The following is a 41,774-nucleotide window of genomic DNA, read 5'->3' on the forward strand; positions in this document are numbered from 1 at the left end:
TGCGGGTAGCCGGGATAATAATGCATGTGCTCGATCCCGGCAATCACCTTAAGGACCGTGCTTTTCCCGCTGCCATTCGCCCCGACAATCCCCACCTTATCCCCTTCAAATGCTTCCAATGTAAAACTGTTCACGACCAGTGTCGCTTCCATATATTTTTTGATGCCATGCACTTTCAGTTCTAACATATCAATTCCTTCTTTCATCCATAATGAAGCTACGCTTTTATGGACAGCACAAAGAAGAACCTATTTACCATTCATTTTTTCCAATATTAAAAGACTGCAGAAATCCCTACAGTCTTGAATCACCATTTTCAGCAAGCACAAATAAGCCTATGCCAAAAAATCACTATCACGATTCAGTAAAGTAAGTTATCTTCTAATTGCCGTAATTCCATAAAGAGCATAACGAAATAAACCTATGCAACATAGGCATTTTTACACTCTATACAAAATCCTTATTAATTAAATTAATAATTAGCAATTAGATGTTGGTTCCATAAACTTACTTTCCCTCCTCAATCATTTGCTTCATTATCTCAGGTTTCCATTATTTTGTAAATATTATTGGATAATTTTTCATGATTCTTCTTCCCCCGAGACAAGCATAAATTAGTAGAAAACTTGTCCACCAGAAAGGATTCCACGCAATGATTCCGATACGCGCTAAGCTTACAGCTTCTATCTATGCACTTTTATCAATCAGCTTTTGGGGAGTTTCCTTTGTTTCTGCAAAAGCTGTACTCGCAAAGCTCGATCCATATTCTTTATTGGTCCTCCGCTTTGGCCTGGGGGCTTTGTTTTTGTTGATGATTTTACTTCTGAATCGTTATCGTTTGCGGATTTCGATTGGATACATCCCTCATTTGGTTGTCCTCGGAATACTGGGCGTCTTTGTTCACCAAGTACTGCAGGCAACGGCTCTGACAACCATCAATGCTTCGTCCGCGGGCTGGCTGATTTCTTTTTCGCCTATTTTCACCGTCATCCTTTCAGTTCTGTTTTTGCATGAAAAGATGAATGTAAAAAAAGCACTTGGAATGGTGGTCGCCATTGCAGGGGTCTTTCTTGTCACCACCACCCGGAGCGGCCATTCCTTCGAGTTCGCTTTGAACATCGGCTTCATCCTGATGATTCTCAGCACACTGAACTGGGCGATCTATTCCATCCTGTTAAAAAGGCTCCACATCCCGTATCCTGCATTATTAGTGACATTTTACATGAGCTTGATCGGCTTCATGCTCACCCTCCCTTTTATCATCCGCAACAGAGGCTGGGAATCCGTGTCCCTGCTGAACCAGACGGAGTGGGCACATCTTTTGTTTCTTGCGATATTCGTATCTGGAATCGGCTATTGGTATTGGGGAAAAGCGCTGGAGGTGCTGGATGCTTCTAGGGTATCTGTTTTTATATACCTTGAACCCCTGGTCACCCTGTTTGCCGCCATTTTTCTTCTACATGAAAAATTTATCCTCATAAGTGCGATTGGCGGAATCATAATTATTATAGGAGTGGTTATTGTCAATGGTGGTCTTGCACGTTTAGTGGCGAGAGCTATTTTTAAAAAATGAAGAAGGTGGGAGTGCCCATGGCTATAAATTCTCAGGCTAAAAAAGTGTTAGATTCACTAATAGATCCTTCCAAAGACGAGATGAAGGAAGCGTTGGCGAAGATCAATATGTCTGTAAATGAATTGAAGCCCTTTCTCCAATCAGCTTCAGGCAAGCCTTATTATCGAAAACTTCTCTACAAAAGCGAGGATGTAGAGCTTCTGGTGATGAACTGGTCAGATTTAGAATGCGCTCCGCATGATCACGGGAATTCCCATGGCTGGATCCAGGTGGTTAACGGAACCTCTGTTAATTCAGTTTACGAGGTTAATGACAACACCCTGCCCAAAGAGCTGTTCAAGGAGTACCACCATCAGGGGAAGTTCTTTTATGCACCGAAGAAAGGCGTCCACAAGATGCAAGCAGACGGCACAAGCGGACTCGTCACTCTCCACCTCTATTCCCCTCCCATCAGCGGCATGAAAGTGTACGACCTAGAAAAATGCGCAGCCTGTGTCGTCTCCGATGACTGTGGAGCCTGGTGGCCAGATGAGCAGCGTCAGAAAATTGAGGAAATCCAGCTTTCAAAAAAAGAAGACGGTTCTCATTCTTCATGAGAACCGTCTTCTATCTTTTTATCCGCGGAATTTCAAGGCCAGGCCCTTCAGGAAATTCCTCGCGAATTTATCGCCGCATTCCCGGTAGTTCTTGTGTCCTTCTTTTCTCAAAATCGCCCCGAGTTCACCCTTAGACACGCGGACTCCCGCAAGGTCAAAAATCTCGAGCATATCCTCGCTCGTGAGCGACAGGGCGATCTTCAATTTTTTCAAAAGCTGGTTATTCACTGTCTCCCCGGTTAGTGGCGGAGCACCAGTTTCTCCCGGACGCTTCCCTCTTTTAAAAGTAACCATGCCATTCAGGAATTGCTCCATCATCGTATTGTTGACTCTTATGTAGCCCTCTGGGATAATCTCTTCACCATATTCATCTTCATCTACCCTCTGTAGCATCATGCGGACATCGTCCTTCGCCACTTCCACGCCGCCTAGATTGAATATCTCTACCATATCAGTATCTTTGATATCCAATGCGTATCGCAAACGGATCATTATATCATTGTTAAGCATTAAAAAATCCTCCTATAAAAAGCTGTACCATTAGTATTCCCGATTAACTATTGCAGTCTAACATTAAATGTTAAAAAAGCCTATAGTTTTCACCTTCGAAAGCGACTCGAAGACAGTTTTAGAGCAGGGAGCTGCAACAACTCATTAAGATTTCTGGCTTTTGCTAAAGAACCTGGTTACAGCAAATGCAATCCCCAATGACAATACAGAGATCAACAATGGGATTGAGCTTGTATTTCCGAACTCAACCTGTGAAGGCAAACCAGCCGATTCCGATGGGAATTCAGGCGTATAAAATGCGGTTAACAGCAGACCAGATACTACCTGCAACACGATATATGCCAAGATAAAACTTCCGGCAAACAACAAATATTTCTTCATCTCCATCACCCTTTCCTACCTATTAGTACGGTCGGATCTTTAATAAGTTTCAGAAAGGCTCGGTCTTCATAACGGAAGTGACCAGCCAATCGCCTATCAAAAATTTTCAAATCGTAATGATTACGAAAATCATTTACAAAAATAAATTTCTGTTTTACACTTTAAATCGTAATCATTTCGATTAACAAAAATATGGTTTAAGGAGATCACAATGAAAATTGCTAAACTATCACTTGGTTTACTGTTATTAGTGGGTTTGACACTAGCTGGATGTTCCACCAGCAAGAAATCCGCCAGCAAAAATAATTCAGAAGCTGCTAAGCTGACGGTCTATACAACCATCTACCCTCTTCAGGATTTTGCGAAAAAAATCGGCGGGGAATTCGTGGATGTGGAAAGCATCTATCCTCCTAATGTTGACGCCCATAGCTTCGAACCAAGCACGAAAGATATGATGAAGCTTGCTGAAGCCGATTTATTCATTTATTCCGGTGCCGGAATCGAAGGGTTTGCGGAAAAAGCGGAGCAAGCCTTAAAAAATGAAAAGGTCAAGATTGTAAAAGCCACAGAAAATGTAAAAATGATTGAGTCTTCCCATGATCATTCTCATGAAGGAGAAGATGCTCATTCCGATGAAGAGCACCATGACGAAAAAGCCACTCACTCCGATGAAGAACACCATGACGAAGAAGCCGCTCACTCCGAAGAAGAGCACCATGACGAAAAAGCCGCTCACTCTGATGAAAATCACCATGACGAAGATGCCGCTCACTCCGAAAAAGAGCACCATGACGAAGATACCGCTCACTCGGACGAAGAACAGCATAACGAAGAAAACGCTCACTCGGATGCAGATCACCACGACGAAGAAAACACTCATTCCGACGAGGACCACCATGATAAAAACTTAGACCCTCATGTTTGGCTTGATCCAATCCTGTCTATCAAACTGGCATCAAATATCAAAGATTCCTTGATCGAGCTTATGCCTGATCGCGAACAGGAATTTGAACGGAATTTCGCGCAACTAGAGAAAGACCTGAAGGAATTGGACAATGAATTCAAGACTGTGATTGACCAGGCTGAAAACAAACATCTGCTTGTTGCTCATGAAGCGTATGGATACTGGGCAAATAGATACGGAATCATTCAGATTGCTGTGAATGGACTTTCTCCTACCCAGGAGCCTTCACAACGAGAATTGACAAAGTTAATTGAAGAAGCAAAAGAACATAATTTGAAATACATTGCGTTTGAACAGAATGTGTCGTCCCGTGTGGCTGAAATGATTCAAAGGGAAATTGGTGCCGAGACAGTCACCTTATATAACCTTGAGTCCGTCTCAGCTGAAGATATGAAAAATCAAGAAGACTATTTCAGCCTGATGCGAAAGAATCTTCAGACCCTGGATAAAGTGTTAAATTGATAGTCTTTTTTACTAGATTGCACATATTTTCTTTATTCCATTAGTACAATCTAGTAAATGTAACTAGGAGGATAAAATGATTCGATTAATCCGATCTAATTTATTGGACATTACAGGTTTTATGGTGATTCTGGCTTTTCTCATGCTGTTAAGCCTTGGGATGGGGTTTCAAAGTAAGCTGGAAATCCCCTCTTCCATTCTGAATCTGAATACGATATTCCTTAGTATCTTAATAGAAGCCTTCCCGTTCGTTCTGATCGGGGTGCTGATTGCGGGGATGATTCAGATTTTTGTCACCGAGGAGCATATAAGCAGGTGGATTCCTAAGAACAAATATTTGGCGATTGTCATGAGCTGCAGTGTTGGCGCTCTTTTTCCGGCCTGCGAATGCGGAATCGTGCCAATCATCCGCAGACTCGTTGGCAAAGGTGTCCCGATAGCAGCTGCGATTGGCTTCATGCTGACAGGTCCCCTCATCAATCCGATAGTCATTGCGTCTACATATATGGCTTTTGGCAACGATTTTAAAATCGCTGCGCTTCGAATGGGGCTGGGATTTGCCATCGCGATTCTTGTCGCCTTCATGGTTGGCATGATATTCAAAGGAACGCAGTTCAAGAAAAGCACCTCCTTGCACGTCCATAGTCATTCCAAGAAACAGTCCTTCCTCGAAAAATTCTGGGCCATGCTCCAGCATTCAATTGATGAGTTTTTCGACATGGCCAAGTATCTGATCATCGGAGCGTTCCTGGCCGCTCTGGTCCAGACCTATATGCCGGCGAAGACATTATTGGAAATTGGCAGTGGTGCGGCTTCCTCACTGGCTGTCATGATGGGACTTGCTTACTTCCTGTCTCTTTGTTCTGAGGCAGATGCCTTCATTGGGGCTTCGTTCAGCAGTATCTTCCCTTCAACCTCGATCCTTGGCTTCCTGATTTTCGGGCCGATGATTGACTTGAAAAATACGCTGATCATGATGAGCGTGTTCCGGGTTAAATTTGTCATGACCGTCCTTGCGCTCGTCGCTGGGACTGTATTCACCATTCTCATGCTGTTTGGCGGCATGCTATAGGAGGTCTTGTCCATGCAATTCCATGCACAGCAGGCGGCAAGGTCCCTGATCCTGCTCGGATTTTCCGCCTTGATTTATATGCTGCATTTTACAGGTAAGATTTATTTATTCATTAATCCGAAGTATTTGCTTTTAAGCCAGGCAGCCGCGTTTCTATTTTTGATCCTGTTTTTTATCCAGATTACACGAGTCTGGACAATAAAAACGGAACATGACCACGACTCCTGCAGTCATGTAGGCGAATGCTGCTCACATGATGATCATGACCACTTCCATGACCATGGGACAACACCTTTTTCAGCAAAAAAACTGGTGTCCTACTTGATTATTGTCCTGCCTCTTTTATCAGGCTTTATGCTGCCTGCAAAAGTCCTCGACTCCGAGATCGCTGATAAAAAGGGCGCGATGCTGTCAATTGCTGGTTCTAGTAAAAGTGGACAGGGAAACCAGTCAACAAGTGAAAAAACAGAACAGGCAGATAGCCAGGGAACTGGCGAGGGCGCTCAGCCGCCAGAGGAAAGTGATTATCAGGCTGGACAAAGCACTGACATACCCGAAGGCACCGAGACTGCCACCGGATATGAAAATCAAATGACCGATGAAGAGTACAATGAAAAGATAAAAGATTTGGAGGAAGGGTCCACCATCATTTTTAACGACAGTATCTATTCATCCTACTATGAGGAAATCAGCTCCGACATCGATAAGTTCCAGGGCCGGAAGGTAAGCCTCTATGGATTCGTTTATAAAGAGGAAGGCTTTGCAGAAAACCAGCTGGTCGTATCTCGTTTCCTGGTCACCCACTGTGTCGCAGATGCCAGCATCATTGGATTTTTGTCAGAATTCCCGGATGCAGCAACCATCGAGAAGGACACATGGATTAAAATAGAAGGCGTCATCGAAACAGGGTCTTACATGGATACCCCTATCCCCCTTGTAAAAGTCTCTAAATGGGAGATTACTGAAGAACCGGCAGTTCCTTATTTATACCCTGTCTCCATAAAAAGAGAATAAAGGTTCACCTTGCCATAACTACGCTTTGCTTCTCGTCCAATCAAAGAAAGAAGGGCAAAGAATTACCCTCATATAGCGGTAATTCTTTGCCCTTTTTTGATTCCCACTTTATTCAGCTTTTCCTGCAGCTTCCCTATTTTTTGCTTTTAAATCGGGTTTCTTCTAAGGTAAAACCCCCATAGGTACCGGGTTTTATCACCCTCTGTCATAAAGTGTTCAAGACTTTTTGACAGAATTGTGTGCACTAAAAGAATTGTGAGGTACGTCACACCTGCTTCGTGATATAAATGGTTTATTAATCTTATCAACACCCACTCAAAATTATTTGGAGGAATTAAAATGGCTCGCATAAATAAATGGAATCCTGAAGACGATGGTTTTTGGCAATCCGAAGGCAAAAAGCACGCCCAGCGGAATTTATGGATTTCAGTCCCTTCCTTGATGCTCGCGTTCATTGTCTGGCAGATTTGGTCTGTAGTCGCAATTCGCTTGAATGATATTGGCTTTAGTTTTACTGATCAGCAGCTTTTCACTTTGGCAGCAATGCCTGGTCTTGTTGGTGCAACTTTACGATTTGTGTATACCTTTGGCGTTGGTATGATGGGCGGACGTAACTGGACGGTCCTGTCAACAGCTGTCCTCGCGATTCCAGCAATCGGAATCGGTTTTGCAGTCCAGAATCCTGACACACCATATTCTGTCATGCTTTTACTGGCAGCACTTTCCGGCCTGGGTGGCGGTAACTTTTCAAGTTCTTCATCCAACATCAGCTTCTTTTTCCCGAAAAAAGCACGTGGAACCGCACTTGGCATCAATGGCGGTTTAGGCAACATGGGTGTATCAGTCGTTCAATTCGTAACACCATTGATCATTACAACTGGAACTTTCGCTTTTATCGCTGGCGATGGACAGAAATTGTCTAACGGCCAGGAAGTATTTCTGCAAAACGCAGCATTCATCTGGCTTGTGCCAATCGCGATTGTCACGATTGCCGCATGGTTCGGCATGGATAACCTGCCTGGAACAAAGCAATCATTCTCTGATCAATTCGTTATTGTTAAAAGAAAGCACACTTGGATCATGACATGGCTTTACGTTGCAACATTCGGTTCATTCATCGGTTACTCAGCGGCATTCCCGCTATTATTGAAATCACAGTTCCCTGAATATATCTCTTTAGCCTTCTTAGGAGCTTTCCTTGCTGCTGCATCACGTCCTGTTGGCGGATGGCTTGCTGATAAGATGGGTGGAGCCAAACTGACTTCGATCGTGTTGGTCGTAATGATGGTCGGAGCAGGAAGCGTCATTTACTTCCTTGGCACAAAGCAATTCGGCGGCTTCCTGGTTTCATTCATGATTTTGTTCATTGCTTCTGGAATCGGTTCTGGTTCAACATTCCAAATGATCCCGGGAATCTTCGTTCCAAAAGAAGCAGCACCAGTGCTCGGATTTACCGCAGCATTCGCAGCATATGGATCATTCCTGATTCCAAAACTGTTCGGCTGGTCCATCAATATTTCCGGAGGCTATGCACCGGCATTCTTCATCTTCATTGGCTTCTATGTACTGTCTATCACCTTAAACTGGTATTACTACCAGAGAAAAGAGTCAGTTGCGGTACTTGAAGCGCAAAAGACAACAGCCTAATTTCAAAAAGCCTCGCCCAATTAGCATTTAGCCGGGCGAGGCTTTTTGCCAAATTTTATGTTTATCCGATAATTTTCGTGGGTAATTAGAACTATATACAGAGAGAGAATGATTGATATACCAAAAGGGGGAGATTAAGTTGCTTACACTTTTTCTATTCCATAGGGAACTAAATCAACTGAAAGATGAATATCAAACAAGTGCTGATCTAAATATAAAAGCGCAAATTTCGAAGGATATCGCGCTCCTGACAGAAGCGATAAAAGAAATGAAAGAGGCTTGGGAAGCAAAATATCCCCTGAATTCACCCGAGAATATATAGAAAAAAAACGAAAGCTCCGACAAGTGCTGGAGCTGGATTAACAAAAAGAAACCGTATTGAACGGTTTCTTTTTTATGTTACTTAACGCCAATTGGAGCAGGCTTTCCGAACAGATATCCCTGAAATAGCTGATATCCTTTTTCCTTAAGCCAATTAAAATCCTCCTCTAACTCGATTCCCTCCGCAAGCGGCACAGAACCAAGCCTCTTCGCTTCATCCAAAAACGCGGTTGCTGTCTTTTGCTTTTGTGTATCCGCGGCAACTCCCTGGACATACTTCATATCCAATTTCATATAATGTGGCTGCAGATCTGACAGCAGTTCAAGCGTACTATATCCTTCACCCACATCATCCAACGCATAACGGAAACCTTTTTCTTTGTAAAAAGCCAGGATCCTTTTCAGATGATCCGTGTCTTCCACGTTTTCTGTTTCCACCACTTCAAATACAAGCCGATCAGGGTTGACTCCCAACCGATTTGCCAGCATAGTGGTCGATTTCAGACAGAACTCCGGTGAATAAATCGAAGTCGGAATGAAATTGATAAAAACCTTTTTATCTGTAAAAGTTGAGGCCCTTACCGCAGCCATCCTACAAATCCGGTCAAGTGCATACAATCGGTCTCTTTTCCTCGCCGCACCGAAGATTTCACCAGGATAGATCATTGACCCATCCTCACGATAAAACCGTGCCAGCATCTCATACGCATAAACTTCGCCTTCAGCATTAAGAATCGGTTGGGCATGGCAGGTCACAGCCTCTTTAAGGATAACCTCGTCAATCCACTGGCTTTCGAGAATACCTTCTGCATCTGCCACTGGCCGCCACTCTTCATGATCCAGCCGAAAAAAGACCTTGTCCGACTCCATATGATCATGGCAAAAATCAAGGAAATCCCTCATTCCCGCTTCTCTTACAACCAAAGCATCCCCATCAGCCCGAAGCAAATCACCGTTACGGTCCATATGGCGGACCACTTCAGGAAAGGTGAACAAATTCCGTTCTCCATCAACTTTGATTTCAAACTGTAACTTCCCTACCACACACGCATTACAACTCATGTATTACAGCTTCCTCTCAAGTTAGTTATTTTAACTATATCATTGCTGTGTAGGTAATATGAACTATTTAACCTTCACCGTTCCTTTCAACGGTGAATAGAAGGCGATCATGCAAAATATTTCCCACCAATGAACATCAAAAAAAAACGCCTCTTCCCAATTATCGGAAAGTTAGCGTTTTATTTTACCTCTCTACTCATTACAATAGATTGTTTTTAACCGATTCCATCACTATTGATACCGCTCGCTCAGCTGCCTGAAGCGCTCCTTCAAGATGCCCTCCATGGCCAGACGCTGTTTCTGTACCGGCAAAAATAACCCGCTTTTCCCATGAACTCTTTCCTGCCGGAAGCCCATATTCCGGGAAGCTGGTCAACGGCTGTGCATCTTCCTCCACAGCAGTTTCTGGATCGCTCGCCCAGTCTTTGTAAAGAAGAGCTAGAGGTTTTCCAGCTTGAGGGCCAAACAGCCTTGTCAATTGGTCAGTCACTTGTCTCAGGATTTGTTCCTCACCAAGTTCTTGACGCATTTTTGAAGGAATCCCGAAGAAACCAAAAAGTGCGCCATATCCAGTTTCAGGTGAAGCATCATGAATTTCCTGCAAAGGCCCGGCCCAGCTTGTGACCTGACCGGAAAGACCGGCATCCCTCCAGAATGTGCGTTCATAAACAGCTACTGCCTTAGCCTGTCCCGCCATCCACGTGGGCTTGTCTTTCAGGCCGGCTATCAGCCCATCAGGAAGTGCCGGTGAAAAAGCAATCCTTTCCACAACGATTCGAGGCGGCAAAGCCAGGATTACAGCTGCGGCCCGAATGCTTTTCTTTTTTCCATCAGCCTGTTCTGCTTCTATTGTGACTCCGCCGGACTGATCCAGTTGAATTGCATTAACCCGGGTATTCAGTAAGACTGTCTCAGACGGAAGTGAGGAAACGAGAGCGCCAATCAGGGACTGGATCCCACCGGCCAGTCGTACTGACCTCTCAACTGCGCCCTCTGGCAGAACATGGCGCTGCACCTGTCCGGTTTGCGATTGCTCAAAAAGCATCGCTCCTCGGGTGTGCTGTTCAATGGTTGGCAATCCAAGGTCTTTCACCAATTTGGTGATGGCAAGCTCGTGATTCGGCCAAAACCAGGTCGGGCCCAAATCAAAACGGCCGAGCTCCGGCATGTCTTTGGCTGCCATGCTCAAAACCCTGCCCCCAATCCGGTTGCGCGCCTCCAGGACTTTGCAGCTTATGCCTTTTGATTGCAGTAAAGAGGCAGCACGAAGACCTGATAGGCCAGCCCCGACAATCACAACCTGTTCTTTCATTCTTGTTTCCTCCATTCATTCACACTTCGTTCCGCCCAGGGAGAGGTTTGATCTCCTATCCAGAAACAGGCCAAGGTACCATGTTTAAAGTTCAATCTGTTTAATAACTCTGGCTGGATTTCCGCCAACGACCACATTATCCGGCACATCCTTCGTAACGACTGCCCCTGAAGCGATCACGACATTGTCACCCACCGTTACCCCCGGGTTTATGATGGCACTTCCGCCAATCCAGACATTGTTTCCAAACGTAATCGGCTTGGCATATTCCCTTCCTGAATTCCGTTCATCTGGATGAAGTGGATGTGTAGCTGTATAGATCTGTACGCCTGGTGCGAGCATACAATTGTCGCCAAACCGGACTTCACAAACATCGAGGATGGTACAATCAAAATTGGCAAAAAAATTCTCTCCGACATAGGTGTTAAAGCCGTAATCAAAGCGGATATTTGGCTCCATAACGACAGTTTCTCCAGTTGAACCAAGCAACTCCTTCAATAACTGTGTCCGTTTTTCGCCTTCGGTTTCCAGTGTTTGATTATAGATTCTAACCTTACGTCTGGCTTCCTCACGTTCTTTTATCAAAACAGGGTCAGCAGGATTACACATTTCCCCGGCCAACATCTTCTCTTTTTCCGTTTTCATTCTGAAGCCCCACTTTCTAATGAAGTATAGTGGACGCTAAAAAATGGAAGCAAAGGGAGGTCCCAATGCTTCCATTTTATCAAATAATAGTGAAACTTATAAAATGAACGAGCACAGCTCATTTTATAGTTCATCAAAACCGTTCTCATCAGATGTTTTCGTGTACTGTCTTGATTTTTGCTCAAAGAAGTCGGTTTTGCCAAGGTCTACTTCCTGATAGGCGATAATCCATCTTAACGGATTGGTCCGATGTCCTTCGAAGGGTGCATTGAAACCTAATTGTTCTGCACGTTTGTTTGCCATGAACTTTATATAGGCTTCCACGTCTGACATGAGCAGTCCATCAATCTCGTTTCCGATAATATATTCAGCCCACTCAATCTCCAACAGAGCAGCTTCCCGGAAAGCTGCAGTTCCAAATTCCCTCAATGATTCTGTGTTGTACTCGGGATTTTCACGGAGGACCTCTTTGAAAATCTTTTCGAATAACCCTACATGAAGCTGTTCGTCACGGTTGATGTAGTTAATCATTGTGCTCGTGCCGACCATTTTCTGATTTCGGGCCAGATTATAAAAGAAGGCGAAGCCCGAGTAAAAAAACAGACCTTCAAGGATGACATCATAGACAATCGAATGCAATAGATTTTCAATGCTTGGATTTTCCGCGAACCCTTTATAGCCGTCGGTAATAAATTCATTCCGCTTTCGCAGGATTGGTTCTGTCCTCCAATAATCGAACACTTCCTCCTGCTTCGCTTTGGATACGATGCTTGACAGCACATAGCTGTAGGAATGATTATGGATTACTTCCTGCTGAGCCAAAACAATCATCAGTGCATTTAAGCTGGAGTCTGTGAGATAGTCGGCAACTTTACCGGCATAGTCTGTTTGAATGCTGTCAAGCAGTGCCAGCAGCCCGATGATTTTTAAAAAGGCATCCTGTTCCTTTTCCGTAAGCATGGGGAATTGCTTTATGTCCTTTGACATATTGATCTCAAAAGGAGTCCAAAAATTCCCCAGCATCCTTTTATACTTCGGATAGGCCCACGGGAAGCGCACATCATCCCAGTTCAATACATTTGAACTGAGTCCATTTATAATAGCAGTCGAAGCATTGGGAGCCTCGGCGTCTACAAGAGTTCTTTTCTTCAATTGCGTCATTCTTATCCGTCCTTTTCTCTTAACTATGGCAGCTCTCACATTCGTCAAACTCACTGCTGGAAGTGGAGCGGACATAATACGTCGTTTTCAATCCGGACTTCCAGGCGTCCATATGCAGATCCAGCAACGCTTTTGCCTTGATGTTGTTTGTCACGTAAAAATTAAACGAAATGGATTGATCGATATGGCGCTGGCGCCGCGCATTCTGCCTGATGCTCCAATGCTGGTCAACGTTATAGGCTGTCTTATAAAACCACATCGTTTCGGTAGACAGATCCGGCGCGGTCACCGGAATCTTGTAATCTTTCTTTTCCTCGGAGTATTCCAGCCTGAAAATCGGGTCAATGCTTGCTGTCGAACCTGCTAAAATTGAGGTCGAAGAGTTTGGTGCAACCGCCAAGAGGTACCCGTTTCTGATTCCATGGTGCTTCACTTCTCCAGCGAGGTTGTTCCACTTTTCACCAGTATATTGTCTCTTCACGAAAAACTGTCCATTACTCCAGTCAGAGCCTTCGAAATAAGGATATGCCCCTTTTTCTTTTGCCAGCTCAAGGCTTGCGCTGATTGTAAAAAAAGCGATATTTTCATAGAGACGATCACAATACTCCACCGCTTCTTCGCTTTCCCATTTGATTTCTTTTAGAGCCAGAAGGTGGTGCCAGCCGAATGTCCCCAGTCCGATTCCCCTGTAGTTCTTGTTGGTTATTTGCGCCTGTAGGACAGGAATATCATTGATATCGATGACATTATCCAGCATTCTGACCTGGATATTGATCACTCTTTCCAGGACATCATCCATCACACTTTTCGCTAAAGAGATCGAGGACAAGTTGCATACAACAAAGTCACCCGGTTTTTTATAGATTAAAATCTTTCCGTCCTTCACTGTTTCCTCTTGCAAAAGGGTTGGGCTCATATTCTGTGTGATTTCCGTACAGAGATTGCTGCAGTAGATCATCCCTTTATGGTGATTAGCATTGAGCCTGTTCACCTGATCCCTGTAAAACATGTACGGTGTTCCGGTTTCAAGCTGAGAAATCATGATCGATTTAAAGATTTCAATGGCAGGGACCCTCTCATGTGACAAATCAGGATGGTTGACGCAGGCCCAGTATTTTTCACGGAAGGAGCCTGATCCCTTTTCCTCATCGAAATAATCTTCAAGCGAAAATCCCATGACACTCCTCACTTCATGAGGATCGAACAGATACCAGTCCCCTCGTTTTTCGACTTGTTCCATAAATAAATCGGGGATGCAAATGCCTGTGAATAAATCATGTGTCCTTTGTCGCTCGTCTCCATTGTTCAGTTTGGCATCAAGGAACGGGAAGACATCCTTATGCCATACATCAAGGTAAACAGCAATCGCACCCTGGCGCTGCCCTAATTGATCAACAGAAACAGCGGTGTTATTCAGCTGCTTCATCCAGGGAATGACTCCGGAACTGACACCTTTAAAACCCTTGATATCACTGCCTCGGCTCCTGATTTTGCCAAGATAGACGCCAATGCCGCCGCCATTTTTGCTCAAGGTGGAGATATCTGTATTACAGTCGTAAATACTCCTCAAATCATCAGCTACTGTATCAATAAAGCAGCTCGATAGCTGGCCATAGCTTTTCCCAGCATTCGATAAAGTCGGTGTGGCGACTGTCATATATAGGTTGGAAAGCGCCCAATATGCCTCTTCCACTAACTGAAGCCGTTTCTCCTTTGGTTCTTCAGCCAGCAACGTCATGGCAATTATCATAAATCGCTCCTGTGGCAGTTCGGCAAAATCGTCATTTTGTGTACGTGCCAGATATCTTTCCGCCATGGTTAAAAGTCCTATATATGTAAACAGCTTGTCTCTTTCTGGATCAATGACTTTTTCCAGGTAATTCATTTCTTCACGGGAGTAGGATGTTAAGACCTTACAATCATAAATTCCAATTTCTATTAAGCTATTGATTAGTTCATAGAATGAACCGTAACCAGTTTCTGCGCGTGTATTTCTAAAATCTGCGCTAAGCTTGTATAATTTTTTCAGATAAAACCCTGCAGCCACATACGTCCATTCAGGCTCGTTCCGGCTGATTCGTTCAACTGCGGTCAAAATCAGCATGTTCTGGACCTGGTCATTCGTCATATTCTTAACTTGCAGGGCTTGGTCCGTCTTTTCTTTGAATAGTTGAAAATCCAGTTTAGGAAACGACCGCTCTATTTCTGCGATCAGCCTAGCTGCATTTTCATCCTTTACTTCGATACTCATTCAACATTCCTCCAACCTGGTTACTTTCTCTCATTTCCAGCCTGCGCTGCCTTCTCATTTCGGCAGTCTTGAACATCTCTCGTTCTTCATCATTTTCGGGAATGACCTTCGCAACCGGTACAGGTGCACCGGTGTCATCCTTCGCGACCATGGTAAGAATCGAAGTGGTCGTCAGCGTTTTCCTGCTAGTTTTCAAGTTTTCACTTTCCACTTTCACGAACACCTCCATCGACGTCCTGCCTGTTGAAATGACGACCGCTTCAAGTGTTAAAATATCGCCCACTACAGCGGAAGAAAGAAAGTTAACCGAGTCAATCGAGGCGGTGACAACTGCCCTTCTGCTGTGTTTCATCGCTACGATTGCGGCAATTTCATCAATATAGCTCAGCACGGTCCCGCCAAAAATCGTGCCAAGATGGTTTGTATCCGGCGGCAGGACGAGCCTGTTCTGAAAAGTCCTCGATACATTTGCTGATAATTTTTCCATTCATGACTCCTCTCTGAAAACCTCCCTGAAAAATAAGAAAAACCCATCTCGAAAGATGGGTTTAAGTAACGTTGATGTATTAACAGCTCATTTAAAGCGGTAAAAAACAGCATGAGCCTGTCAATTTATCCCCGTATACCTTCCCTATTCCCGAAGAAGATAACACGAATAAATATGGCAGGTCTCCTGACTTGTGCTTCACCCTAATTTAAGGCCTTCCCATCTATTTTTTAGACAGTGGTTCATCCTTATTTCGTCAGCACTTACAGTTGCGGGAACAGTTCTGGATTCTCACCAGATTCCCTATTAAGTCTTGTTCAGACACCATACTTACCGGTAATTACAATATTTAGTTATGAGACTATTCATCCAACACAAGATATCGTGTTATGAATTGATAGTAAATCATCTTTCATTCTTTTTCAACTATTTTTAATTCATCGTGAGGACCCTTTTTTTAAGACTACTAGCTCATATTCTGAGCAAAAAAAGGAAGCAGAGGTCCGTTCCCCTGCTTCCGTCCCTATTATGATGCTTTTTTGATTTCGATGACTTTTCCTTCATGACGCCACTTCTTAAATTCAACTGCAGCCGTAAATAATACGTCTGTCGATGAGTTAAGGGCTGTCTCAAAAGAATCCTGTAAAACACCGATGATAAAACCTACAGCAACTACCTGCATGGCAACATCATTCGGGATGCCGAACAAGCTGGAAGCGAGCGGGATCAGCAGAAGGGAACCACCAGCAACACCTGAAGCCCCCGCTGCACTGATGGCAGCCATAACACTTAGAAGAATAGCAGTAGGAATGTCAACCTGAATGCCAAGCGTATGAACTGCAGCCATTGTCATAACAGTAATCGTCACGGCGGCTCCAGCCATATTGATGGTTGCGCCTAAAGGAATGGAAACAGAATATGAATCCTTGTCCAATCCTAGGTCTTCACATATTTTAATATTAACAGGGATATTTGAAGCTGAACTGCGTGTAAAGAATGCTGTAATACCACTTTCTTTCAAACATTTGAATACCAGCGGATATGGATTCTGCCTTATTTGAGTGAATACAATGAGTGGATTGACCACAAGAGCCACAACAAGCATGACGCCAATCAGAACGGCAAGTAGTTTTCCATAGCCAAGCAAAGAGCTAAGTCCGTTTGCTGTAATCGATTCAAATACAAGTCCCATGATGCCAAGTGGAGCGAATTTTATCACCCAAGTGACGATTTTGGACATTGCATCAGATAAGTTTCCAATGACTGTTTTTGTTGAATCAGACGCATTCTTCAGAGCAAGTCCGACTAAGACTGCCCACGCTAAAATACCGATATAATTAGCATTCATAATAGCATTAACAGGATTATCAACAATGTTAAGCAGTACAGTTTTAAGAACCTCAACTACACTTCCAGGAGGTGCCAGGCCCTCAGCACCTGCTGTAAGCTTCAAGCTTACCGGGAACATAAAGCTGGCAATGACCGCAATAAGCCCGGCCGCAAATGTTCCTAGAAGATATAAAGAAACAATCGTCTTCATGTTTGTTTTCTGTCCACGTTTATGCTGGGCAATCGCCGACATAACCAGGAATAATACCAATACAGGAGCAACCGCCTTCAAGGCACTAACAAATAAAGATCCAAAAATAGCAACCGGCTTTGCTAGTTCCGGGATGGATAAAGCAAGAATAATACCAACCAACAAACCAACAATGATTTGTTTCACCAAGCTTACTTGATTCCACTTCCTCAGTAAATCTTTCATCGTCATCTCCCCCACATGTAAGTACTGTTGTTCATGGTTTTTCAAGAGGCCAACACCCATCAATGTCCTCCTTAAAAACACAACTGTTCGCGTACTATGTATTATAGATGTTGAAATGCTATATTACAATATAAAGATATTAGTATATGTAAAATTTGAATTATCTAAATACTCAATCATCATATCCTGAATTGAATTCAATTGTTAATAGATAATTCTTCCCAAGAATAGTCACTAGACTCAACTTATTGAGAGAAGGAACTTATCCTTCCTTATCCCTGCTGAAATTAAAAGACTCTCCTTTTACCCAAATGAAGAAATTAACACACTTTCGGGCAATGCAAAGGCTCTCCTTTTACCCAAATGAAGGATACTGGGCTATTCCATCGGAAAACCCCGGGCCATAAAAAATAGCAGACCAATTTATCCCGGTCTGCTATCTCATAAACTATTTATCTAATTTTTTTCATCGTGTGCGTGCCAATTCGGAAGTCTCGCGAGCCTGTTCGCTCAAATCAAAACGGTCGGCATTCATGACCTTGACCCATGCGGAGATAAAGTCGCGCACAAATTTCTCTTTGTTGTCGTCCTGGGCATACACTTCTGCAATCGCACGCAGCTGGGAGTTTGATCCTAATACGAGGTCTACTCTGGTGGCTGTGCGAACAACGTCACCTGTCTTGCGGTCACGCCCTTCATATACAGCACCGTCTGCAGGTCTCCATTCAATCCCCATATCCAGCAGGTTTACAAAGAAGTCATTTGTAAGAGTTCCGACTCGATCAGTGAATACACCGTGTTTTGTGCCGCTATGGTTCGTACCGAGGACACGCATTCCGCCAATAAGAGCGGTCATTTCAGGTGCGCTGAGATTCAGCAGCTGTGCCTTGTCCAGCAACAGCTCTTCCGGACTGACGCCATACTGCTTTTTCTGATAGTTACGGAAGCCATCTGCATATGGCTCCAGCACCGCAAAGCCTTCTGCATCTGTTTGCTCATCAGTCGCATCCCCACGCCCAGGAGCAAATGGAACGGTTACTTCAAATCCAGCATCTAGTGCGGCCTTCTCAATCGCAGCACTGCCGCCCAGTACAATCAAGTCAGCTAGGCTTACTTCTTGATCCAATTGACTTTGGATGTCCTCGAGTATACCAATCACCTTCGAAAGCTGTTCCGGCTGATTCACTTCCCAATCCTTCTGCGGTGCCAGACGGATGCGGGCACCATTCGCACCACCACGGAAGTCCGAGCCACGGAATGTACATGCTGAAGCCCAGGCAGTCGTAACCAACTCACCGATAGTAAGCCCGGAGTCCAAAATCAATGATTTCACCTTTTCTACTTCCTCATCCGTCAGTTCATAATCAACCGCTGGAACAGGATCCTGCCAGACAAAATCATCTTCCGGAACTTCAGGACCTTTATACCTTGATTTCGGGCCCATATCGCGATGCAATAATTTGAACCACGCTTTCGCGAATGCATCCGCAAACTCTTCTGGATTCTGATGGAATCGGCGGGAGATTTTCTCGTAATCTGGATCATGGCGCAAGGCAATGTCGGTCGTGAGCATCATGGTTGGAACTTTTACAGAAGGATCTTCCGCATCCGGTGCAAGGTCCTTCTCAGCCGGATCCACAGCCAGCCATTGATAAGCACCTGCCGGACTCTTTGTCAGCCACCATTCGTAGCCGAATAATAAATCGAAGTAGCCATTATCCCACTGTGTCGGATTTGCCGTCCAGGCTCCTTCCAGGCCGCTCGTGATCGTATCGCGTCCCTTGCCGCTGCCGTATGCATTTTTCCAGCCTAAGCCCATTTCTTCGATCGGTGCTGCTTCTGGTTCTGGGCCAACCTTGGCTGCGTCCCCTGCACCGTGGGCTTTTCCAAAGGTATGGCCGCCAGCGATCAGTGCGACTGTTTCTTCATCATTCATGCCCATTCGCGCAAAGGTTTCGCGAATGTCCCGAGCCGCTGCAAGTGGATCCGGCTTTCCATTAGGTCCTTCAGGATTAACATAAATCAGACCCATTTGCACGGCAGCAAGCGGATTCTCAAGCTCACGGTCGCCTGTATAACGTTTGTCGCCAAGCCATTCGGATTCAACACCCCAGTAAGTGTCTTCTTCCGGATGCCAAATATCCGGCCTACCTGCGCCAAAGCCGATCGTCTTGCCGCCCATCGATTCAATGGCGACATTTCCTGCCAGTAAAATCAAGTCAGCCCAGGAAATCTTATTGCCATACTTCTGCTTAAGCGGCCATAGCAGTCGGCGAGCCTTATCAAGGTTGCCATTGTCCGGCCAGCTGTTCAGCGGTGCAAATCGCTGTGAACCTGTTCCGCCGCCACCCCGGCCGTCGCCAATACGATATGTGCCTGCCGAATGCCAGGCCATCCGGATAAACAATGGCCCATAATGACCATAGTCAGCCGGCCACCAGTCCTGACTTGTTGTCATAAGATCATGCAAGTCCTGCTTAAGAGCATCATAGTCCAGCTTTTTAAATTCTTCATTATAGTTAAAATCTTCTCCCATAGGATTCGATTTTCTGTCATGCTGATGGAGAATATTCAATTGTAACTGGTTTGGCCACCAGTCCCGATTCGTCGTCCCGCTGGTTTTATGACTAGTAGCACCCCCGTGCGTAAACGGGCATTTTCCAACCTTTGCAGTATCCTTGTCCATTTTCTTTCCCCTTTCGTTAAACTAAAAATGAATGAAACTTACATCATTAATAACTATGAAAGAGACAAGGGATTTAGTATCTATAATTGGAATCTTTTATGTTTTGAAGCGACTGAGGATGGAATTGGGGGGAATAAGGTTGGATCTAAATGAAAGACTACTAGCCAAAATACACTTCTACACTTTTTTCTTTCTGTGCCGTTTCCAAACAGCTTTGGATAAAGAGGAAAATTTGCTTTTGATCCCAGGATGTACAATCACTTTCCGACGGTGCAGCAGTTTTAAAGAATTTTTTATAGCCCTTCATTGCCTTTTCAACTTGTTGTAACGAAAAAGTCGAGCTTTTACCTGATCCGCTTACACCAGCATAGAACTGATAGGCATCAAGAAAACGGTACAGCAGCAGGGCATTATGATTCCCCATGCTAAAACGCGCATAGGCAATTTCTTCCCTTGCTTTATTCAATCCATAAATATCGTGACCCATATAATATTCCTCCTTCAAATATAAATGAAAATATTAGAAAAGCTGATAAGTAGTTTTACATGGATTACCACTCCTTTCACGTTTGCATTCAAGGATTTATATAGACATATCAAAAGAGTATAAGATGGCGAGAGGATCTAAGGATTCAATCATGAAAGACGCATCATTTAAGAAGGGTTTTACAACACAGGAGAAATTATGAGGAAACATTTCAAGAAAGATCGTTCACTTAATGAAAAAATAATACCATACAGCGTATCTTTTTAATTCGGGTAATTTCAAAACTTATCAACAACTTTGTGAACGCTTTCTTTTCAAAGAAAAAGGCTGGAATGATTGCGATCCCAACACCGCCTTCACGCCAGCCTATCAACTTTTTTGTAAAAATCAGTTTACACTTACTTCAAGTTCACCTAAACTTCCTGCTCTCCAACAGGATTCCCAACCGCAAATTGCTCAAGCAGTCCACGCACTTCGTCTGTTGATTTTGTGTTCATAAGTTGATTTCTTAATCCACTCGCTCCTGGGAATCCTTTGACATAGATTTTGAAAAAGCGATGTAGAGCCGTGAATGGTCTCAGCTCTAAATGTGAATATTGATCATGGAGATCCATGTGCAATCTTAAGAGATCAAGCAAGTCGTCACTGCTATGTTCCTTCTTCTCCTTTTCAAAGGCAAATGGATTATGGAAAATGCCACGGCCAATCATCACTCCATCAACACCATATTGCTCAACCAATTCTAAGCCAGTTTGGCGGTCAGGTATATCTCCATTTATCGTCAAAAGGGTATCCGCCGCCACCTCATCACGAAGCTTTTTAATCTCCGGGATCAGCTCCCAATGCGCAGGCACTTTGCTCATTTCATCCCTTGTCCGCAGATGAATCGAAAGATTAGCAATGTCTTGCTCCAGAATGTGCTTCAGCCAGCTCTTCCATTCGTCTACTTCTGAGAAACCAAGCCTTGTCTTAACACTTACGGGCAATCCTCCCGCTTTTGCTGCCTGGATTAGTTCAGCTGCCGCATCCGGACGACGGATCAGACCGCTTCCCTTCCCGTTCTGTACCACATTGGGTACCGGACAGCCCATGTTGATATCAAGACCCTTAAAGCCCATTTCCGCCATACCAATGCTCATTTGCCGGAAGTTTTCAGGCTTGTCCCCCCAGATATGGGCGACAATTGGCTGTTCATCCTCTGTAAAAGTCAAACGCCCGCGCACACTCTTGATCCCATCCGGGTGACAATAGCTCTCCGAGTTCGTAAACTCTGTAAAGAACACATCCGGTCTCGCCGCTTCACTCACCACATGGCGAAAAACAACATCCGTCACTTCTTCCATTGGTGCCAATATAAAAAATGGTCGTGGTAAATCACGCCAGAAATTTTCTTTCATGTTTTGATTCAAATCCTTTCATCATAGGACACAAGGCCAACCCCTAATCCCAAAAATAAAAAGCAGCAAGTTCCTGCTCCATTTACACTTATACCATGATAAAGCACATTTTATCAAACTGATAGAAATGGTAATTTAAACTTTACAATCGCTGTTTATCAATTAACCTTCAATTGGACAATTTAATAATCTGATAAAGATTGAAAAGCAAATAGGAATAAAACTGGTAATTGGAGTAATAATCAATGAAGTAAGTAAGCGGGGAGATCATCAGAGAAAAGAGGCGTGCCCATTGGACAAACCTCAATACTTTTTAGCTTAGCTGCTCTTGTAACTTCTTTACCTCTTCAATAGATAATTCTGTTAAATCAGCTATTTGTTCAACTGTAAAATTTTCGCGGGTTAACTTAGAGACAATTCTTTTTCGTTCGACCAACAATCCCTCTATTTTACCTTCTTCCCTTTCCATTTTCCTCAATTCTCCAAATGTTGGGGGTAGGTTCTTTCGGTCTAAGTACATCAAGTCAATTGCCTCCTTCGAAATCATGATTTCATTTCTTAGTTTTTCTGTTAATTCTATCGGTAGTTGGAGTAAATAATCAATGAAGTAAGTAAGCGCGGAGAGGTAGATGCGTCTTTCGTCTAGAGGCTGATTCATTTTTTGTAATACTAATCGCATTAGCTTGTATTTAAATCGATAGCGTTTCTCGTCATCATTTTTGGCGGCATTGGCATATTTCGCTGCCAGTACGGCAATCGAAAATGGGTTGCTTGAATTTTCTAATTCAGTCTCATTTTGATCGTTAAACTTATACCAATTGTACTTATAAGTCACTTCCGTCCCAAAGATTCCTCGTTGGTACTTCCCGGTCCATGGGCGGTCGGAAGCACCCGTCAACAGCGCAATCGCCACAACATCGCGATTGTACCTGTCATAAATTTCATAATAATAGCGGAACATTCTTTCTGAAAAATCATCGCCTGTATCGCCTTGAACTTCGATATGAATCAAGACCCATTGCTCACTGCCATCTCTCAAATACACTTTAACAATTTGATCCGCAATTCGTTTCCCTTTCTTCTCTTCAATAATCTCTTTAAAAAGCTCCTGCTGCAGAAATTCAGGCTCCTTCGTAAAATCAATGTCCTCAAACAAATCAGGCAAAAAATACAGGACAAACTCTTCAAACAGCTCGTAAATCAACTTCTTCCAAAGGCCATCATAATCAACCGCCACATAATCCCGAGGCTTTTCCAATATCCATTTAACTACCATTATTTTATCACATCCTATCTAGTTTTTATACTTTCATTATACCATTTATCGAACAAGAGTTCTATTTTATTTGTATTAATAATAATTTTTTCAGGAACAAAGCTTGATTAAAAGGGACGCACCCCAGGTACGTCCCTTTGTTTCTGCATATTATTCCCGCCATACCAGACGTTCTTTCTCTTCTATCTGCTTTTCGAATGTTTCATCCCAGCGTTGGAGCATGGTATTCCAGACACGTGCATAGAATTTGTCCTGTTCTTTATTGTAGAGTTGAAATTCGAGGCATGGGATGTGCTCAACTTTCTGTTCGCCAAAGCTATTTACAGCAGCCACTACTGTTTGGAAGCCGTCTTCTTCCTCACCATTTCGGCTCTCTGCGAGAACTTGCAGAATACGGTCCTTCCCTAAGATGTTCTGATGATTTCCATACCGGTAAAGCGGCAGTTCTCCGTCAGTTTCAGGCAAAGGCTCGGTCATCTCTGGCCAAAACTCATCGTGAATCGGGCTGTAAGAAAGCACTGCCGACTCTTCTGCCAATTCTTCTTCCATAATCCCTGTCTTTAGCTGCTCTTGCCCTCTCGATGTCAGCTTGTAGCTTCCTTTTTCCAATGTGATCAAACCCGTGCGTTGCATTTTGTTCAGTAAATCTTCAATGAACAGCTCCTCGACCAGCAGCAATTGAGATAAATTGGCTGCTCGACGGATTTGCGTCTTTTCAAATGTGAGTAGCATCATTTTCATGAGAATGTCCATTTTAGAGCGTTTTACGCGATAAAACGCCACAGTATAAATGGTCACCGGGAATTGCCAGATCAGCGATTTGTTGATTTGGACAGCTGGATTTTTAAGTAGATCCGCATGTAGCTGCTTTTTTAATTTATCCATTCACACCCACCTCTTCAAGGGTTCGCAATCCATCTTGCTTTTTGGCCGTTTCAAAAACATGAGTATACATTTTTCTTGCATCCCTATGTTTCGTCCGCTGTGTGAACATCTTTGTGCAACCAACCATCACAAGCAGCTCTCTTGCTCTCGACAATGCCACATTTAGCCTGCGATAGTCTTTGGCAAAACCGATATCATCCTGCTTATTATCGTGATTACGCACCATACTTAACAGAATCACATCCATCTCCATGCCCTGGAATCTGTCCACTGTCCCGGTGCGAATCGTTAAGTGAGGCAAATGCAACTCCTGTTGAAGCATGCGGTCGATCCTTTTCACTTGTTCTCCGTAGAAACTGATGACACCAATGCTTTTTTTCTCATTGGTTTCCATTCTTCCAGCTTGCTTTGCCTCAGCGGTTGCATCATCCAATTCCTTCAGCAATTCGCCAATCCTCTTCAATTCAGCTGAATTGTACAGGCTTTTTCCGCCTTTCATTCTTTCTTCGAAAAATAAAGGCTCGTTCGGCATATCAAGCCAAAGGAGATGATTGTTCCGCTGAATGTTCAGTGATGCCAGCTTGTGGTCACGATCCAGATCAGAATCGATTAAGCCACATTGGAGCTGTTCGTTTTCTTGCATATAAAATGGCGTTATCGTTTCCATAATGTTTTTGTGCATCCGATATTGAATCGCAAGCATCGTTTTGTTATTTATCGGCAAGTTTTTAAACAATCGCTCGAACAACGACTCATTTAATAACTTTTTAAGTTCCGCTTTTCCTTCAAAGTCTTCACTTTCTTCCGCCATTTCCTGCAGCGTTTCCTCCAGCGTATCGTTTCCCAGTAAAGGCGGCAGCTGATGATGGTCGCCGACCAGAATGATTTTTTTCCCTTTCAGCATCGGCAAAAGGAGCTCCGGCGGGGTTGCTTTTGATACTTCATCAATAATGACAACGTCAAAAATTGGGTAGTTTTCAATGAAATCTTTGCGAGCGGAGGCCACACATGTTGTTCCTATTACATTTGCATGCTTCACATAAAGCTTTCGGATTTCATTCAGGTCATGGTCATTTGCTTCTTCTAGCAAGGACTGCCACATTCCCTGGACTTCCTGGAACAGCGGTAGTCTCTGCTTTTCCTGATTCAACGACTCTCGGTTAAAAGAAACGCTCGCCAGCCTCTTTAATACCTCTTCGTGCTCCTTCTCGGGTTCTAAATAAAGGATTTCCTGTAGTGGCGCTTGTTCAGCTTCTTTTTCCTTAATTATGGAGGCGAGATTTGAAAGACTGACTTCGATTTCGGTTTGTTTCTGCTTTGCCTGCTCCAGTTGAAGAGATTCTTGTTCACGTTTTTGACGATTCATTTTAACCCGTAGCTTGGCTTGTCCAAATTGTTTTTGCTTGGCTTTCAGTTCAAACGCTTTGGTTTCTTGTTCATGAAGCAATTCCTTCGCATTGGGAATAATTACTGCTGAGACCATCTTTTGTGCGTGCTTGTTTTGCAGGAAAGTAAGCTTGGCAGTCTGTTCGGCCATCTCTCTCTGATACTTTTGTTGCATCATCTTGTTTTCATCGAGACTAGGCTGAAGCTGTCCAATCAGTTCCTGTTTCAAATGCTGAAGTGCTTCTTGTGCCATTTTTTTATCTGTATCATTCAGTTTGAGCACATCCGCTTTTTGCCAGATGAAATGTCTCCGGCCATATAGCCACTTAAGAAAGGTTTCAAGCCGATTCGGATGAATGGTTGATTTTCCTTTTAACTCACTTCTCAATTTCTCTAAAAACTGGTCAATTTCGATCGCTGACGTAGTAACAGGAGGAATGTTCTTCAATTGCATCTGAAGCTTGGAGTACTTCTCCTTCTCCCCCAAAAGCTGCTCAAGATAGGAAATCGCTGGATTGATTTTCTCATTATATTCCTTTAACTTATCCAGCTGGTTGATTCTTTCGCGAAGCTGATCGAGCTTTGCAATTAGTGACTGCACTTGTAGAGAGCGAGTCAGATTTTGTTCCAGAATGATCCACTTTAAACTGTCGAATTTTTTTGCGGCAGTTATTCTTTCTGTTATAGCCTCCGTCTGCTTCATGGCCTCTTTCCATGTATCACCATCTGCAGAAACCCTATCTATCATTTGTTTTAGTTCATTCATTTCGTCTTCTAGCACCTGAAGGGCTACACTGTCTTGCAGCCGTACAATCTCTTGCTGGCAGGCATCCAACTCTTTTTGAATCAAGTCACGATCAGGCTCTTCATCCAGAAAAGTTTCATCTTGATCAATGGTGTCATTTAACAAACGCAGGGCGTGTTCCGTTTTCTGTATTAGCTGCTGAACTGCTTGCCCCTCCTGTTCAACTCCATGAATGCTCTTGTTATGCACTTCAATCAATGACTGAATTTCATTATACTGCTGCTGGGCTTTCTTCTTTTCTTCAAGCTCCGCTTCTATTCGTGCAAGCTGTTGCTCGAGCCTCTCTTGTTCCTGTTCGTTCGCTTCCCATTCTATTTCTATTTCGGACTCCCGTTTGTTTCGAGCTTCCAATTGGCTGGAGACTTCCTGCAGCGTATGGTCTTTCCAATACTGTCCGACATTCTCCTCGATGAACTTTTTTCCCTCTTCTTCTATGCTTTCCGTCCGTCCCACTCTGAGGATTCGGATATCCTTAGTTGCCAGCAATCGTCCCAGGGCATTGTCGACCGCTAAATTCGACTGCGACGCAACTAGAGTGCGCAGCCCCGCCTTCGCATTTTGCAGACAGATTTCTGAAATAACGGTTGTTTTTCCTGTTCCGGGCGGCCCTTGGATGACGTATAAGTCTTCAGCAGACATAGCGCCTGTGACAGCTGCCTGCTGGAACTCGTTCAATGTATTGTGAAACTGCAGCTTTGCCTCAGCCTTGACCTCTTTGACCGGGGGCTTATTTTCAAATAAAAGGCGTTCCAGTTCAGGATTCGCAGCCAAGCCGTTCTCCAATTGCTTAAACCCTTGCCGAAGTCTTTTCAACTGGCTTAAGGTTGCAAAGTTGCTAAAGATGACTTCCTTAGGATGTACATCAAGGCGCTGCCTGCGGGCCAGAGCTTCCATATTACTGTGTATTTCCACCTCTACCGTGGAAGCCGAACGATTCGCTTTCAGGACTTTGCCGATCTCCTGGTCCATTCCTTTTAGCTTGACGCTCATATCCTTGAGTGACTTCCAATCCTTATCTTTCATCTCACAGCCTGTTATTTTTACCGTACTGAAATCATCATTGAATAAAAGCGTGGAATAGCGGGTGGTGATATCAGGAATATCTGCGGACTGCTCCTGAATTTTCAGATAGCCTTCCCAACTGGCAATACGTTTTTGCACATACATAGAACTTTCCTGTGCAACCGGCATGTTGTGAATCAAGTTCAGTAACCCCATCGGTAATCGCCTGCTGCCTTGAACATTTAAGTCAAAAGTAAGCTCTGCCGAAATGCGCCAATTAGACGGCAATGGGATATGTGTCGGCCTCGTCGTTACATTCGTTGCAACAAACCCATCCTCTTTGACCAAACAATGGATAACAACAACAAACCTACCGTATTTCTCTGCCAGCCTTTCGTTTTTTTCAATGTCAAAAAACAAGGCTACCGAAACAAGGCCATCAGCCGATTGCGGATACTTTTCTATATAAACATCAAACGATTTCTCCAATAAAAAAAACGATCGCTCATCCAACCCAGCTTCTCGCATTTTACTCTTTGCCTTATTGGTCAAAGCAATCGGACAATGATATTCCTTACTTTGAGTATTTTTCATAAATCCACCTGCTTTTTTGACAAAAAAAGTTTTGAAATGGTTAATTAATCAATAAGTATATACAGCTTTTTAACTAGGTTATTATAGCATAATGTTCAGGGGGTAGAGAGACAGGTTTCTTTACCAATTTCGGTGGGGGATTGGATACGCTGCAACACAAGAGATGCTTTGTGAGTTTACCCTTTCTTCAAAATAAACCCAAAAAACGATTGTATAATTCGCAGTATCAATACCATCCCCAAAATTATAAAACCGTTTACAAAAGATCAACCCTAAAGAAAAATAACGTTAAAGGATAAAATAAAGAGTGAAACTGAAAATTAATCTCCAAAAAAAGAAGAATGTATTAGATTACCTTATTAATAGTAAAATGATTTTCAGAAAGGAATACACAATGATGAATATACCAAACTTGTACTTTGGAAATGCATCTTTACACACTGAAATGAAACCGATTTCACTAGAAACGGTAACGATCAGTGAGGAAACTTATTTCAAGATAGAAAACTACAATCAAATGAACCCATTCTTTATGACAATAGTAAGTGATGTGGACCTTTGGATGTTTATCTCAAGTACTGGCGGACTGACTTGCGGCCGTAAAAATGCAGAGTCAGCATTATTTCCATATTATACAGATGATAAAATCCATGACAGTGTTGAGACAACCGGTTCACATACCATACTGATCGTGAATAAAAATGAAAAGAATTTTCTCTGGAAGCCTTTCTCAACTCATAATAGCGATGTCTATAAGATTACAAGAAACCTATATAAAAACACTATAGGTAATAAGATTATGTTTGAAGAGATTAACCATGACCTTGAGGTTAGTTACACCTATACATGGAAAAGCAGTGATTTATTTGGATTTATCAAAGAATCCAGATTGGTTAACCTGGCTGAAAAGGATGTAGAGATCAGAGTCCTGGACGGTATTCGCAACATCCTTCCTTACGGGGTCAATACGCTTTTGCAAACGACAAAGAGCACGCTGGTTGATGGATATAAACGCTGTGAATTAGTAGAAGAAGCAGGGCTTGGCATCTACACGCTCAGTTCGATTTTAACCGATAAAGCGGAGCCAAGTGAATCATTGAAAGCAACGACGGTTTGGTCAAAGGGACTTGAGAATCCTGGCTACCTTTTGTCAGAACAACAGATTAAAGCTTTCTCTCAAAATGCAGAGATCCAAACTGAAGTGGATATTAAGGGTCGAAGAGGTTCCTACTATGTTGTCGATTCAATCCGCCTTCAGGGTCGAGAATCAAAGAACTGGTATATCGTCGCTGAACTCAATCAAAGCGCTCCAAAAGTCGAGAAGCTTATTCAGGATATTACGAATCAACACCCAATTCTTGAAGACGTGGAAGCTGATGTTTCAAAGGGTGAGCACAATCTTAAGAAGCTTGTATTTGATGCTGACGGATTCCAATTTACTGCTAACGAGAAGGCGGGTTACCGACATTTTTCAAATACCCTTTACAATATCATGCGTGGCGGGATCTATGCAGACGGCTATGTGATTAACCGGGAGGATTTCAAAGCTTTTGTAGGGGTTTGGAATCAACAAGTATATATGAAACAACTGGATTTTATAAGCCAATTGCCTGAAACCATTAATTATAATGAACTGATTGCTTTGGCAGCAGAGCGTGGTTGCAAGGATTTTGAGCGATTAGTATTTGAATACTTGCCACTTACCTACAGCAGGCGACATGGAGACCCAAGCCGTCCGTGGAATAAATTCAGTATCGAGATTGCCAAAGAAGATGGAAGCAAGGATCTGAAGTTTGAAGGAAATTGGCGTGATATCTTTCAAAATTGGGAAGCCTTATCCATCTCTTACCCTGAATATACGGAGAGTATCATTGCCAAATTCGTAAACGCATCAACAGCAGACGGTTATAACCCATACCGTATTACGAAGGACGGAATTGACTGGGAGAAACTAGACCCTGAAGATCCGTGGTCAAATATTGGATACTGGGGAGACCATCAAATTATTTACCTTTTGAAGCTAATGGAATTATCAAAGTCTTATCATCCTGAAAAATTACAGGATCTTCTTCATAAAGACATTTTTGTTTATGGAAATGTTCCATACAGGATTAAAGGATTTGATGCATTAGTCGAAGACCCAAGAAACACTATTGTTTTTGATGAGGAGCTTGAACAACTCATTGAGGACAGAACGGCAAGTCTTGGATCAGATGGCAAGTTAGTTTACAACAAGGACGGAATCTACAAAGTTAATTTAATGGAAAAGCTGTTGGTTACCCTTCTTGCAAAGTTCTCTAACTATGTGCCTGAGGGCGGTATTTGGATGAATACTCAACGTCCTGAGTGGAACGATGCGAACAACGCCCTTGTTGGAAATGGATTGTCCATGGTTACCCTGTATTATCTGCATCGTTTCCAAGCTTTTATGGGTCAAATCGTGAAGGAAATGAAAGAGGACTCCATTGAGGTTTCAGTTGAAGTGCTTCAGATGTTTCAGGAGACAATGGCAGTATTGAAGGATAGTAAAGAATCCCTTGGCAATACAATGTCCGATGACACTCGTTACTCTATCGTAAAAGCTTTAGGCAAGATTGGAGAAGCGTATAGAGAATCCATCTATGATAAAGGTTTTTCAGGAGATAAAGGGGCACTTTCAATAGAATCCCTTAAAGAATTCATTGAGGTTTCAATGCTCCACTTACAAGATTCCATTAAAAAGAATAAACGAGATGACGGCCTATATCACTCTTACAATCTCATCCGATTTGATCAGGAAAACTGCAGCATATCCAATCTTTATGAGATGTTAGAAGGCCAGGTTGCCGTACTAAGTTCAAAAGCTTTAGATGAAAAAGAAACGATCGAAGTCTTAGCGGCACTTCGAGATAGTTCTATTTATCGCGAAGACCAAAACAGCTATATGCTATATCCGAATCGTGAATTGCCAAAGTTCTTAGAGAAAAATGTGATTCCTGAGGAACAAGTTATGTCATCAACTGTTTTAACAGCAGAACTGAATCGGAATTCCACACGGTTCATTGAAAAAGATGTGAATGGGAAGTACCATTTTAACGGTCAATTCAGAAACGGTGATGAGATTCAAGAAGCACTTAAAGCGACAAAAGAGTATAAGGATGAGGATATCAAAATCGTTGCAGAAATCTTCACGAACCTTTTTGACCATCATGCTTTTACAGGACGCTCCGGCACCTTTTATAAGTATGAAGGTTTAGGAAGCATCTATTGGCATATGGTATCAAAGCTAGTTTTGGCGACACAGGAAAACTTTGAAGATCTCTCCGGCCAAAAGGGGCTGACTGAGGAAGCCAGGGCGCTTATGAATTACTATGAAGATCTTAAGGCAGGAATAGGACTGGATAAATCACCGGAACAATACGGCGCATTTCCAACAGATGCTTATTCCCATACTCCCGGCTTTGCAGGAGTCCAACAACCAGGTATGACCGGACAGGTTAAAGAAGACTTTATCTCCAGACTAGGTGAGTTAGGCGTGAAGGCAGAAGCCGGACGTATTCATTTCAAACCGGAGTTATTAGCAAAGGCTGAGTTCTTAACAGAGCCGAAAACATGGTCCCTGCCTAGGAATAGCCATGCTGAAGGTTCAGACACCATCCAGCTAGATAAGAATTCCTTAGGATTTACATTCTGTGCAGTTCCAGTCATCTATTATCTAGACAGCCAAAAGAAAATCATCGTATGTTATAAAGATGGAACAGAACGTATCTATGAAGATGCAGACACCCTAGATCACGAAACAAGTCAAACCATTTTCAGTCGTGATGGCAAGATCGATCGAATCAAAGTGTATATTGACGGCAGTAACTTGAATTAGACTTAAAGAAAGTGCCTGGCACTCCCTGGATTTTTTCGGGTGAGTGACAGGCACTTTTTATTTGTTTAGATTCGCTCAATAATGTCCTTCATTAAGTCTCACAACTTCAAGTTCTTTTATATTTTCATTCAATTTCAATGCTAGGCTTTCAATACCAAATAACTCTATGAAAGTATGACTCCCAACGATAAGATTGATTCGTTTAAACTGAGCATATTGAATCGTAGACAAATTGCATTCCCCTGTAATGTATACATCACACTCATTTTCAACTGCTTCTTTAAGGCAATCTGTTGGCGCTCCATTGCCACAGACCAAGCCCACCCGTTTCACCTTCTTGTCATTAAACCGCCAATATCTAACTGGTTCTTCAAGTAGATTTACCATACGATTCACTAATTCATTAAATTCGATTTCTTCACCAGATTCTGCGACTCTGCCAGTATATAACCCTTCCAATTCGTGGGTTCTTTTAACAATTTCCAAATTCAATTCCTTTAATAAACTATCATTTGTTCCAAAATCACAGTCATCAAGAGGCAAGTGATTATAGTAGTGACTTATGCCATATTCCGCTAGTTTTTCGATGCATGCCTCTTTCAAGCCAAATATTTCATCCCATGCATCGTGGTGAGTCACTAACATATCAACACCATGAATTCTTGCTTCCTCAATCGTTTCAAGCGTGAGGTTAACACAGTAGCCTACCTTTTTAACTTTTCTATCTGCCTGGTAGGTAAGCCCAGATTCCCTTGAATAGATATCCTTATTTTTTATATTGAACAGGTCATTAATTCTTTCAACAATAAATGTAGCATCCATATATTTGCCTCCTCAGTTTCAACTTGTTTTGCCTTTAATCTCTTTATTACCTTGGTTGTAATCTAAAGAGGCATTAATTGAGGGAACTCCAATGATTACTAAAGAAATAACAACTAACCGAACTAAATGACTTCAAATACATACAGCCAACTACAGCTGAATTTAACAGCAATAGTCATAAGGATGTAGCGGAGGACTAGCCCGGAATATCCACTTTGTATTATACGAACGATCCTTCCAGTGCCATGCACCTAACGCAGCTGCACATGCATCGATTGAATGGCTTTCTTCTTCCATTTCAATCGGTAATTGTGTAAGCCCCTGCTCTGTAAGCCAATTCCGTATATAACTTCTAGCTGATTGTTCTTGTTTATAGGCCAACACGTATTCAATATCTTGTTTGGACAGTCTCGATCCAATTACGGCCCCTGGATGGACTTCCACTAAAGAAATGGGATACGCGGCGTTTAGATTCTCTATTTCTCTACTAAGCTTTATTCCTCTTAATGTTAAATACACCATTCTATTTAAGGTTGGCGGCATGATTGACCCAGATCTCATCCCTAAATCCACAATGAACTTTCTTAGTTCCCGGTCACTTTTTCGATCTCCGCCACCGTCTTGATAGGATAATGGTGCATCAATTCCGATCACGACCTCATCCAATTGACTTTGCTCGAAAACCTTTTTCAATATGTCCTGATCGCTTAAGTTATTTTCCCACTTAACCAATTCCAGGTGGTTTTCCTCTTGTTTAAAAATAGCGAGAACTGTATCCTTATGATTTTTTGGACCTGATAGGTCAATTCCGATAATCCTCAAATAAAACCCTCACTTCCGTCATTACAATTAATGAACATTCAGCAATTTTATCAGCCGTATGACCTTTTGATCGTCCCAAGTATCGATCCGGACGAGCTTTGTACTTTGGATGATTTCATTATAAAAATCTTTCCCTGCTGGATATTGTCCATCCCAGCGCAAAGGGACATTGTACACATTGATCGTGCCGTTCCCATTGCCGCTATAAGTCACAGAACCATCCACTAAACGAGAACCTGCCAACTGGATGACATCCTCAGGATAACTGGCACTTGTTTCATCGTCAGGATTCAGTTTTTCCCCTGCTGGAATGTGCCGGACATTCAATTCATCGATTTCCTGATTGGGTCCAAGTTGCAGCCAAACCCGAGCGTACTCAATTTGATTACTTGAATAGTTAGATAGCGATTCCCCGTCCGCTTGTTTTTCACTGTTTTCGAAATCCTGGATCAGGACGACTTTGAATTTCCCATCATAGGAGACCCAACTAACTGAATCCACGCGGCTCTTATTTTTAACCTTAGGCAATTCATCCATGATTTGTTTCGCCATTTCAAACATCATTTCAGTTTCTTCATAACTTTTCGTATGTCCATCCTGGAATTTTTCATTGATTTCCTGACTGTACTCTTCCGTATCTGGCAGCAATTTTACTGAATAATTCGTCATTCCTGAGTCGCTTTCCCATACGCCCGTTTCATAATGCGTCCCATCAATTTTGTAATGCGCATTCAGGTAGTCGTCGATATTCATATTTTCTGAGAGTTGTTCATCTGAAGCATCATCTGTTTCAGACGGTTGCGCTTCCTCTTCATTGTCGTTATCTAAGTCAGAATCAACAGTTTGATTTTCTTCCTCGTTTGCTGGTGACATTTCATTCTTCACTTCTGTCTGTGAGCAGCCTGCAGCCATGAACAGCAAAGCCATCATTAAGACTAAATAAGGGATTCCCTTCATGATTGTATCCTTCCTTTCTGTACAGATTTATATTCGGAATCTTGTTCATCTCTATTAAAAACTATTAAAAGTTCTTCAAAACTTTTAATTTTCATATCATATTCACTTACTTGGCCAAACCCGTATTCAGCATATATAAAGGGAATATCAGCAAATCTGGCTGCTGCTAAATCACCCTGTGTGTCGCCCACATAAACTGGGCTTGATAGGTTATTTCTCTCAATAACTAAGTTAATATTTTCACCTTTTGACAGACCCGTTCTGCCTGGGTTTTCAAAGTCTATAAAATACTTGTCAAGTCTATGAGACTTATAAAAAGCTTCTATGTAGCCATCTTGGCAGTTACTGACGATATATAGTTTGTACCTTTGAGAAAGCTCCTTCAGGACATCCTCTTGGGAAAAAGAACCCCACCGTTTTTTTCTAGAATAGATTGTTCAATTTCACAACAATCTTTTATTATTTTTTCCCGTTCTGTATCAGCTAAGTCGGGAAAGAGTTTCCTGCTTATATCATCCATCTGTAGACCCATCGTACCTTCAAAGTCTTTCCTGGTTAATTCACTATTTATGAGAGTACTTTTTCGTATAACGCTGTTCCAGGCACTGAGTACCGTGTCGATTGATCCCAAATAGTTCCACCCAGATCAAAAATTATGCTATCCAATTCAGTTCACTCCCATTTAAGTTAGCCCTTTTCTTCGTGGGGCCTCTCAAGACTCATACCAATATAACACACCAAAAGATGGAAATAAAACCATCTACTAAAAGAGCCTTATCCGTCAAAGGATAAGACTCTCTAATTCTGCAACAGCTTCACAATGTGTGTTTACAAACTTTCACCTATTGCTGGCAATTCGGACAAAAGTAAGTTTTTCGTGAAGAGATTTCACTTTTTACAATGGAAGCATTGCAACGGGAACATGCCTCACCTTCTCTGTCATAAACATAAAATTGATAGCCCCCAGTCTTGCCATCTCCTTTATATAGCGGGTTTTCCATATAACCACCTTGTTGAATTCCTCTTTTAAGGATGAACTGTATCGAATGATATAGCCGTGATAATTGTTGATCTTCAAGCTCATTGATTTTTTTATCAGGGCGAATCTCTGCATGCCAGAGAATCTCATCCGAATACCCATTCCCTATTCCAGCTAGCACTTCTTGATTGATTAATGTTGTTTTAATTGTTCCTCTTCTTTTATCCATTAATTGATGAAAGGCATCCAAAGTAAAATCAGGTTCAAGCACTTCAGGTCCGAGTTTCTTGAACTCTTCCTTGACCTCCTCAGAAGATAAAAGATGCAGGTAGCCCAATCGCAGTCCAATGAAAAATAAATGTTGTTCCCCGAATGAAAGCTTTACTTGAATCGTCCTGTTCGGCCGATCTTCCTCTTTGCCAAAAAACATCCATCCGCCAAGCATCAAGTGCAATAATAAACATTTTCCATCCTGTAATTCAAAAATTAAATATTTCGCTCTTCTACTAATCGTTTTTATAGCTTGATTTGAAACTTGCATAGCAAACCCGTCAACCGGTACGTTAATAGACTTTTCCCGCCCAATCTCAACACCTGAAATGTTCTGCCCGCCTATCAATGAGCCCAGTAATGTTCTATATGTTTCCATCTCCGGCAATTCAGGCATAATTTTGCCCCCCCATTTTACAATTTATTTTTACAGTATTTCCTACTGGGGAATTATTATAAATGGCTCATGTTCCGCACGAGACATGGGGACGATTCCGGTTTAGATTCTAAATGCCATTATCAATTAGAATAGTTTCTTGAAACAACAAAAGCCTTATCCACGAAATGGATAAGGCACTACTATTTATGCTAATTCAATCTTTGCAACAGCTTCACAGTGTGTCGTCTGCGGGAACATGTCGACTGGCTGTACTTCAACTGTCTTGTATCCGCCATCTTCGAGAATCCGCAAATCTCTTGCGAGGGTGGCGGGGTTGCAGGATACGTACACAACTTTTTTCGGTTTCATGTCGATGATCGTTTGCAACAGTGCCTCGTCGCAGCCTTTTCGCGGCGGGTCTACGACCAACACGTCTGCGCTGTTACCTTCTTTATACCATGCCGGTATGACTGTTTCGGCTTCGCCGACTGCAAATTCAGCGTTGGTGATGCCGTTCAGTTCGGCGTTTCGTCTTGCGTCTTCAATAGCTTCGGGGACGATTTCGACTCCGAATACCTTCTTTGCTTTTTGCGCTAAAAATAACGAGATGGTTCCGATGCCGCAATAGGCATCTATGACGGATTCTTCTCCTGTCAGCTCGGCGTACTCGAGTGCTTTGTCGTAAAGCACTTTTGTCTGCTCAGGGTTCACCTGATAAAATGATCGCGCGGAAATCGCGAACTTGATGTCACCGATATTGTCATAGATGACTTCGCTGCCCCAAAGGACCTCCGTTTTGTCTCCCATGATGACATTCGTTTTCTTCGAGTTAATGTTATGAACGATTGATTTTATCTTCGGAAGCCTTGCGACGATTTCATCGACCAGCACTTTTTGCTGAGGAATCTCATTTGTCCTGGTCACAATAACGACCATCAGCTCACCAGTTTGCCTGCCATAGCGGGCCATGATGTGGCGAAGCACACCTTTATGCTTTTCCTCATTATATGGCTGAATGCCCAGCTCGCTGGCGATTTCTTTTACCGCCTTGATTGCTTCGTTGATTTCATCAAGATGCAGCAGGCTTTCGTCTGTATCAACGATTTCATGGCTGCGCGGCTTGAAGAAGCCTGCGATCAGCTTGCCATCCTTCTCGCCAACCGGCACCTGAGCTTTGTTCCGGTAATGCCATGGGTTGTCCATTCCCAAAATCGGATGTACCACAACATCCTCAAGCTTGCCAATTCGCGTCAGCACTTGCTTTACCTGGTTCTCTTTATACTTCAGCTGGCCCTCATAGCTGATATGCTGCAGCTGGCAGCCACCATATTTATGGGCATCCTCAGCCGGACACTCTACCCGGAACGTACTTCTTTCAATAATTTCCATCAAGCGGCCAAAGCCGTAGCCCTTATTCACCTTAGTCACTTTGATGGTTGCTTTTTCGCCAGGAAGCCCACCCTGGACAAAAATCGGGTAGCCGTCAATCTTGGCCACACCCGCACCGTCATGCGTCAAATCCTCAAACACTACATCTATAAAATCGTTCTTTTTAACCGGTATCGTTTTGCTCATCATTTCCGTCCTTTGCTGTGAATTAGCTAAATCAGATTTTATCATACTGAGGCCGTTATTGCGAAACGCCGGCCCGGTATGGAATGAGAACCCACACATAGGCACTTCCCCATAGCCGATTTACTTTTCATGAATATAATTCAATAACTGGATAAAAACCGCATTAATGATTCCATAAAGGACTGGAGGTGTAGAAATGAACTCATTTTTTAAAAAGAAGGACAGTTCGAGCAAGGAGGAGATGATTGCCCAGATTGAAAAACAAATCTCTGTTTCCCTGTTCGTTCAGGCCGCTGCCCAGATTACAGAAGCGATTTTATTGTCCAGATTATATGCCCTGAGAGATGAAACCGAAGGAGAAAGCGAAATTATTACAGGTGTATGGGTCCAATCAATCGGCCAGACAATCGAAGCTTTAGCTGTCAGCAAAGAGCTTTCAACCTTCAATCAGCAGGAGCTGAGGGAACTGCAGAAAATTATTGTCTCTTCGGATTTTTTGCAATCGATTGGCGCAGCTATAGAAGGCGCGGGGGGAATCAAAGTCCTGAAGGAAACACCAGAATCGTTCATCCCGTAAAAAAAGAAAGCCGACTTTTATATCAGCTTTCGATTCATTGAATATTATTTACGTATTATTTTCTTCGCTGTGGCTTGCTCGGGATAGCTTTCCCTGATACTGCCGTCAATCCAGAACTCAATATGGTCGCCTTTTTGTAACCCATCAGCCGCTTCATAATCCAGCCAGATTAACTCCAATCCTCCTTGGTCGATTAATGCGTCACCGGGAACATCTTTAATTTCATTATATCTTTCCTGATTAATATTTTTCACGACCAGAATTGCCTCGTCGCTTACTTCTAAAATAAAACCTTCGCCAGAAATCTGTTCCTTCGAGCAGGCTGCAAGGCATAAAGCCAGCAAAAATACCATTACGATCGCACTTCTTCTTGTTCTCATTTCATTCTCCCTTTTTTATCTGGATGCCCCACAAGCCTCAATAAAACGTTTCGAATAGGTACAAGCCCCTGCACGAAATGGATCATTCTTTTCTTATTTCCGTGGTTTCTCATCATTCAACAGAGAATTCCTTTGTCACCATGAACTTTTTTCCTTCTTTCGGTGTCATCCAGACAGAAAGGACATAGTCTCCTTTATCAAGGGAAAGCTCATGTAGGTCGATGTCATAACTCAACGTCTCCCCCTGCTTTACCTTTTCCTCTCCTAAAGCCTGTAAAAAGTTCGCGACACTTGAAAATAGAAAGATTTCCTTTCCATCCTTTGTCTCGACCGAATAATCGTACCGCTGGGAACTTGTAAATTCCAATGTCACTTCCTGTTCCGTTTGATTTTTGACTTCATATTGAAAAACCAGCGGACTCTCCTCTTTCATACTTGCATCCATCTCTCCTGCCACGATTCCGGCACCTCCTTTTTCCTGATTATCGTTATTCGAAACCTGGCTCTCCGTTCCGCAGCCGGTCACCAGCAAACCCATCAGCAAAATCATCCATAATTTTTTCATTGTCTTAGCCTCCTGTTGAATAAACTCTTTATCTATTTGTCAGGAGAACGGGTAAAAAGGTTACACTCATTGATAAACTAAATAACCTATTTTTAAACAAAAGAAGAGAAGTGCCTGTACACCTCTCCTTACTTTTAAGCTCTTTTATACTTTTTATCAAAATATTGCTGCAACCCGCTGCTTGTCATCGAGAAGGCTAATATGGTAATCCCTATGGCAATGGTGCCGGTAATCGGCAGCCATGGATGCGACCAGATGTGGTGGGTAATCTCTGCGAAATAGGTCGGCCATGCATTGGAGGCGTTCATCGCCTTATACCCTCCACCAAGCTGGGAAACGAATTCGACGCTCAAAAAGATTTCGACGATGCCAAGCTGGCCGATGAGAAATAACGTCCTCCCAAGATCTGAGAAAAACTGAACGATGAAGAACGGCCTTAATGGCGGCCAGTAGTAGTTTTTCAGCATTGTCAATGGTGAAGACCCTGCAACAATACCTCCTTCGACATAAGGTTTTTTTGAAATATCGACCATTCCCTGGAAAAAAATATCGGCAACCCTGCCTGCTTCAATTAAAGCGAGCACTAGCATAATCCAGAGATATCGATTGCTCGAAAAAGTAATGAACGGTGTGCCAATTAACAGGATGACAAAGAAAATCGGCGGCAAAAATGAGAACAATCGATTCCATATGATCAATATTCTTTGGAAGAGTTTCGAATAAAAACTTGCCATCGCTAACGGGATCGCAATGATATAACGGATCAGCACGATCGCCAGGATGGTTAACAGCGTTTCTTTCGTACCCAGCAGCACCCTGCTCAGTAAATCCTTGCCATTCGCATCTGACCCGATTGGAAAATCCGCGGATGGTGCGAACGGAGGAAGTTCGAAACCGCCATCATCCTTCTGCCTCATCACTGTTTCTTTTAACGAAGAATCCACGAACGGAAGATAAGGGGCCATGAATGATATAAGCACTAGAAAAGACAATATAATCAAGCCAAATAGTAATGATTTATTCATGATTCATCTCCTGTGAAGCCGGGGTGACAAGACTCTTAAAAATCTGTGCAACCAGATTTGCAATCAGAATGATCGTGGCAAAAAAGATCGCATAACCGGTTGCCGAAATGCCGTCTACCATAATATCCAGTCCAATCCTGAAGCCTGTTCCCCTTAGTACCGCATCAAACAGACCGTCCGCCGCTCCCTGAAAATCCATTAGTTTTTCCACAATAAATAGATTCGATAGTACATAGAGTGTGATGGTATTCGCATGCGCCAGTATTCTAGGAAAGGAGTTTTTCAAAATATGCATAAACAATATTTTCATGCCGGGAGTTCCTTTTGATTTCGCAGTCCGGATATAATCGTTTCCTTCCTGCTCCTGCAAACTCACCTTGGTGATATTCGCAAGGTAGAAAACAGGATAAATCAGCAAAAATAGAATACCAACCACATAGGTTTCAAGTTTTTCACTGCCATATAAGGTCACATGGAAAAAGAGGCCTTTTTCATATAAATACATCAAGCCAATCTGGGCGACAATGATGAAAAAAAGATCCGGCATCGAGATGAACAGCCACGTCGTCCCATTCCCAAGGAAGTTTAACTTTTTCCTCTGCATCCGAAAATCAAAGATTCCCTTCAACACACCAAAAATATAAGCCAAAATCAAAGTCGGCACAATCAGGAGCAAACTTTTCCACGCCTTGCCCCCTATCCGATCAGCATATGTCTGACCGGGGACAAACTCTCCTAATCCTTGATTTTCTTTGATGTAGGTAAAGAAGCCCGTGATATTTTGAATATGCCTGTCCAAGTCATAATCATAGCTGGCGGATACAAACTGTCCGCCCTTTCCAGTCTCATATTCCGTCGTACCCGGTAAAAACAAAATACCGATAAACAAAAACACACAGACGATCCATAAAACAAACTGCTCAATTGCCTTTTTAAAATAAACCATGAAGCCTCCTGGTGGACTGTATTTTATTGAGAAGCGCAACAACTAAACTCTGATATTATAAAAAGCCGCCTGAAAGCAGCTCGCAATACACAACTACTTGTTCACTATTAATCTCCCAAATCCTCATAATGCAGCCCTTCATCAGGCAACTCTGCATTTGGTACGCCAACACTTACCTGCCTGATTCCTTGATCAGTGACAGAATAACCGTAAATCCAGCCCTGCTCATTCTCGAATCTCACTTCCATATGATATGGATTATAATTTCGGCTCGTACGATAGCTGATACTGAATTCTTCTCCCGGATACCTCTTTTCCAGGTATTCAGTCAGCTGCTCGGTTTTAACACCAAGATGATAGTTAATCCAAAGAGGCCGAATTGCAAAGAACGTCAACTCCATGACGATTACAATAACGATTATCTTTAAAGCGGCATTCCGCTTCTTCTCGGGCAAAAAGTAAGCAACCCCCAAAAGCATCAACACAAAAGCCAAAGCTGACAATATCTCAATAACCGTAATCGGATGCATCAAATCACCAGCTTCCTTTAGACACTAGTTATATTTTACCATTTTTAATTTTTCAGAAAAGTATTTTTTTATTTTTTATTCTTCCCTTACCTGAGGATGGGAAATAGAGAGGGTTTTACTCAGATAATTACAATGGTGTATTTGTATGTAAACCTTTTTATGTGACGATAAGCCCGAGGATTACGGTTTTTAGGGAACATTAATCCCTTTTATGTGACGATAAACTCGAGGATTGCGGTTTTAAGGGAACATTAATCCCTTTTATGTGACGATTAACTCGAGGATTACGGTTTTAAGAGAACATTAATACCTTTTATGTGACGTTAAGCCCGAGGATTACCGTTTTAAGG

The 41,774-nt window shown here is 42.8% G+C and carries 35 protein-coding genes, 2 pseudogenes and 1 riboswitch (1 of these 38 only partly in view); of the genes and pseudogenes, 9 read left to right on the top strand and 28 right to left on the bottom strand.

Features of this window, described 5'->3' with window-relative positions; genetic code table 11:
• Positions 1-206, bottom strand: the start of a protein-coding gene (abc-f, locus tag J7E32_RS07235; protein WP_286182846.1) for a ribosomal protection-like ABC-F family protein. 1,723 nt of this gene lie to the left of the window's left edge; the window shows 206 of its 1,929 coding nt (coding positions 1-206); it begins with the start codon at positions 204-206; the stop codon falls past the left edge of the window.
• 446 nt (positions 207-652) lie between these two features.
• On the opposite strand from abc-f, the gene J7E32_RS07240 reads away from it, so the two are divergent.
• Together J7E32_RS07240 and J7E32_RS07245 are read left to right on the top strand one after the other, a co-directional pair.
• Positions 653-1,573, top strand: coding sequence for a DMT family transporter (locus J7E32_RS07240; RefSeq protein ID WP_214905727.1), 921 nt, complete (start codon positions 653-655; stop codon positions 1,571-1,573).
• Positions 1,574-1,590: 17 nt separating this feature from the next.
• A complete protein-coding gene (locus J7E32_RS07245) occupies positions 1,591-2,169 on the top strand; it encodes a cysteine dioxygenase (protein ID WP_214905730.1) in 579 nt (192 codons plus the stop codon).
• Positions 2,170-2,187: 18 nt separating this feature from the next.
• On the opposite strand, the gene J7E32_RS07250 is transcribed toward J7E32_RS07245, so the two are convergent.
• Both J7E32_RS07250 and J7E32_RS07255 read right to left on the bottom strand, forming a co-directional pair.
• Positions 2,188-2,679 carry a YehS family protein gene (locus J7E32_RS07250; protein WP_214905733.1) on the bottom strand — a complete coding sequence of 164 codons (492 nt, stop codon included), beginning with the start codon at positions 2,677-2,679 and terminating at the stop codon, positions 2,188-2,190.
• 144 nt (positions 2,680-2,823) lie between these two features.
• Positions 2,824-3,060, bottom strand: a complete 237-nt coding sequence (locus tag J7E32_RS07255; RefSeq protein WP_214905736.1) for a hypothetical protein — start codon at positions 3,058-3,060, stop codon at positions 2,824-2,826.
• Between the two features lie 211 nt (positions 3,061-3,271).
• Here J7E32_RS07255 and J7E32_RS07260 point away from each other — a divergent pair, with 211 nt between their 5' ends.
• The 5 genes from J7E32_RS07260 to J7E32_RS07280 all read left to right on the top strand — a co-directional run bounded on the left by J7E32_RS07260 (position 3,272) and on the right by J7E32_RS07280 (position 8,541).
• On the top strand, positions 3,272-4,486 hold the full coding sequence (locus tag J7E32_RS07260) for a metal ABC transporter solute-binding protein, Zn/Mn family (RefSeq protein WP_214905738.1): 1,215 nt from the start codon (positions 3,272-3,274) through the stop codon (positions 4,484-4,486).
• A 76-nt stretch (positions 4,487-4,562) separates the two neighbouring features.
• Positions 4,563-5,558: a permease gene (locus J7E32_RS07265; RefSeq protein ID WP_214905740.1), complete on the top strand. Its 996-nt coding sequence runs from the start codon at positions 4,563-4,565 to the stop codon at positions 5,556-5,558.
• 12 nt (positions 5,559-5,570) lie between these two features.
• Positions 5,571-6,572, top strand: coding sequence for a TIGR03943 family putative permease subunit (locus J7E32_RS07270; protein WP_214905742.1), 1,002 nt, complete (start codon positions 5,571-5,573; stop codon positions 6,570-6,572).
• 339 nt (positions 6,573-6,911) lie between these two features.
• Positions 6,912-8,219: an MFS transporter gene (locus tag J7E32_RS07275; protein ID WP_214905744.1), complete on the top strand. Its 1,308-nt coding sequence runs from the start codon at positions 6,912-6,914 to the stop codon at positions 8,217-8,219.
• 139 nt (positions 8,220-8,358) lie between these two features.
• A complete protein-coding gene (locus J7E32_RS07280; RefSeq protein ID WP_214905746.1) occupies positions 8,359-8,541 on the top strand; it encodes a hypothetical protein in 183 nt (60 codons plus the stop codon).
• Between the two features lie 77 nt (positions 8,542-8,618).
• On the opposite strand, the gene J7E32_RS07285 is transcribed toward J7E32_RS07280, so the two are convergent.
• The 13 genes from J7E32_RS07285 to J7E32_RS07345 form a co-directional block, all read right to left on the bottom strand.
• Positions 8,619-9,602, bottom strand: coding sequence for an EAL domain-containing protein (locus tag J7E32_RS07285; protein ID WP_214905749.1), 984 nt, complete (start codon positions 9,600-9,602; stop codon positions 8,619-8,621).
• Between the two features lie 199 nt (positions 9,603-9,801).
• Positions 9,802-10,914, bottom strand: coding sequence for a flavin monoamine oxidase family protein (locus J7E32_RS07290; RefSeq protein ID WP_214905752.1), 1,113 nt, complete (start codon positions 10,912-10,914; stop codon positions 9,802-9,804).
• Positions 10,915-10,998: 84 nt separating this feature from the next.
• Positions 10,999-11,559 (bottom strand): sugar O-acetyltransferase, encoded by a 561-nt coding sequence (locus J7E32_RS07295; protein WP_214905754.1) that lies wholly within the window; start codon positions 11,557-11,559, stop codon positions 10,999-11,001.
• A gap of 123 nt (positions 11,560-11,682) precedes the next feature.
• Positions 11,683-12,720, bottom strand: coding sequence for a ribonucleotide-diphosphate reductase subunit beta (locus J7E32_RS07300; RefSeq protein ID WP_214905757.1), 1,038 nt, complete (start codon positions 12,718-12,720; stop codon positions 11,683-11,685).
• Between the two features lie 19 nt (positions 12,721-12,739).
• Positions 12,740-14,971, bottom strand: a complete 2,232-nt coding sequence (locus J7E32_RS07305; protein ID WP_214905760.1) for a ribonucleoside-diphosphate reductase subunit alpha — start codon at positions 14,969-14,971, stop codon at positions 12,740-12,742.
• Positions 14,949-15,458: an acyl-CoA thioesterase gene (locus J7E32_RS07310; RefSeq protein WP_214905762.1), complete on the bottom strand. Its 510-nt coding sequence runs from the start codon at positions 15,456-15,458 to the stop codon at positions 14,949-14,951. Before J7E32_RS07310 ends, J7E32_RS07305 begins: the two co-directional genes overlap by 23 nt.
• Before the next feature lie 159 nt (positions 15,459-15,617).
• Positions 15,618-15,802: riboswitch (cobalamin riboswitch) on the bottom strand.
• Between the two features lie 182 nt (positions 15,803-15,984).
• A complete protein-coding gene (gene sstT / locus J7E32_RS07315; protein ID WP_214905827.1) occupies positions 15,985-17,223 on the bottom strand; it encodes a serine/threonine transporter SstT in 1,239 nt (412 codons plus the stop codon).
• Between the two features lie 466 nt (positions 17,224-17,689).
• Positions 17,690-19,909, bottom strand: coding sequence for a catalase/peroxidase HPI (gene katG, locus J7E32_RS07320; protein WP_214905765.1), 2,220 nt, complete (start codon positions 19,907-19,909; stop codon positions 17,690-17,692).
• A gap of 160 nt (positions 19,910-20,069) precedes the next feature.
• On the bottom strand, positions 20,070-20,396 hold the full coding sequence (locus J7E32_RS07325) for a hypothetical protein (RefSeq protein ID WP_214905767.1): 327 nt from the start codon (positions 20,394-20,396) through the stop codon (positions 20,070-20,072).
• Between the two features lie 413 nt (positions 20,397-20,809).
• Positions 20,810-21,793, bottom strand: coding sequence for a tRNA dihydrouridine synthase (locus J7E32_RS07330; protein WP_214905770.1), 984 nt, complete (start codon positions 21,791-21,793; stop codon positions 20,810-20,812).
• Between the two features lie 313 nt (positions 21,794-22,106).
• The gene (locus J7E32_RS07335; RefSeq protein WP_214905773.1) at positions 22,107-23,069 is read right to left on the bottom strand and encodes an RpnC/YadD family protein; all 963 of its coding nucleotides are present in this window, start codon (positions 23,067-23,069) and stop codon (positions 22,107-22,109) included.
• A gap of 150 nt (positions 23,070-23,219) precedes the next feature.
• The gene (locus J7E32_RS07340) at positions 23,220-23,954 is read right to left on the bottom strand and encodes a winged helix-turn-helix domain-containing protein (RefSeq protein ID WP_214905776.1); all 735 of its coding nucleotides are present in this window, start codon (positions 23,952-23,954) and stop codon (positions 23,220-23,222) included.
• The gene (locus tag J7E32_RS07345) at positions 23,947-27,741 is read right to left on the bottom strand and encodes an AAA domain-containing protein (protein ID WP_214905778.1); all 3,795 of its coding nucleotides are present in this window, start codon (positions 27,739-27,741) and stop codon (positions 23,947-23,949) included. Before J7E32_RS07345 ends, J7E32_RS07340 begins: the two co-directional genes overlap by 8 nt.
• A 370-nt stretch (positions 27,742-28,111) precedes the next feature.
• Between J7E32_RS07345 and J7E32_RS07350 the strand changes: the two genes are divergently transcribed.
• On the top strand, positions 28,112-31,597 hold the full coding sequence (locus tag J7E32_RS07350) for a hypothetical protein (protein WP_286182851.1): 3,486 nt from the start codon (positions 28,112-28,114) through the stop codon (positions 31,595-31,597).
• 75 nt (positions 31,598-31,672) lie between these two features.
• On the opposite strand, the gene J7E32_RS07355 is transcribed toward J7E32_RS07350, so the two are convergent.
• The 7 genes and pseudogenes from J7E32_RS07355 to rlmD all read right to left on the bottom strand — a co-directional run bounded on the left by J7E32_RS07355 (position 31,673) and on the right by rlmD (position 37,401).
• Complete coding sequence (locus J7E32_RS07355) at positions 31,673-32,419, bottom strand: Nif3-like dinuclear metal center hexameric protein (protein ID WP_214905780.1); 747 nt, start codon at positions 32,417-32,419, stop codon at positions 31,673-31,675.
• A 162-nt stretch (positions 32,420-32,581) separates the two neighbouring features.
• Positions 32,582-33,241: a DUF429 domain-containing protein gene (locus J7E32_RS07360; protein ID WP_214905782.1), complete on the bottom strand. Its 660-nt coding sequence runs from the start codon at positions 33,239-33,241 to the stop codon at positions 32,582-32,584.
• Between the two features lie 27 nt (positions 33,242-33,268).
• A pseudogene (locus J7E32_RS07365) lies at positions 33,269-33,646 on the bottom strand (hypothetical protein); the annotation flags it as partial.
• Between the two features lie 548 nt (positions 33,647-34,194).
• Positions 34,195-34,389 (bottom strand): HAD family hydrolase, encoded by a 195-nt coding sequence (locus tag J7E32_RS23195; RefSeq protein WP_353654027.1) that lies wholly within the window; start codon positions 34,387-34,389, stop codon positions 34,195-34,197.
• Positions 34,390-34,632: pseudogene (locus tag J7E32_RS23200) on the bottom strand (HAD family hydrolase); the annotation flags it as partial.
• A 408-nt stretch (positions 34,633-35,040) separates the two neighbouring features.
• Entirely contained in the window at positions 35,041-35,844 is an 804-nt protein-coding gene (gene mutM, locus J7E32_RS07375; RefSeq protein WP_214905784.1) for a bifunctional DNA-formamidopyrimidine glycosylase/DNA-(apurinic or apyrimidinic site) lyase, read from the bottom strand.
• A gap of 186 nt (positions 35,845-36,030) precedes the next feature.
• Positions 36,031-37,401, bottom strand: a complete 1,371-nt coding sequence (gene rlmD / locus J7E32_RS07380) for a 23S rRNA (uracil(1939)-C(5))-methyltransferase RlmD (RefSeq protein WP_214905833.1) — start codon at positions 37,399-37,401, stop codon at positions 36,031-36,033.
• Positions 37,402-37,597: 196 nt separating this feature from the next.
• Between rlmD and J7E32_RS07385 the strand changes: the two genes are divergently transcribed.
• The gene (locus tag J7E32_RS07385; RefSeq protein WP_214905786.1) at positions 37,598-37,978 is read left to right on the top strand and encodes a hypothetical protein; all 381 of its coding nucleotides are present in this window, start codon (positions 37,598-37,600) and stop codon (positions 37,976-37,978) included.
• A 44-nt stretch (positions 37,979-38,022) separates the two neighbouring features.
• On the opposite strand, the gene J7E32_RS07390 is transcribed toward J7E32_RS07385, so the two are convergent.
• The 5 genes from J7E32_RS07390 to J7E32_RS07410 form a co-directional block, all read right to left on the bottom strand.
• Positions 38,023-38,358: a DUF3221 domain-containing protein gene (locus tag J7E32_RS07390; protein ID WP_214905789.1), complete on the bottom strand. Its 336-nt coding sequence runs from the start codon at positions 38,356-38,358 to the stop codon at positions 38,023-38,025.
• Positions 38,359-38,470: 112 nt separating this feature from the next.
• Positions 38,471-38,923, bottom strand: a complete 453-nt coding sequence (locus J7E32_RS07395) for a BsuPI-related putative proteinase inhibitor (RefSeq protein ID WP_214905792.1) — start codon at positions 38,921-38,923, stop codon at positions 38,471-38,473.
• A gap of 134 nt (positions 38,924-39,057) precedes the next feature.
• Complete coding sequence (locus J7E32_RS07400) at positions 39,058-39,948, bottom strand: ABC transporter permease subunit (RefSeq protein WP_214905795.1); 891 nt, start codon at positions 39,946-39,948, stop codon at positions 39,058-39,060.
• On the bottom strand, positions 39,941-40,894 hold the full coding sequence (locus tag J7E32_RS07405) for an ABC transporter permease subunit (protein ID WP_214905798.1): 954 nt from the start codon (positions 40,892-40,894) through the stop codon (positions 39,941-39,943). The genes J7E32_RS07400 and J7E32_RS07405 overlap by 8 nt, the downstream gene beginning before the upstream one ends.
• Before the next feature lie 107 nt (positions 40,895-41,001).
• Positions 41,002-41,424, bottom strand: a complete 423-nt coding sequence (locus tag J7E32_RS07410) for a hypothetical protein (protein WP_214905801.1) — start codon at positions 41,422-41,424, stop codon at positions 41,002-41,004.
• Positions 41,425-41,774: the final 350 nt, after the last annotated feature.

It is taken from the genome of Bacillus sp. ISL-55 (assembly GCF_018613155.1).
Classification (GTDB): Bacteria; Bacillota; Bacilli; order Bacillales; family Cytobacillaceae; genus Mesobacillus.

Excerpts from the sequence above, each read along its gene's own strand:
- J7E32_RS07240 (WP_214905727.1), top strand. The coding sequence starts at position 653 with ATGATTCCGATACGCGCTAAGCTTACAGCTTCTATCTATGCACTTTTA.
- J7E32_RS07245 (WP_214905730.1), top strand. The coding sequence starts at position 1,591 with ATGGCTATAAATTCTCAGGCTAAAAAAGTGTTAGATTCACTAATAGAT.
- J7E32_RS07250 (WP_214905733.1), bottom strand. The coding sequence starts at position 2,679 with ATGCTTAACAATGATATAATGATCCGTTTGCGATACGCATTGGATATC.
- J7E32_RS07255 (WP_214905736.1), bottom strand. The coding sequence starts at position 3,060 with ATGAAGAAATATTTGTTGTTTGCCGGAAGTTTTATCTTGGCATATATC.
- J7E32_RS07260 (WP_214905738.1), top strand. The coding sequence starts at position 3,272 with ATGAAAATTGCTAAACTATCACTTGGTTTACTGTTATTAGTGGGTTTG.
- J7E32_RS07265 (WP_214905740.1), top strand. The coding sequence starts at position 4,563 with ATGATTCGATTAATCCGATCTAATTTATTGGACATTACAGGTTTTATG.
- J7E32_RS07270 (WP_214905742.1), top strand. The coding sequence starts at position 5,571 with ATGCAATTCCATGCACAGCAGGCGGCAAGGTCCCTGATCCTGCTCGGA.
- J7E32_RS07275 (WP_214905744.1), top strand. The coding sequence starts at position 6,912 with ATGGCTCGCATAAATAAATGGAATCCTGAAGACGATGGTTTTTGGCAA.
- J7E32_RS07285 (WP_214905749.1), bottom strand. The coding sequence starts at position 9,602 with ATGAGTTGTAATGCGTGTGTGGTAGGGAAGTTACAGTTTGAAATCAAA.
- J7E32_RS07290 (WP_214905752.1), bottom strand. The coding sequence starts at position 10,914 with ATGAAAGAACAGGTTGTGATTGTCGGGGCTGGCCTATCAGGTCTTCGT.
- J7E32_RS07295 (WP_214905754.1), bottom strand. The coding sequence starts at position 11,559 with ATGAAAACGGAAAAAGAGAAGATGTTGGCCGGGGAAATGTGTAATCCT.
- J7E32_RS07300 (WP_214905757.1), bottom strand. The coding sequence starts at position 12,720 with ATGACGCAATTGAAGAAAAGAACTCTTGTAGACGCCGAGGCTCCCAAT.
- J7E32_RS07305 (WP_214905760.1), bottom strand. The coding sequence starts at position 14,971 with ATGAGTATCGAAGTAAAGGATGAAAATGCAGCTAGGCTGATCGCAGAA.
- J7E32_RS07310 (WP_214905762.1), bottom strand. The coding sequence starts at position 15,458 with ATGGAAAAATTATCAGCAAATGTATCGAGGACTTTTCAGAACAGGCTC.
- sstT (WP_214905827.1), bottom strand. The coding sequence starts at position 17,223 with ATGAAAGATTTACTGAGGAAGTGGAATCAAGTAAGCTTGGTGAAACAA.
- katG (WP_214905765.1), bottom strand. The coding sequence starts at position 19,909 with ATGGACAAGGATACTGCAAAGGTTGGAAAATGCCCGTTTACGCACGGG.
- J7E32_RS07325 (WP_214905767.1), bottom strand. The coding sequence starts at position 20,396 with ATGGGTCACGATATTTATGGATTGAATAAAGCAAGGGAAGAAATTGCC.
- J7E32_RS07330 (WP_214905770.1), bottom strand. The coding sequence starts at position 21,793 with ATGAAAGAAAATTTCTGGCGTGATTTACCACGACCATTTTTTATATTG.
- J7E32_RS07335 (WP_214905773.1), bottom strand. The coding sequence starts at position 23,069 with ATGGTAGTTAAATGGATATTGGAAAAGCCTCGGGATTATGTGGCGGTT.
- J7E32_RS07340 (WP_214905776.1), bottom strand. The coding sequence starts at position 23,954 with ATGGATAAATTAAAAAAGCAGCTACATGCGGATCTACTTAAAAATCCA.
- J7E32_RS07345 (WP_214905778.1), bottom strand. The coding sequence starts at position 27,741 with ATGAAAAATACTCAAAGTAAGGAATATCATTGTCCGATTGCTTTGACC.
- J7E32_RS07350 (WP_286182851.1), top strand. The coding sequence starts at position 28,112 with ATGATTTTCAGAAAGGAATACACAATGATGAATATACCAAACTTGTAC.
- J7E32_RS07355 (WP_214905780.1), bottom strand. The coding sequence starts at position 32,419 with ATGGATGCTACATTTATTGTTGAAAGAATTAATGACCTGTTCAATATA.
- mutM (WP_214905784.1), bottom strand. The coding sequence starts at position 35,844 with ATGCCTGAATTGCCGGAGATGGAAACATATAGAACATTACTGGGCTCA.
- rlmD (WP_214905833.1), bottom strand. The coding sequence starts at position 37,401 with ATGAGCAAAACGATACCGGTTAAAAAGAACGATTTTATAGATGTAGTG.
- J7E32_RS07385 (WP_214905786.1), top strand. The coding sequence starts at position 37,598 with ATGAACTCATTTTTTAAAAAGAAGGACAGTTCGAGCAAGGAGGAGATG.
- J7E32_RS07390 (WP_214905789.1), bottom strand. The coding sequence starts at position 38,358 with ATGAGAACAAGAAGAAGTGCGATCGTAATGGTATTTTTGCTGGCTTTA.
- J7E32_RS07395 (WP_214905792.1), bottom strand. The coding sequence starts at position 38,923 with ATGAAAAAATTATGGATGATTTTGCTGATGGGTTTGCTGGTGACCGGC.
- J7E32_RS07400 (WP_214905795.1), bottom strand. The coding sequence starts at position 39,948 with ATGAATAAATCATTACTATTTGGCTTGATTATATTGTCTTTTCTAGTG.
- J7E32_RS07405 (WP_214905798.1), bottom strand. The coding sequence starts at position 40,894 with ATGGTTTATTTTAAAAAGGCAATTGAGCAGTTTGTTTTATGGATCGTC.
- J7E32_RS07410 (WP_214905801.1), bottom strand. The coding sequence starts at position 41,424 with ATGCATCCGATTACGGTTATTGAGATATTGTCAGCTTTGGCTTTTGTG.